The 56,561-nt window shown below is 69.9% G+C and carries 50 protein-coding genes and 1 pseudogene (1 of these 51 running past the window's edge); 29 read left to right on the forward strand and 22 right to left on the reverse strand.

Going from position 1 to position 56,561, the window contains the following annotated elements; all coding sequences use genetic code 11:
• Positions 1 to 131 precede the first annotated feature (131 nt).
• Positions 132 to 545, reverse strand: a complete 414-nt coding sequence (locus ACH34W_RS10715) for a VOC family protein (RefSeq protein WP_395960633.1) — start codon at positions 543 to 545, stop codon at positions 132 to 134.
• A 399-nt stretch (positions 546 to 944) separates the two neighbouring features.
• Positions 945 to 1,523 carry a TetR/AcrR family transcriptional regulator gene (locus ACH34W_RS10720; protein WP_395960634.1) on the reverse strand — a complete coding sequence of 193 codons (579 nt, stop codon included), beginning with the start codon at positions 1,521 to 1,523 and terminating at the stop codon, positions 945 to 947.
• A gap of 64 nt (positions 1,524 to 1,587) precedes the next feature.
• On the opposite strand from ACH34W_RS10720, the gene ACH34W_RS10725 reads away from it, so the two are divergent.
• The 5 genes from ACH34W_RS10725 to ACH34W_RS10745 all read left to right on the forward strand — a co-directional run bounded on the left by ACH34W_RS10725 (position 1,588) and on the right by ACH34W_RS10745 (position 6,186).
• On the forward strand, positions 1,588 to 2,082 hold the full coding sequence (locus ACH34W_RS10725) for an FBP domain-containing protein (protein WP_395960635.1): 495 nt from the start codon (positions 1,588 to 1,590) through the stop codon (positions 2,080 to 2,082).
• A gap of 24 nt (positions 2,083 to 2,106) precedes the next feature.
• Positions 2,107 to 2,946 carry a helix-turn-helix domain-containing protein gene (locus ACH34W_RS10730; RefSeq protein ID WP_395960636.1) on the forward strand — a complete coding sequence of 280 codons (840 nt, stop codon included), beginning with the start codon at positions 2,107 to 2,109 and terminating at the stop codon, positions 2,944 to 2,946.
• A gap of 71 nt (positions 2,947 to 3,017) precedes the next feature.
• Positions 3,018 to 4,367 (forward strand): FAD-binding oxidoreductase, encoded by a 1,350-nt coding sequence (locus ACH34W_RS10735; protein WP_395960637.1) that lies wholly within the window; start codon positions 3,018 to 3,020, stop codon positions 4,365 to 4,367.
• Positions 4,368 to 4,559: 192 nt separating this feature from the next.
• Positions 4,560 to 5,510: an NAD-dependent epimerase/dehydratase family protein gene (locus ACH34W_RS10740; protein ID WP_395960638.1), complete on the forward strand. Its 951-nt coding sequence runs from the start codon at positions 4,560 to 4,562 to the stop codon at positions 5,508 to 5,510.
• Between the two features lie 82 nt (positions 5,511 to 5,592).
• Positions 5,593 to 6,186 carry a dihydrofolate reductase family protein gene (locus ACH34W_RS10745; RefSeq protein WP_395960639.1) on the forward strand — a complete coding sequence of 198 codons (594 nt, stop codon included), beginning with the start codon at positions 5,593 to 5,595 and terminating at the stop codon, positions 6,184 to 6,186.
• A 162-nt stretch (positions 6,187 to 6,348) separates the two neighbouring features.
• Here the strand turns inward: ACH34W_RS10745 and ACH34W_RS10750 are convergent, their stop codons facing one another.
• Positions 6,349 to 7,362, reverse strand: coding sequence for a BtrH N-terminal domain-containing protein (locus ACH34W_RS10750; RefSeq protein WP_395960640.1), 1,014 nt, complete (start codon positions 7,360 to 7,362; stop codon positions 6,349 to 6,351).
• Between the two features lie 411 nt (positions 7,363 to 7,773).
• Between ACH34W_RS10750 and helR the strand changes: the two genes are divergently transcribed.
• Positions 7,774 to 9,921, forward strand: a complete 2,148-nt coding sequence (gene helR / locus ACH34W_RS10755; RefSeq protein WP_395960641.1) for an RNA polymerase recycling motor ATPase HelR — start codon at positions 7,774 to 7,776, stop codon at positions 9,919 to 9,921.
• Positions 9,922 to 9,992: 71 nt separating this feature from the next.
• On the opposite strand, the gene ACH34W_RS10760 is transcribed toward helR, so the two are convergent.
• Together ACH34W_RS10760 and ACH34W_RS10765 are read right to left on the reverse strand one after the other, a co-directional pair.
• On the reverse strand, positions 9,993 to 10,352 hold the full coding sequence (locus tag ACH34W_RS10760; RefSeq protein WP_395960642.1) for a VOC family protein: 360 nt from the start codon (positions 10,350 to 10,352) through the stop codon (positions 9,993 to 9,995).
• Position 10,353: 1 nt separating this feature from the next.
• Entirely contained in the window at positions 10,354 to 10,902 is a 549-nt protein-coding gene (locus ACH34W_RS10765; protein ID WP_395960643.1) for an SRPBCC domain-containing protein, read from the reverse strand.
• Positions 10,903 to 10,960: 58 nt separating this feature from the next.
• Between ACH34W_RS10765 and ACH34W_RS10770 the strand changes: the two genes are divergently transcribed.
• A complete protein-coding gene (locus ACH34W_RS10770) occupies positions 10,961 to 11,431 on the forward strand; it encodes a winged helix-turn-helix transcriptional regulator (protein WP_395960644.1) in 471 nt (156 codons plus the stop codon).
• Positions 11,432 to 11,485: 54 nt separating this feature from the next.
• Here ACH34W_RS10770 and ACH34W_RS10775 read toward each other — a convergent pair whose 3' ends face one another.
• The 3 genes from ACH34W_RS10775 to ACH34W_RS10785 are packed head-to-tail and all read right to left on the reverse strand — an operon-like array spanning position 11,486 to position 16,603.
• Entirely contained in the window at positions 11,486 to 13,201 is a 1,716-nt protein-coding gene (locus ACH34W_RS10775; RefSeq protein WP_395960645.1) for an ABC transporter ATP-binding protein, read from the reverse strand.
• Complete coding sequence (locus ACH34W_RS10780) at positions 13,198 to 15,096, reverse strand: ABC transporter ATP-binding protein (RefSeq protein WP_395960646.1); 1,899 nt, start codon at positions 15,094 to 15,096, stop codon at positions 13,198 to 13,200. The genes ACH34W_RS10775 and ACH34W_RS10780 overlap by 4 nt, the downstream gene beginning before the upstream one ends.
• Before the next feature lie 31 nt (positions 15,097 to 15,127).
• Complete coding sequence (locus ACH34W_RS10785; RefSeq protein ID WP_395960647.1) at positions 15,128 to 16,603, reverse strand: MFS transporter; 1,476 nt, start codon at positions 16,601 to 16,603, stop codon at positions 15,128 to 15,130.
• Positions 16,604 to 16,704: 101 nt separating this feature from the next.
• Between ACH34W_RS10785 and ACH34W_RS10790 the strand changes: the two genes are divergently transcribed.
• The 3 genes from ACH34W_RS10790 to ACH34W_RS10800 all read left to right on the forward strand — a co-directional run bounded on the left by ACH34W_RS10790 (position 16,705) and on the right by ACH34W_RS10800 (position 19,664).
• On the forward strand, positions 16,705 to 17,400 hold the full coding sequence (locus tag ACH34W_RS10790; RefSeq protein ID WP_395960648.1) for a TetR/AcrR family transcriptional regulator: 696 nt from the start codon (positions 16,705 to 16,707) through the stop codon (positions 17,398 to 17,400).
• Positions 17,401 to 17,686: 286 nt separating this feature from the next.
• Entirely contained in the window at positions 17,687 to 18,601 is a 915-nt protein-coding gene (locus ACH34W_RS10795) for an RNA polymerase sigma-70 factor (protein WP_395960649.1), read from the forward strand.
• Positions 18,602 to 18,626: 25 nt separating this feature from the next.
• Entirely contained in the window at positions 18,627 to 19,664 is a 1,038-nt protein-coding gene (locus ACH34W_RS10800) for a tyrosine-type recombinase/integrase (protein WP_395960650.1), read from the forward strand.
• Positions 19,665 to 19,668: 4 nt separating this feature from the next.
• Here ACH34W_RS10800 and ACH34W_RS10805 read toward each other — a convergent pair whose 3' ends face one another.
• The 4 genes from ACH34W_RS10805 to ACH34W_RS10820 form a co-directional block, all read right to left on the reverse strand.
• Positions 19,669 to 20,052, reverse strand: coding sequence for a winged helix-turn-helix transcriptional regulator (locus ACH34W_RS10805; RefSeq protein ID WP_395960651.1), 384 nt, complete (start codon positions 20,050 to 20,052; stop codon positions 19,669 to 19,671).
• 84 nt (positions 20,053 to 20,136) lie between these two features.
• Positions 20,137 to 20,892 (reverse strand): SRPBCC domain-containing protein, encoded by a 756-nt coding sequence (locus ACH34W_RS10810; protein ID WP_395960652.1) that lies wholly within the window; start codon positions 20,890 to 20,892, stop codon positions 20,137 to 20,139.
• A 2-nt stretch (positions 20,893 to 20,894) separates the two neighbouring features.
• Entirely contained in the window at positions 20,895 to 21,521 is a 627-nt protein-coding gene (locus ACH34W_RS10815) for an ArsR/SmtB family transcription factor (RefSeq protein ID WP_395960653.1), read from the reverse strand.
• A gap of 73 nt (positions 21,522 to 21,594) precedes the next feature.
• Complete coding sequence (locus ACH34W_RS10820; RefSeq protein WP_395960654.1) at positions 21,595 to 22,749, reverse strand: winged helix DNA-binding domain-containing protein; 1,155 nt, start codon at positions 22,747 to 22,749, stop codon at positions 21,595 to 21,597.
• A gap of 62 nt (positions 22,750 to 22,811) precedes the next feature.
• Between ACH34W_RS10820 and ACH34W_RS10825 the strand changes: the two are divergent.
• Positions 22,812 to 23,805 (forward strand): annotated as a pseudogene (locus ACH34W_RS10825) (helix-turn-helix transcriptional regulator).
• On the opposite strand, the gene ACH34W_RS10830 reads toward ACH34W_RS10825, so the two are convergent.
• The gene (locus ACH34W_RS10830) at positions 23,795 to 24,379 is read right to left on the reverse strand and encodes a TetR/AcrR family transcriptional regulator (RefSeq protein WP_395960655.1); all 585 of its coding nucleotides are present in this window, start codon (positions 24,377 to 24,379) and stop codon (positions 23,795 to 23,797) included. The pseudogene ACH34W_RS10825 and the gene ACH34W_RS10830 overlap by 11 nt on opposite strands.
• A gap of 86 nt (positions 24,380 to 24,465) precedes the next feature.
• Here ACH34W_RS10830 and ACH34W_RS10835 point away from each other — a divergent pair, with 86 nt between their 5' ends.
• Entirely contained in the window at positions 24,466 to 25,464 is a 999-nt protein-coding gene (locus tag ACH34W_RS10835; protein ID WP_395960656.1) for an ATP-binding cassette domain-containing protein, read from the forward strand.
• 26 nt (positions 25,465 to 25,490) lie between these two features.
• The gene (locus ACH34W_RS10840) at positions 25,491 to 26,294 is read left to right on the forward strand and encodes an ABC transporter permease (protein WP_395961162.1); all 804 of its coding nucleotides are present in this window, start codon (positions 25,491 to 25,493) and stop codon (positions 26,292 to 26,294) included.
• On the opposite strand, the gene ACH34W_RS10845 is transcribed toward ACH34W_RS10840, so the two are convergent.
• Positions 26,239 to 27,033 carry a TetR/AcrR family transcriptional regulator gene (locus ACH34W_RS10845; protein WP_395960657.1) on the reverse strand — a complete coding sequence of 265 codons (795 nt, stop codon included), beginning with the start codon at positions 27,031 to 27,033 and terminating at the stop codon, positions 26,239 to 26,241. The genes ACH34W_RS10840 and ACH34W_RS10845 overlap by 56 nt on opposite strands.
• Before the next feature lie 97 nt (positions 27,034 to 27,130).
• Between ACH34W_RS10845 and ACH34W_RS10850 the strand changes: the two genes are divergently transcribed.
• Both ACH34W_RS10850 and ACH34W_RS10855 read left to right on the forward strand, forming a co-directional pair.
• Positions 27,131 to 28,126, forward strand: a complete 996-nt coding sequence (locus ACH34W_RS10850; protein ID WP_395960658.1) for an ATP-binding cassette domain-containing protein — start codon at positions 27,131 to 27,133, stop codon at positions 28,124 to 28,126.
• A complete protein-coding gene (locus ACH34W_RS10855) occupies positions 28,123 to 28,977 on the forward strand; it encodes an ABC transporter permease (protein WP_395960659.1) in 855 nt (284 codons plus the stop codon). Before ACH34W_RS10850 ends, ACH34W_RS10855 begins: the two co-directional genes overlap by 4 nt.
• Positions 28,978 to 29,039: 62 nt before the next feature.
• On the opposite strand, the gene ACH34W_RS10860 is transcribed toward ACH34W_RS10855, so the two are convergent.
• Together ACH34W_RS10860 and rsgA are read right to left on the reverse strand one after the other, a co-directional pair.
• On the reverse strand, positions 29,040 to 29,564 hold the full coding sequence (locus tag ACH34W_RS10860) for a GNAT family N-acetyltransferase (RefSeq protein WP_395960660.1): 525 nt from the start codon (positions 29,562 to 29,564) through the stop codon (positions 29,040 to 29,042).
• 11 nt (positions 29,565 to 29,575) lie between these two features.
• Positions 29,576 to 30,610 (reverse strand): ribosome small subunit-dependent GTPase A, encoded by a 1,035-nt coding sequence (gene rsgA, locus ACH34W_RS10865; protein ID WP_395960661.1) that lies wholly within the window; start codon positions 30,608 to 30,610, stop codon positions 29,576 to 29,578.
• 419 nt (positions 30,611 to 31,029) lie between these two features.
• Between rsgA and ACH34W_RS10870 the strand changes: the two genes are divergently transcribed.
• The 8 genes from ACH34W_RS10870 (at position 31,030) to ACH34W_RS10905 (ending at position 40,994) form a co-directional block, all read left to right on the forward strand.
• Positions 31,030 to 32,409: a hypothetical protein gene (locus ACH34W_RS10870; RefSeq protein ID WP_395960662.1), complete on the forward strand. Its 1,380-nt coding sequence runs from the start codon at positions 31,030 to 31,032 to the stop codon at positions 32,407 to 32,409.
• Between the two features lie 85 nt (positions 32,410 to 32,494).
• Complete coding sequence (locus ACH34W_RS10875) at positions 32,495 to 33,220, forward strand: response regulator transcription factor (protein WP_395960663.1); 726 nt, start codon at positions 32,495 to 32,497, stop codon at positions 33,218 to 33,220.
• Positions 33,221 to 33,224: 4 nt separating this feature from the next.
• Complete coding sequence (locus tag ACH34W_RS10880) at positions 33,225 to 34,667, forward strand: sensor histidine kinase (protein WP_395960664.1); 1,443 nt, start codon at positions 33,225 to 33,227, stop codon at positions 34,665 to 34,667.
• A gap of 130 nt (positions 34,668 to 34,797) precedes the next feature.
• The gene (locus ACH34W_RS10885; protein ID WP_395960665.1) at positions 34,798 to 36,135 is read left to right on the forward strand and encodes a glycosyltransferase; all 1,338 of its coding nucleotides are present in this window, start codon (positions 34,798 to 34,800) and stop codon (positions 36,133 to 36,135) included.
• Positions 36,132 to 38,192: a glycosyltransferase family 39 protein gene (locus ACH34W_RS10890; protein WP_395960666.1), complete on the forward strand. Its 2,061-nt coding sequence runs from the start codon at positions 36,132 to 36,134 to the stop codon at positions 38,190 to 38,192. The genes ACH34W_RS10885 and ACH34W_RS10890 overlap by 4 nt, the downstream gene beginning before the upstream one ends.
• A gap of 6 nt (positions 38,193 to 38,198) precedes the next feature.
• Entirely contained in the window at positions 38,199 to 40,184 is a 1,986-nt protein-coding gene (locus ACH34W_RS10895; protein WP_395960667.1) for a glycosyltransferase family 39 protein, read from the forward strand.
• Positions 40,185 to 40,221: 37 nt separating this feature from the next.
• The gene (locus ACH34W_RS10900; RefSeq protein WP_395960668.1) at positions 40,222 to 40,521 is read left to right on the forward strand and encodes a 4a-hydroxytetrahydrobiopterin dehydratase; all 300 of its coding nucleotides are present in this window, start codon (positions 40,222 to 40,224) and stop codon (positions 40,519 to 40,521) included.
• The gene (locus ACH34W_RS10905; protein WP_395960669.1) at positions 40,521 to 40,994 is read left to right on the forward strand and encodes a TIGR00725 family protein; all 474 of its coding nucleotides are present in this window, start codon (positions 40,521 to 40,523) and stop codon (positions 40,992 to 40,994) included. Before ACH34W_RS10900 ends, ACH34W_RS10905 begins: the two co-directional genes overlap by 1 nt.
• Positions 40,995 to 41,021: 27 nt before the next feature.
• Here ACH34W_RS10905 and ACH34W_RS10910 read toward each other — a convergent pair whose 3' ends face one another.
• The 5 genes from ACH34W_RS10910 to ACH34W_RS10930 all read right to left on the reverse strand — a co-directional run bounded on the left by ACH34W_RS10910 (position 41,022) and on the right by ACH34W_RS10930 (position 47,046).
• Entirely contained in the window at positions 41,022 to 41,813 is a 792-nt protein-coding gene (locus tag ACH34W_RS10910) for an SDR family NAD(P)-dependent oxidoreductase (protein WP_395960670.1), read from the reverse strand.
• 163 nt (positions 41,814 to 41,976) lie between these two features.
• On the reverse strand, positions 41,977 to 43,893 hold the full coding sequence (locus ACH34W_RS10915) for a response regulator (RefSeq protein ID WP_395960671.1): 1,917 nt from the start codon (positions 43,891 to 43,893) through the stop codon (positions 41,977 to 41,979).
• A complete protein-coding gene (locus ACH34W_RS10920) occupies positions 43,890 to 44,330 on the reverse strand; it encodes a response regulator (RefSeq protein WP_395960672.1) in 441 nt (146 codons plus the stop codon). The genes ACH34W_RS10915 and ACH34W_RS10920 overlap by 4 nt, the downstream gene beginning before the upstream one ends.
• Positions 44,327 to 45,718, reverse strand: a complete 1,392-nt coding sequence (locus ACH34W_RS10925) for an ATP-binding protein (RefSeq protein ID WP_395960673.1) — start codon at positions 45,716 to 45,718, stop codon at positions 44,327 to 44,329. The genes ACH34W_RS10920 and ACH34W_RS10925 overlap by 4 nt, the downstream gene beginning before the upstream one ends.
• A complete protein-coding gene (locus ACH34W_RS10930; RefSeq protein WP_395960674.1) occupies positions 45,715 to 47,046 on the reverse strand; it encodes a hypothetical protein in 1,332 nt (443 codons plus the stop codon). The genes ACH34W_RS10925 and ACH34W_RS10930 overlap by 4 nt, the downstream gene beginning before the upstream one ends.
• A gap of 117 nt (positions 47,047 to 47,163) precedes the next feature.
• On the opposite strand from ACH34W_RS10930, the gene ACH34W_RS10935 reads away from it, so the two are divergent.
• A complete protein-coding gene (locus ACH34W_RS10935; protein ID WP_395960675.1) occupies positions 47,164 to 47,649 on the forward strand; it encodes an Hpt domain-containing protein in 486 nt (161 codons plus the stop codon).
• Here ACH34W_RS10935 and ACH34W_RS10940 read toward each other — a convergent pair.
• Complete coding sequence (locus tag ACH34W_RS10940; RefSeq protein WP_395960676.1) at positions 47,631 to 48,326, reverse strand: response regulator transcription factor; 696 nt, start codon at positions 48,324 to 48,326, stop codon at positions 47,631 to 47,633. The genes ACH34W_RS10935 and ACH34W_RS10940 overlap by 19 nt on opposite strands.
• A gap of 623 nt (positions 48,327 to 48,949) precedes the next feature.
• Here ACH34W_RS10940 and ACH34W_RS10945 point away from each other — a divergent pair.
• The 5 genes in view from ACH34W_RS10945 to sbnA are tightly spaced (at most 37 nt apart) and all read left to right on the forward strand, a layout consistent with a single transcriptional unit that may run on beyond the window.
• Positions 48,950 to 51,583 (forward strand): Pls/PosA family non-ribosomal peptide synthetase, encoded by a 2,634-nt coding sequence (locus ACH34W_RS10945; protein WP_395960677.1) that lies wholly within the window; start codon positions 48,950 to 48,952, stop codon positions 51,581 to 51,583.
• Positions 51,571 to 54,159, forward strand: coding sequence for an amino acid adenylation domain-containing protein (locus ACH34W_RS10950; protein ID WP_395960678.1), 2,589 nt, complete (start codon positions 51,571 to 51,573; stop codon positions 54,157 to 54,159). The genes ACH34W_RS10945 and ACH34W_RS10950 overlap by 13 nt, the downstream gene beginning before the upstream one ends.
• A gap of 12 nt (positions 54,160 to 54,171) precedes the next feature.
• Positions 54,172 to 55,176: a TauD/TfdA family dioxygenase gene (locus ACH34W_RS10955; protein ID WP_395960679.1), complete on the forward strand. Its 1,005-nt coding sequence runs from the start codon at positions 54,172 to 54,174 to the stop codon at positions 55,174 to 55,176.
• A complete protein-coding gene (sbnB, locus tag ACH34W_RS10960) occupies positions 55,173 to 56,255 on the forward strand; it encodes a 2,3-diaminopropionate biosynthesis protein SbnB (RefSeq protein WP_395960680.1) in 1,083 nt (360 codons plus the stop codon). Before ACH34W_RS10955 ends, sbnB begins: the two co-directional genes overlap by 4 nt.
• Before the next feature lie 37 nt (positions 56,256 to 56,292).
• A protein-coding gene (gene sbnA, locus ACH34W_RS10965; RefSeq protein ID WP_395960681.1) for a 2,3-diaminopropionate biosynthesis protein SbnA crosses the window boundary here: on the forward strand, positions 56,293 to 56,561 show its 5' portion. It continues 724 nt past the right edge of the window; only the first 269 of its 993 coding nucleotides appear in the window; its start codon is at positions 56,293 to 56,295; its stop codon lies beyond the right edge, outside the window.

A 56,561-nucleotide genomic window follows, 5' to 3' on the forward strand; every position in this document is an offset into this window, starting at 1 on the left:
CCGGGGGCCCCCCCGAACCTGCTCGTGGGTACCGGTCACACCGGGCAAGCTGAGGGACCATCCGTCCACAGGAGCTCGGTCGGCGTGCTCGGCAATAGCCGCGTCACTCACACTCGCCAGAGGTTCTCTGGCTACTCCGCGTAGGGCTGGTCGGTCCCCTGGTCGCTGTAGCCGAGACTCCAGATGTAGCCGTCGGGGTCGGCGAAGGTGCCGCCGTACCCGCCCCACGGCAGGGCGCCTGCGGGCTTGAGGATCGTGGCGCCGGCCTTCTCGGCCTCCGCCATGATCTCGCGGACCCGCGCCTCTGTACGGACGACGTAGGTGAGGGCCAGCCCGCTGAAGCCGCTGCCCTCGGGGCTCGTGCCCATCTGGTCGGCCAAGCCTTCGCGGCCATAGAAGCCGACGAGCGAGCCTCCGTCCGATTCGAAGAACACCGAGACGCCGTAGTCGTCCTTGACCTTCCAGCCGAGCCCCTCCACGTAGAACTGCTTGGACCTGTCCATGTCCCGGACGCCGAGGAGGATCGAGCTGACGTGCGCTTTCATTCCTGATCTCCTTTGTGCTTGGGGTCTACGGACTGCCTGAACCGGCAGGCGGGACATCCTGACCGAGCCCGGATGTCACATCGACGCTTGTTCGCCGGTCAATTGGTATGACGGGCCGGGACGGAGGAATGTGACGGATGGTTGAGCACGACTGGCTGAGCGAGCGGTTCGCCGAGCACAAGGGCCGCTTCATGCAGTGGCCTTTCGGATGCTCGGCTCACCCAGCGAGGCCGAGGACGCGGTGCAGGAGGCGTGGCAGTGCCGACCAAGGCTCGGAGCCGGGCTAGGTCGAGCCGGGCTACGTCGAGCCGGGCTAGGTCGAGCCGGGCTACGTCGAGCCGGGCTACGTCGAGCCGGGCTACGTCGAGCCGGGCTACGTCGAGCCGGGCTACGTCTGGCTCACCTTTCCGATGGGCTCGGCCAGTTCCGCAGGGCGCTGTCGAGGGCGTCGAGGGCCCGTGACCATGAGGCGTCGATAGCGCGGGGGTGGTTGCTGAACGCGCCGGCGACCTCCAGGCTCACGTAGCCATGGAAAACGCTGCCGAGCAGCCGTACCGCATCGGTCTGGTCGGGCTCCGGCAAGTCGTAGTCGTGCAGGATCGCCCGGGTCAGCTCGGCATGCCGCCTTGCGGCGCTGGCGGCCGCCGTCTCCGGGTCGAGCCGGAACTGCGCTGCCGCGTACATGCCCGGATGTTCCTTCGCGAAGTCCCTGTAAACGCTCGCGAACGCCGCCAGCGCATCCCTGCCCGCGCGGCCTGCCAGCGCGGCGGCGGCTCTGTCGGCGAGTTCGGCGAGGGCGAGCACCGCCACTCGGGACTTCAGGTCCTGCACGTTCTTGATGTGCGAATACAGGCTCGCGTCCTTGACGCCGAACCTGCGTGCCAGTGCCGAGACCGTCACGTTCTCAAAGCCGACCTCGTCGGCCAGGTCCGCCGCGGCCCGGGTCAGGCGTTCGGCGGTCAGCCCCGCGCGTGCCATGTGCCGCCTTCCTAGGCGCTCTAAGGATTTGCCTAATACTCCTAGGAACCATACCGTACGAGATATGAGGCCGGTAACCGAGCGCGACATCCGCGCATCGTTCGTCAATTGCAGCAAGGGCGAGGCGAAGCGTCTGGCCGTGCCAAGGGATCTGGCTGACCGACCCTGGAACGACCTGGACTTCCTCGGATGGCGGGACCCAGCCTCCCCGCAGCGGGCCTACCTGGTCACCGAGTCCGGAGGCGGGCTGGTGGGAGTGGCGTTGCGCCTGACCGCGTCACACGCCGGGCTGGCTCGGCGCAGCATGTGCTCGTTGTGCCTGACCACCCATACAGGGGGCGGCGTCTCGCTGATGACCGCGCGCAGAGCAGGCCGGAACGGGCAGGAGGGCAACTCGGTGGGCGCCTACTTCTGCGCCGATCTGGCCTGCTCGCTCTACCTGCGTGGGAAGAAGAAAGCCGGGCCTGACGCCCGGATCCAGGAGTCGCTCACCCTTCAGGAACAGATCGACCGGACCACTGCCAACCTGGCCGGTTTCCTGGACAAGGTGGGCCGCTGAGCTGGCCGTCAGTAGCCTGCTGCTGTGACGACGGAGTCCTATGTTGAGCGTTCGCCCATCGCCGAGTTGCGCGGTGTGGTGCGTACTGTCTGGATTCAGCGGACGGGAGAGGCGCCGTACGTTCAGCGGCATCTGCCCACGGGAGGGGTGGAGCTCCACTTCCCGATCGGTGGTCTGCCGCAATTGCTCGGGCCGCTGACAGGCCCGAATGTCGAAGTCATCCCGCCGAACACGACGCTTGTCGGGGTGCGTTTCCATCCTGGGATGGCGCCGCCGTTGCCCGTCGTCCTGGATGACCTCTTGGACGCGCGGGTGGGCCTTGATGAATTATGGGGCGGCACGGCCGAGCGGCTGGGGGAGGCGGTGATCTCCGCGCCCGGACCGGGGGCGGCGCTGGATGTGGTCCAAGCGCATCTCCTCCAGATCTTCCGATGGGAGGGTCATCTCGATCCGCTGGTGGGAGAGGCGGTGCGGCGGTTGATGCCGTGGCACCCGATTGAGGTCGGCGCGCTCGCCGGGCACCTGGCGATCTCCTCCAGCCAGTTGCGGCGCCGCTGCCTGCATCTGGTGGGTGTCGGCCCGAAGACACTTCAACGGACGCTGCGATTTCAAGGATTCCTGGCTCTTGCCCAGGCGGGTGCGACGCCCAGCGGACAGATGGGCGCGGACGGACTGTCCGGGCTTGCGGTGGACGTCGGATACGCCGACCACGCTCATCTCAGCCGCGAATGTGTGCGCCTAACCGGGGTCAGCCCCAGTGAACTCCTCAGGGGCGGTGCCAATCGGTGCGGCTGCGGCCATGACCACTCGGCGTCCTACAAACCGTTCCTGGCCACCCGTGCCATGGCGCCCCTGCGGTCGTGAAGGACGCTCGTTCGTCAAGGATGCTCGTTTCGTTCAAGCCGTGAGGCCGGGCCCTTCCTAGCCTCGCATCTGTGATCAATCTGGACGGGCTGCAGGCGGAACTCGATGGCGAGCTACTCGTCCCCGAGTCCCCTGGCTATGAGGACGTCCGGCGCCCCGCCAACCCCGCCTACCGCGATGTGCGTCCCCGGGCGATGATCCAGTGCGCCTCGGTCACGGACGTGGCACTCGGAATCCGGTACGCCCGCGAGGCCGGCATCCCCATCGTCCCGCGCGGCGGAGGCCACTGCTTCGCGGGACGGTCGTCCACCGATGGGGTCGTCCTCGACCTGGCCGGACTCGACGGCATCGCGGTGACCGACGACGGGCGCGCGACGATCGGCGCTGGAGCCCGCCTGGCGCAGGTGTACACCACGCTGCATCTGCACGGACGGACCGTTCCGGCTGGCTGCGGCGCGACCGTGGGCATCGCGGGCCTCACCCTCGGCGGCGGGATCGGCCTGCTCGGACGCAGGTACGGGTTCACCTGCGATCGCCTCGCCGGCGCCCAGGTCGTGCTCGCGGACGGACGCGTCGTCGACTGTGACGCCGACCGGGAGCCGGAGCTGTTCTGGGCCTTGCGCGGCGCGGGCGGCGGCCAGTTCGGCGTGGTCACCTCGCTGGTCTTCGACACCGTTCCCGAGCCGGTGACGACCCGCTTCGAACTGCGCTGGGCCCTGCCCCCGGACCAGGCCGCGCAAACGGTCGCGGCCTGGCAGAGCTGGGCGCCGGGCGCACCCGATGAGATCACCGCCAATCTCACCGTGATAGCCGAACCCGGCGAGCCGCCCGAGGCCGTCCTGTTCGGGGCCTCGCTGCAGGAGGAGGCCGTCAGCCGTGCGCTGCTGGAGGAGTTCCGCGATGCGGCCGGAGTGAATCCCGAGGTCGATGTGCGCGGTGGGCTGCCCTTTCATCGCCTGAAGACCTCCTTCGACGACATCGACCTGCGCGGGGAGCCGGGCGAGGAGCCGGGCGCCTCGGTTCTGCGCAGCCGATCGGAGTTGTTCGCACGACCGATGCGTCCGGCAACGACCGATGCGATGCTCTCCACATTTTTCGGCGGCGAGCCTGGGGGAGGGAGGCAGCTGACATTCACGGCGATGGGCGGCGCCTACAACCGCGCCCCGGAAACCGCGACCGCCTTCGCCCATCGAAATGAGCTTTTCCTGCTCCAGCACACCGCCGAGGCGCCCAGCGCGTGGATCGACCGGTCCTGGGAGATCGCCCACGCCGATGGGTCTGGGCGTGTCTATCCGAACTTCCCCGATCCGCGGCTGGACGACTGGGCGGACGCCTACCACTCGGGCAACCATTCCCGGCTGGCGGCGGCCAAGAAGACCTATGACCCCAACCGGCTTTTCGATTTCCCGCAATGCGTCTGACATCCGACCCGCGAATTCTTGGAGGAAAATGTCTCGCCTGATCCTTTACCTGGCGAAGTCACTGGACGGATTCATCACCGGTCCGGTCGACAACGAGGCAAACCCGACTGCCGTGGGAGATCGGGACAATTTCCCACTCCGCGCCGCAAGGATGCACGGCGCGTACACCGCCGTCGATGTGAAGGGGTGCAAATGATACTTGTTACCGGCGGCCTGGGTTCCATCGGGTCGCATACCGCACGGGCGCTGCTCGACCTGGGCGAATCCGTCGTGCTCACCGCGCACCGGTCCACCCGGCTGCCTGAGTATCTCGCCGGTGAGCCCAGCGGCCGGGTCGTCGTCGAGCCGCTGGACACAACGGACGAGGCGGCCTTCCTCGACATCGGGAGGCGGCACGAGATCACCGGCATCGTGCACCTCGCGGCGGCCCGCTACGACTTGCCCGATCCGGTCGAGTACCTCCGCGCCGACACCCTCGGCCTGCTCAACGCGCTCAAGGCCGCGACGGTGTGGGGCGTGCGGCGGTTCTCCGTCGCCAGCAGCATCGCCGTGTACATGGGGGCGGGCGAGGTCCCGTTGCGCGAGGACGTCCCGCTGCCGGTAGTGGCGGCGCACCAGATCCCGGTGTTCAAGAAGACCGCGGAGCTGTTCGCCTCGCTGGCCGGCGACAGCGCCGGGTTCGACACGGTGAGCCTGCGGATCGGCACCATCTGGGGGCCCCTCGGCGTGCCCGACAACCCGTTCACCCCGCTTCCCCGCCTCATCAGCGCGGCGGTCTGGGGTGAGGACCCCGATCTCACCCCGCCCCGCCCGCCCGCGTACGCCGAGGACCACACGGACCTCTGCTACGTGAAGGACTGCGGCCGGGCCATCGCGCTGCTCATGCTCGCGGATCGGCTGAACCACCGCATCTACAACGTCTCGAGCGGACGGCTGGTGCGGTACGGCGAGGTCGTCGACGCGATCAACGCCGCTGTTCCGGGCGCGGACGTCACCCTCCTGGAGGGCCGCAATCCCGACCGGCCGCCGGACAACTACCTCGACATCACCCGGTTGCGGGAGGACACCGGCTTCCGGCCGGAGTACGACGTCGAACGTGCCGTACCTGACTACGTCGACTGGCTGAAGGGACATGACCGCTAGCCCACCGCGCGAAACATCGGCAGCTGCCGCTCGCAGGTGGTGGTCAGGTCTCTCGAAAGAAACTCAGGAAGGTGGCTCACCGATGAGCAAAGTCCTCAGTGCACTCTCCGTCTCCGTCGACGGCTACATCACCGGCCGTGAGCCGGGCCCCGGCCGCGGGCTCGGCGACGGCGGCGTCCTCTTCGACTGGTACGGCGACGGCGACACCCCGAGCAAGGTTTTCGACGGCTTCCGGTTGTCGGCGGAGAGCGTCCGTGTCTTCGACGAGCTCGCCGCCTCCGTCGGCGTGGTCATCTCCGGCCGCAACACCTACGACGACTCGGGGTGGTCGGCCGGAGGCAAACCGCACCCGTTGGCCCCGCTGGTCGTGCTGAGCCACCGCCCGGCGCCCGCTGCCTGGCCGGAGCAGACCTTTGTCTCCACCGGCATCGAGGAGGCGATCGCGGTCGCGCGGGAACAAGCCGGTGGAAAGGATGTCGCGCTCCAGGGCGGCGGCGTCGTCACCGAGGCGCTGAAGGCAGGCCTCGTCGACGAGCTGATCCTTCACCAGGTGCCGATCCTGCTCGGCGGCGGCCGGCCGTACTTCCAGGCACTGCCTGACCACATCGCCCTCGAGCTCGTCGAGGTTGTGCCTGCGCCGGGCGTCACCCACCTCCACTACCGGGTCGTCCGCTGATCCTGGTCACCGGCAGGGGGATCGACGGCGGCGAGATCAACGGCGCGCTGGCGGTGCGGGTCGAGAACGGCCCCGATCGACGGCCCGGAAGGGCACCGAGACGAGTCGGCCGAGCGGGGGGTGGTTCTCGTGGGTGTCGTGTCGCCGGGGGTCAACGAAGTGTCAGGGCTGGACCGCGCTCGGGGGCTCACTCCCGAGTCGGCTCAGCGCCTGCATGGCCTCGCGCTCTATTCGTGAAAGGTCGCAGAGGACGGTGCCTGCCTGTTCGAGACACTGCGTATCGCCTGATTCACCGGCTTTTGTGATCAGTGCTGCGGCTTCCGTCCATAGGGCGGCTGCCTCGGTGTACAGCTCGTGGCCAGTGCGCAGGTGGCTGCTGTCGAGCAGGTGGGTGCATTCGGTGAGGAAGTCGCGGTAGAGGTTACGGAAAAGGGCGCCGCCGGTGCCGGCCTTCTCCATCAGGAGGGCGGCCTGGGGCAGGTCCCGCTGTGGGGTATCGGTGCGCTGCAGCCATGTGCGTACCAATTTGCTGGCCTTCTCAATACCTCGGTGGCCGAGGTTGGCGATGGGCGGGTTGAGGAAGGCGTCGGCGCAGGCAGTGATGGCGGGAACGATCTGACCCTGCGGGGAGGGCAGGTTCCTCGGTGCGGTGAGGGTGAACGAGCGGTGCTTGGCGGTCATCGGACCGCGCGCGGCCCTGGCCAGGGCGAGGCTGTTCAGGCTGGTGGATACCGCTCCACCTTGCTGGTCGGTGTCCACCAGGTAGGCGTCGTGGTCGTCGTAGCCGTACATGGCGACGACATGACCGCCGAAGTGCACCTTCGACGTGAAGTAGTCCAGGTGGTAGCTGTCGAGCTGCAGTCCGACGGGGCGGCCGGCGTCGATGGGGGCCGTCACGTTCTCCCAAGCTCTGCGGGGCGAGGTGGTCTCCTGGACCACGAGCTCCAACTTGAGCCTGGTGGCTAGGTTTCTGGTGAGGTCGAAGGGCTTGACCCGTCCGCCGAGGAAGGGGAAGCCCATGTTCTTGCTGTCCCAGTAGATGAAGGACAGGCCGGAGCCGAGGCCGAAGAGCATCGGCTCTGACAGATCGAGTCCTTGGTGCCGCAGCAGCACTCCCAGCGCTGTCGTCTCGCAATGCTGCGTACCGCGGGCATCGATGTCTATCACCGTGGTCATGCGATGCTCTCCTTGACGTGGATGATCAGGGCATCATGCACGCCATCATGGTGGACTCTCCCACAGTGGGAGAGTCCAACGCGGTACGGGAGCTGACGGAGATCGGATCTCATCCGCATCTCATCGGGAGGCGCTCCTGGGTCAGCGGCACAGCCGTTCGCGGTGCGCTGTCACTTCGCCAGGAGATTGTCCGTACGCAGCGGACGAAGGGGAAAGGGGTTACCCGCTCCTTTCCACTCTCAACGTATAGCGCACCGGGGGGCTTGCCACAAGACCCGGGTCATGCCGCAGAATCGTCCGGCCGAGGCCAGCCGGCACACGTCACGTGCTGGTCCTGCCGTCGAGCCGGGCTCGTGAGCGCCCAACACTCGTGAGCGCCCAACATACGTATCTCAGATCGGAGCTGAAAACTTGAGCCCTCTGGCCACCAGCGCGTTCGACCTTCCGGATCACCTTGCCCCCAAGGCCGACCCGGCGCTGATCGCCGGCGACGAGCACCACTTCGCGGCGATCGCGGAGAGCCTTGAGCGGTCGATCGCGGACCTGTCCGATCGTCTCGATGCCGCGCGCAAGGCGCCCGGCGGCAAAGGCCAGGCGGCGCTGGACCGGGACATGGAGATCCACCGGCTGACCGCCCGCCTGCGGACCCTGCGGCGTTTCGGCATGGACCTGTGCCTTGGGCACATCGTCACCGCCGACGACCCGGAGCCCGTGTACGTCGGACGGCTTGGCCTCAAGGACAGCGCGGGTCGCCGGTTGCTGCTCGACTGGCGTTCCCCGGCGGCGGAGCCGTTCTTCGGAGCGACCCACGCCAACCCGATGGGCCTGGTGAGCCGCCGCAGGTATCGCTGGACGCGCGGCCGGATCAGTGACTACTGGGACGAGGTGTTCACCTCGGACGGGTTCGAGGGGCACGCCGCTCTCGACGACCAGTCCGCCTTCATCGCCAGCCTGGGCGGCCACCGGTCGACCCGGATGCGCGACGTGCTCGGCACCATCCAGGCCGACCAGGACGCCATCATCCGCGCGGGCTCCCGTGGCGCTCTGGTCGTCGACGGCGGTCCGGGTACGGGCAAGACCGTCGTCGCTCTGCACCGTTCCGCCTACCTCCTGTACTCCGACCCCCGCCTCGGCCACCGCCGGGGCGGCGTGCTGTTCGTCGGTCCTCACCAGCCCTACCTGGCCTACGTCGCCGACGTCCTGCCCAGCCTCGGAGAGGAGGGCGTGCAGACCTGCACTCTGCGGGACCTTGTCACCGAGGGAGCTGCGGCAGCGGTCGAGACCGACCCGGACGTGGCCCGGCTGAAGTCCTCGGCGACCATGGTGGAGGCGATCGAGACGGCCGTCCGGTTCTACGAGAACCCGCCCACCAAGGGGATGGCGGTGACGACCCCCTGGTCCGACATCTGGCTGAGCGCCGACGAGTGGGCCGAGGCGTTCCGAGCGCCGGACCCCGGCACGCCGCACAACGAGGCGCGCGACCAGATCCTGGAGGAACTGCTCGCGATCCTGATCGACAAGTACGACGGCGACGTCTCGGCTGATCTGCTCCGCAGATCGCTGCTGCGGGACAGGGAACTGCTCATGGCCCTCAACAGGGCATGGCCGCTGATCGAACCGGCCGACCTCGTCGGAGATCTGTGGTCGGTACCCGCCTACCTGCGGAAGTGCGCTCCCTGGCTCAGCCCCGACGACGTTCAGAAGCTGCAGCGAGAGAACACCCAGGCTTGGACGGAGTCCGACCTGCCGCTCCTGGACGCAGCGCGGCAGCGTCTCGGCGACCCGGAGGCGTCACGACGTAAGCGTCGGCGTGACGCCTCCGTCGCGGCCGAACGTGAGCGCATGGCGCAGGTCGTCGACAACCTGCTCGAGGCTGATGACGACGGCGAAGGTGCGGTGACGATGCTGCGCGGGCAGGACGCACGGAACACCCTGGTCGACGAGACGGCACTGCCCAGCATCGAACCGGACCTGCTAGCCGGCCCGTTCGCGCACATCGTCGTGGACGAGGCCCAGGAACTGACCGATGCAGAGTGGCAGATGTTGCTGCTCCGGTGCCCGTCCCGGAGTTTCACCATCGTCGGGGACCGCGCCCAGGCCAGGCACGGGTTCACAGAGTCGTGGCAGGAACGGCTCAAGCGGATCGGGCTCGACCAGATCAACCTGGCCTCCTTGAGCATCAACTACCGGACACCGGAAGAGGTCATGGCGGAGGCCGAGCCGGTCATCCGGGCCGCGCTCCCGGACGCCAACGTGCCGACCTCCATCCGCAGCAGCGGCGTCCCTGTCGCCCACGGATCCGTTTCGGATCTGGGCTCGATCCTCGACACCTGGCTTGCCGCAAATGCCGACGGGATCGCCTGCGTCATCGGCGATCCCACTTTTCAGGAGAGGTCCCGCGTCCGGTCGCTGACGCCGGAGCTGGCGAAGGGGCTGGAGTTCGATCTCGTCGTCCTCATCGACCCAGAGGCGTTCGGCAACGGCATCGAAGGAGCGGTCGACCGCTACGTCGCGATGACCCGGGCCACCCAGCGACTCGTCATCCTCACGAGCTCCTGACGTCGGCCAAAGCGGTAGCGAGCGTGCCCGGCCAGCGCACGGCGGGTGCTGGCCGGGCACGGCGCCTGGGCTTAGGCGTTCTTCTTGAACTGGATGATCTGGAGGTAGTTCCCATCAGGGTCTTCGAACGTCCCGAAGCGGCCGGAGGGGCGATCGGCGACGGGGACGAGCCAGTCCACGCCGGCCGCCCGCAACTGTGCCTCGACGGCGTCGAAGTCGTCGACGTGGAAGTTGAGGATCATCCGGCCCGGCTCGTTGTTCTTGGCGTCGACGTCGTCGCGCTCCTCGATGACCAGCAGGAAGCCGCCGAGATCGATCGGCCCTTCGCCTTCGTGTCCCGGTGCGAGCGCCCTGCGGTACCAGTCACGTAGTTCCGCCGGCCGGGTGGTGCCGAGAAGGACGCTGCCGGGTTTCGGTGTGATCATGGTCATCTCAGGCGCTCACCTCGGTGTCGGCCAGGCTGGTGGCCTGGGGTGAGCGCTTGGCGCGATGTACGGTGGCGGCGTGCTGGTGGGCCGGGGCGTTCCCGTCCTCTTTGGGGTTGGGCTGGCCCGTGCCGGTGTTGATCAGGTTGCGCAGGCTGCCGGCGATGTAGCCGCCCCAGGCGTTGGTGCACACGTCGTAGCACTCGTACTGCGGAACCAGGCCCACATGGGTGAAACGGACCTCGGCACCGCCGTCCTTTTCGGAGATCTCGAAGACGACCTCGGTGTTCTTCCATTCGGCCTGGTCGTCGATGAAGTTGAAGTAGTTGTCCAGGATGAGCCAGGCGACCTTCTGGCCGGGCACGAGTTCCGTGACGCGGACCTTGCAGCGGTGGACGTCCTTGAAGCGGTAGTCGAACTCGCCGCCGGCCTGGTCGGTGACGCCCTCGACCCCCTGCGACCACCAACCGCGGACGTTGGTGATGGCCTCGAACGCTTCCTGGGGAGTCCGGTCCACCGGAAAGGTGGTGGTGAAATTCTCGGCTGCTTGCATCATGCAAGTGAAGTTAACCTAGGCGCTTTCATGATGCAAGCCCCATCGGTAGACTGGGTGCATGCTGGGGAAGACCTACGACTCACAGGTGTGCTCGATCGCACGCGCCCTGGAACTGGTCGGCGAACGCTGGAGCCTGCTGATCGTTCGCGAGGCCGTGTTCGGGGGAGCGACCCGCTACAACGACTTCCAGCGCAGCCTGGGGGTCGCGACCAACATCCTCAAGTCCCGCCTCGACGGGTTCGTCGAGGCGGGGCTCATGCGGCGCCACAGGTACTCCGAGCAATCGGAACTGTATGAGTACCTGCTGACCGACAAGGGACGCGCGCTCGCGCCCGCTCTGGTCGCGCTCTCCGAGTGGGGCGACCAGTGGGCCACCGAGGAGGAGCCCCCGATCCTCTACACCCATTCGGTGTGCGGCGCCGGAGTCACCCAGCAGACGGTGTGCGCCCACTGCGGCCGCGTGCACGACCCGGCCGAGATCCAGGCCACAATCGGACCCGGCATGCCCGCCGAACGCATCAACGCTTGACCGACCTCGGCGTCCACGGTGAAAACCTCCATGTCCACGTCCACGGTGAAGACCTCATTCGCTCGCTGCTGGTGTCAGGGAGACATCCCAGAAATCGGCATAGCGGCCGCCACCGCGCAGCAGGTCGTCGTGGCTGCCTTCCTCCACGATCCGGCCGGCGTCCAGAAAGGCGATGCGATCGGCGCGTTGGACGGTCCGCATCCGGTGCGCGACCATGACCACCGTCCGGCCCGCCATCAGACGCTCGATGCCCTCGTGGACGGCCGCCTCGTTCACCGGGTCCAGCGCGGAGGTCACCTCGTCCAGCAGCACGATGGGTGCGTTCTTCAGCAGTGCCCGCGCGATCGAGACGCGCTGGCGCTCACCACCCGACAGCAGCGCGCCGCCTTCGCCGACGTTCGTCGTCCATCCGGCGGGCAGCCGCTCGATCACCTCGTCCAGCCGCGCCGCGGTCACGGCCGCCCGCACCTCGGCCTGGTCGGCGTCGGGACGGCCGAGGCGCACGTTCTCCTCGATCGTGTCGTCGAAGAGATAGACGTCCTGGAAGACGATGGCGATCTGCGCCATCAACACCTCGGTGTTGATCGCGCGCACGTCCACACCTCCGATGCGGACCACGCCCGCGTCCACGTCGTAGAAGCGCGCGAGCAACTGCAACAATGTGCTCTTGCCGGCACCCGACGGCCCGACGACGGCGAGCCGCTGTCCCTGCGGCACGGACAACGACACATTGTCGATCACCGTGCGGTCGCCATGCCGAAAGGTGGCGGAGCCGAACTCCAGGTCATGGCGTTGCGGCTGGACCGGGTCGCTGGGCTCCGGCAACGGCTGGGTGCGCAACACCGTTTCGAGCCTGGTCAGCTCGGAACGTGCGCCGCGGAGCTGGCCACTCATCTCCGCCAGCGACAGCAGCGGGTCCGCGCAGCGGGCGGCCAGCACCAGGATCGCCAGGATCTCCGCCGCACCGATGTTCCCGCCGAGCGCGAGATAGGCGCCCAGCACCAGCAACACGGTGAACGTCGCCTGCACCGTCAGCGTCAAGCCCAAGACGCCGGGCAGTGCCGACAGCGTGGAACGGCGGGACGCCCGCTGCAGTCCGCGCAGTGAGTCGTCGAGCAACCCGAAGCGTTCGACGGTCCGGCCTCCGGCGCGCAGCACCGGCTGGGCCTGGAGATATTCGATGACCCGGCCGGTGGCCTCGTGGTCGCGTTCGGCGCGCTCGGCGTCGGCGGCGGCCATCGAGCGGCCCGTCCAGACCTGGATGGCCGCCACGGCCGGCACGGCGATCAACGCGGCCAGCCCCATCTGCCAGTTGAAGGCGAGCATCACGACGACGATCGTCAGGGGGGTCACGGCGGCGGAGATGAGCGGTGCAAGCAGATGCGCGATCACGCCCAGCGCCTGCAGGACGCCGCGGCTGGCCAGGACCGACACCTGCCCGACGCGGGCTTCGCTGTACCAGCCGATGGGCAGGCGGGCGAGCTGCTCGCCGAGCCGGTGGTAGGTGTCATGCAGCAGCGTGGTCGCGGAGCGGAAGCCGGACAGATCGCTGACGTAGCGCAGGACCGCGTAGACCGCGACCGCGGCCCCGAACGCGATCAGCCAAGGCCGCGCATCTCCGGGATCGTTTCCGAACAGTGCCCGCAGCACCGGCACCAGCAGTGCGTAAGACAAGCCCTCGACCACCGCGGTCATCGTCATCAAGGCCACGGTGCGACGCACCGGCTGGGCGTACTCGTGGCCCAGAACGCGCAGCAACACTCGGATCATCGGGGTTCGTCTCCTTGCAGTACGGCTTCGTCTCCTTGCAGTACGGCTTCGTCTCCTTGCAGCACGCCACCGTGGTCGTCGATCTCGCCGGCGATCACCGATGAGTGGGATCGCCAGAACGCGGCGAACTTCCCGTCCTGGGTCAGCAGCTCGGCGGGCCTGCCGCGTTCGACGATCGACCCGTTCTCCAGCACCACGACGGTGTCGGCGTCGGCGATCGTCTCCAGGCGATGGGCGATGACCAGGATCGTGCGATCGCCCTCCAGCGTCGCCAGGGCGCGGCGCACGGCCTGTTCGGTCTGCGGGTCGGCGAACGCTGTCGCCTCGTCGAGCACCAGCACCGGCGCGTCGGCCAGCAGGGCGCGCGCGATCGAGATCCGCTGCGCCTCGCCGCCCGACAGCCCGGCGTCTTCGCCGAGCACCGTGTCGTATCCGTCCGGCAGCTCGAGGATCCGGTCATGGATGCCGGCCAGCCGGGCGGCGCGCACCACCTCGCCGAGGTCGGCGTGCGGCACCGCCAGCGCGATGTTGTCGGCGACCGAGGCGCGCAGCAGGCGAACGTCCTGGAAGACGAAGGAGACCCTCCGGTAGAGCTCCCGGCTGCCGATGTCGCGCAGATCGACACCGCCCAGGAGAACCGAGCCGTGGGTCGGGTCGAAGAACCGCGGCAACAGCTGGACCAGAGTGGACTTCCCGCTGCCCGACGGCCCGACGATCGCGGTGACCGTCCCCGGCTCCAGCACCAGGTCGACCCCGCGCAGCACCTCGTGGTCGGCTTCGTAACCGAATCGGACCTCCCGCAGCTCCACCCGGTGACCCTGTGGTGCGATCGGATGTGCTGGCTCCGGTAGCGATGGCACGTCGAGCACGTCCCGGATCCGGCCGACCGCGCGCCTGGCGGCCTGCATGTCGTCGAAACCGTGGCCGAGGGCCGCCACGGGAGCGGTCAGGCCCAGCCCGAGCACCAGGAAGGGCAGCAGGTCAGCCGGGGCCATGCCACCGCTGGTGATCAGAGTCGCACCGCCGATCAGCACGGCCAGCAGCACGAACGGCGGCGACAGCGCCACCTGCATCCCCGCGGCGATCCCGGAGAGACCGCGCACCATCTGGGAGAACGAGCCGACGAAATCGTCCACGGCCGTGCGGAACCTGCGGTGGGCGCGCTCGCCTCCGCCGAACGCCTTGACCACCGAGATGCCCTGGACGAACTCGACGACTGAACTCGCGATCCGTCCCATGGCCGCGTCGAACTCCTTCTGCTCACGCAGCCGGGTCGGGGTCATCATCAGCGGGACCAGCGCCACCGCCAGCGCCACCGGGATCAGCGTGATCAGCGTGAGCCGCCAGTCGATGGTGAACAGATAGATCAGCGACACCAGCGGCACCACGAATGCGGAGATGAGCTCGCCTGGGGTGTGGGCGATGAACGGGTGCACGGCACTCACGTCCTCACCCACGACCTTTGCCAGCTCGCCGGTCTGCCGCCGGGAGAACCAGCCGATCGGCACGCGCCCCAGCCGGGCGGCCAGTTGCCGGCGGAACGACAGCTGCACCTGGTCGTCGAGAAGATGCCCGACTCCGGACGATGCGGCCGTGAACAGCAACTGGACGAACATGCCGGCCGCACCCGCGCCGACGACGAGCCAGACATGATCGTGATCGATCGGACCGGGCGACAGCAGGGTCCGGCCCAGTTCGACGACTGCCAGCAGCGGCGCCAGACCCGCGACGGCTCCGATGATCTGCAAGATCACGACGGCGGTGAAACTCCACAGATGCGGGCGCAACAGCCCCAGCATGCTCTGCCCCGCCATGCTCTGTTCCGCTGCGGGGTCGGCTTCTTCCGGCGGGGGAGTGGATCGCTCCCTCGCCTCGGCAAGATCAATAGTGCTCATCGTTCTTCCGTCCGGCGTTGGTCAGCGGTGGTCATCGCTCACTCCTTCTTGAGCTGGTCGCGTCCGCCGAGTGCGGCTGGCGGAGTCCGGTGGTCACGTTCTGTCGTGCTGGTTCCGGCGTTCCGGGGCCCAGGGTTCTGGTCCGGCGCAGGACGGTGATGGCGATCAGGACGGCTGCCGCGAGGAGCGCTGCGCACAGCGTCAGGCCGAACGCGTACCCGTCGCTGAGAGCCCCGGGCGCTGCCGTCTGTCCGGTGTGGCGGTGGGCCGCGGTGCCGAGGGCGGCCAGCCCCAGTGCGGCGCCGAGCTGGCGTGCGCTGTTGAGCAGGCCCGATGCGGTGCCGGCCTCGTGGGGCGCGACGCCGACGGTGGCGATGGAGGTGACCGGCCCGAGGCAGAGCCCGAAGCCGAGGCTGGCCAGGATCGAGGGCCCCAGGACGTCGGTGAGGAAGGTGCCGTCCGCACTGGCACGACCGAACCAGGCGAAGCCGGTCGCCGCGAGCAACCCGCCGACGATCAGCAAGGACCGGGGCGCGAACCGGTAGCCGAGTTTGATGGCGAGCACGGAACCGGCGATCACGCCGAACGCGAACGGCAGGAACTGGATCCCGGTCAGGGCCGGTCCGGTGCCGAGCACGCGCTGCAGGTACAGCGACATGAAATAGAACGCCGAGGCCATGGCCGCGCCGACCAGCAGGACGTAGGTGATCGCGCCGAGCACGGAGCGGTTGGCGAACAGGCCGAGCCGGACCAGCGGGTCACGGGTGGTGGTCTGTTCGACGACGACGAAGGCGGCCAGGAGCGCGATGGCGATCGCCAGGGTCGTCACGGTGACAGCGGAGGCCCACGCGTACTGGTCGGTGCGGACGACGCCGAACACCAGCAGGCTCATGCCGGCCGTGGCCAGGACACCGCCGAGAACGTCCGGGCGCCCGGCACGTTCTCTGGGCCGGTCGGCGGCAACGCCCCGCCAGGTCATGGCCAGTGCGAACAGCGCCATCGGAACGTTCACGAACATCACCCAGCGCCAGCTGGCGTACTCGGTGAGCAGGCCCCCGATCAGGACGCCGAGGGCCCCGCCCGCGGCGTTCATCGCGCTCCAGACCCCGAAGGCGCGGACCCGGGCCTTACCGGTGGGGAACGTCGAGGTCAGCAGCGCGAGCGCAGCCGGCGCGAGAGCGGCAGCGCCGACCCCCTGCGCCGCGCGAGCGGCTACCAGGTGCCCGGGGTCGGTGGCGAAGCCGCCGAGCAGGGAGGCGACACCGAACAGGCCGAGCCCGAACAGCAACATCCGCTTGTGGCCGTACCGGTCGGCCGCCTTGCCGCCCAGCAGGAGCAGCCCCCCGAACGTGAGGGCGTAGGCGTGGATCACCCAGGTCAGGCCCACCTCGCTGAAGCCGAGGGCGGTGCCGATCTGCGGGAGTCCGACGTTCACCACCGACAGGTCCAGCGACACCAGGAACTGCACCACGGCCGCCGTGGCGAGAACGGAGGAGTTTCGGAACATGTTCCTAAAGTAGCATCAGCGAGCCCGGCCGTCGAAGAAAGCGAGCTGCCGGCGAGTGCGCCGATTCACCGAAGCGGACCGAGGGGCAGGATGATGTGACGGTGCCCAGACAACAAGACCGTGCCCGGCCGGCCGGCCGCACCGGCCGGCCACCGGCGACCTCCCGTGCTCAGATCCTCGCGGCCGCTCGCCTGCTCATCGACCGGGACGGCTGGGAGAGCCTGACCATCCGCCGGCTGGCCGCCGAGCTCGGCATCGGGGCGACGACCCTGTACCACCACGTACGGGACAGGGACGACCTGATAGTCCAGCTCGTCAACGCGCACGTCGACCAGGTCGCGCGCCCCGACCTGCCCGACGCCCCCCGGGACCGGATCATCGTCGCGTGGGCCACGGTCCATGACGCTCTCGCGGACTGGCCATGGGGCGCAGAGGTCCTCACGGCTGACGGCTTCCTCGGACGCCTGGGCGATTCCGCGCTGTGGTTCGTCGAGACCATCGTGGCCGGAGCCGTCGACTACGGGTGCACGCCCGTACAAGCCGTCGATCTCTTCCGCAGCATCTGGTACTACACCGTCGGCGAAATCCTCGTCCGCGCCCACACCGACCGCCGGAGGGTCGACGTCGGCCACGCCGACCGCGAGTTCAGCCTCCGCAACCTCGACCCTTCCCGGTATCCGCATCTGGCCGCCATCGGCGACCAATGGCCCGAGCGGGCCGCCCTCAACCTCTACCCCCAAGTGCTCCAGGTCTTCGTCGACGGACTGCTCACCCACGCCACGTCGAAGACGACCTAGCTCCTGCGCACCCGGCGCCGGTGGTCGCTCTGACCGGTGCCCCGGCCAGGTCGTCCGCCACGTCCGCCCCGGATGGTGACGGTGCGGCTCTGAGAGGTCTCACAAGAGGGGGGTTCACGCATGGCAACGATCTCCTGGGAGGAGCCGCGCGTGGACGTCAGCTCCGGGACCAGGGTGATCGCGATGAGGCTAGAGCTGCAAAGTCTGTTGCTGTTGAACTGGCGGCGGTACGCGGCCTGATCGTCACGCATGGGATGCTGGCGGCCTGATCGTTGTGGAGCCAAGGATGGATGAAGCTGAGCCGCTCGCTCGTGGCGACCGCATGGACGCCGCGACTGAGGTGTTCGTCGCCCACCGCAACCTGTTGTTCACCGTTGCCTACGAGATGCTTGGCTCGGCCGCCGACGCCGAAGACGTGGTGCAGGAGACCTGGCTCCGGTGGGTGGGCGTCGATCTGGACACGGTGCGGGATCAGCGCGCGTACCTCATGCGGATGGCCACAAGGCAGGCGCTGGACCGGCTGCGGACGCTCAGCCGGCGTAAGGAGTCCTATGTCGGGCCCTGGTTGCCCGAGCCGTTGTTGACGGCGCCGGATGTGGCCGAGGACGTCGAGTTGGCCGACAGCGTCTCGATGGCGATGTTGCTGGTGCTGGAGACACTCGGGCCGACCGAACGGGCGGTGTTCGTGCTGCGCGAGGTGTTCGAGCTGCCCTACGACGAGATCGCCGAAGCCGTCGACAAGACCCCGGCTGCGGTTCGCCAGATCGCCCACCGGGCACGGGCACACGTCGCCGCGCGCAGGCAAAGCGACATGGTCTCCCCGGCCGAGACCCGGGCGGCGCTCGAGGCCTTCCAGCATGCGGTCGAAACCGGCGACCTGCAGAACTTGTTCGACATCCTGTCGCCGGACGTCGTCCTCTTGTCCGATGGTGGCGGAGTCAAGCAGGCCGTGCCGCGGCCCGTCGTGGGCGCCCGCAAGGTGGCTCGCTTGCTGGCCGTCGGCTTGAGCAGGTTCGGTGCCGAGATGTCGATCAAGCCGGTCCAGATCAACGGCTGCCCGGGGCTCATCATGCGGCTCAACGGGGAGATCGACAACGTCGTGGCGATGCGGGTCGAGGACGGACTGGTCACCGGGCTCTACTTCGTGCGCAATCCCGAGAAACTGTCGCGTGTGGAGCAGGAGACCGCGCTGAGCCGCTGAGGTGGTACGGGCTAGGGTCTTACGCGTGGATCACGTGAGCGAGGTCGTGCCCGTGGCCGTGCCCCTGACACGCCCGGTCGCGGCGGAGGGGCCTCCCTCCCGCAATCCCTACCTCGTGTACGTGGCGTCCCTGGAAAGCCCTCGCTCCCGCCGGACCATGGCCGCCTGCCTCGACCGCATCGCCGCGTTCCTCCTTGAGGCCTCGGGAGGTGACGCAGAACAGGCCACCGGACGCGACTTCCCCTGGGCCGCCCTGCGCACCGAGCACACGGCGGCGATCCGCGCGCTCCTCGGGCAGCAGACGTCGCCCGAACCGGACGGCGCCGAGCGCCCCTGGTCGCCCGCGTACCGCAACCAGCACCTGGCGGCGTTGCGCGGTGTGTTGCGGGCGGCATGGAGCCTGGGGGAGATGTCCACCGACGACTACCAGCGCGCCAAGGCGGTCAAGAACTTCACGGGCTCCAGGTTGCCGAGCGGCCGCAGCATCCACGTGGCCGAGTTCGCCGCCCTGCTGCAGGCCTGCGCGCTCGATCCCGGCCCTGCCGGGCGCCGGGACGCCGCACTGCTCGCCACCCTCTACACCACCGGTGCGCGGCGTTCGGAGATCGCCGGTTTGCGCCGCGAACACTACGACCCCGGTGAACGTGCCCTCCGCATCGTCGGCAAGGGCGACAAGGAACGCATGGAGTACCTCCACGAGTCGGCCGCGGTGCTGCTGGGCACGTGGCTGTCCCTCGACGACCGGCCGGCCGGGCCTCTGTTCAAGCCCGTGCACAAGTCGGGTGCCCTGCAACATCGCCCGCTCACCGACGCGGCGGTGCGCAACGTCGTCGTCAAGCGGCGGCGCGAGGCGGGGCTGCCGTCGATGACGCCGCACGACTTCCGCCGCACGTTCATCGGCGACCTCCTCGACGAAGGCGTCGACCTCGTCACCGTCCAGCAGCTGGTCGGGCACTCCTCACCCGCCACCACCGCCCGCTACGACCGCCGCCCCGAACGCCGGCGGCGCAACGCCGTGGACAAGCTCCGCTTCCCGGCGCCGGCCCAAGAGCCCACGCCCTGAGAAGTCAGCGGGCGTCGTGCGCCGCGCGGGCCTGCTCCACCTTGGGCAGATTGACCGCCGACCATTCGCCGAGCGTCGCGAACAGCGGCGCCAGGCTCAGGCCCAGCTCGCTGATCTCGTACTCCACGCGCGGCGGGACCTCGGGATGGTAGGTGCGCACGACGAGGCCGTCCCGCTCCAGCTGGCGCAGCCGCTGCGTCAGCACCTTGGGCGTGATCGTGCCGATGCGGCGTTCCAGCTCCACGAACCGCTGCTTGCCGTGGGCGTGGAGCGTCCAGAGGATCGGCGTGGTCCAGCGGCTGAAGACGATCTCGACCACCGGGGCGATCGGGCAGGCGTTCGCCGGGTCGGCCGACGCGGTCGCCGCCCAGGACTGGCTCTCCGCCACGGCGTCTCCTCTGAGGTAGTCACTTTAAACTGGATACCTACTATACCTGGGCCCACTATACCTGCGCCCGCCGATGTGGATCCGCTAGCCGACCGGGAGTTCGTTGAGCCAGGCCTGCCACGTCTTCTCGGCCTGCCCGGCGTCGATGCCCGCCGCGAAGAGGTGGTGGCCGCACACCCCCACGCTGCCGCGCTCCACCCCGGAGTAGATGAACCGGTAGAGCCCGTCATCGGTGCGCACACCCAGGAACGAGGGGAGATCGACGTAGTCGACGACACCCTCGACGGGGGCCAGACCTTCGGCGGACAGGCTGACACGGTCGCCCTCGGCCACGGAGTCGCCCAGGCCGAGCTGCCTCTTGAGCGCAGTCCAGAATCCCTCTTCCGGGATGCCGGGCCGGAAGGCGGTGACCGTGCCCGCGTGCCGGCCGCGGAAGTGCACTAGGTACTGGCCCAGCGTGTGCAGGTACATGTCCCAGCCGGTCTTCATGGCCTCGAACTCGTCCTCCCAGTCGTCGCCCAGGACGCCGCTGTGCACGAGCCGCAGCACCGTGCTCCCGCCGCCGCGGCCCTCGATGAGGTACTCGATGGCCATGAACTTCCCGTCCTCACCGGGCTCGGTGCGGTACGCGAGGCGTTTGGCCGGGTCCCAGCCGGTGATGGTGGACATCTCGGTCTGACCGGCCATGGTGAACGTGGCGGAGCCGCCCTCCCGCGGCTCGAACTCGCTGCGGCCCATGAACCACGCGTCCACGCCCGGGCCGGTGGCGATCGCGTCCCACACGTCCTCCGGGCTCGCGGCGAGCGTGATCTCCTTCTGCAACTCGAACTCGTGGCCCATGTTCAGGACTCCTTGGTCTCGCCGGACCGTCCGGTCTCGGTCTGGGGCGTGGCGGGGATGCTCGGATGGAGGGCGACGACGACACGGTGATCGCGTCCGCCCGCGGCGGTGTCGTCGTGGTAGCGCGACACCAGGGAGGTGACCGTCGCGGCCAGTTCCTCGGCGAACGCGGCGCGGTCCGCTGCCGAGGCGAACCGGACGTGCCCGTCGATGGCGAACGTGGCGACCCGTTTGTCGGCCTTGGCCGCGCCTGTGATCAGGGCGCCGACGTCCCGTACCAGCCGGGCGGCGACCGCCAGCAGCCAGCGGGCCGACAGCTGGTCGGGGGCGCGGCCCGGGTCGGGCTGGACCGCCGACAATGCGGTAGGGGAGATCACGAAGGAGACCGCGGTCGCCCGCATCATCCGCTCGGTGACGTTGCCCTTGCGGCGCTCCTCGACGAGCTCGACGAGCCCGTGCTTCTCCAGCGCCTTGAGATGGTAGTTGACCTTCTGGCGGGCGAGCCCGACCCGCGCGGCCAGCATCGTCGCCGACGCCGGCTCCGACAGCTCCGACAGCAGCCGGGCACGCATCGGATCGAGCGACACCTCGGCTGCCGCCGCGTCCTCGATCACCGCAACTTCGTCCATGCCCTCACCCTGCCAGCCGACAAGTAGAGGCGTCAAGACAAAGTTAATTGTCGGCTAGTCCGGCGGAGGTCGGTCAGGCGTGGCTGCCGACGGTGACCGGGCCGATGGTGAGCCGCGGCTGTGCTTCGAGGATCTCCCCGACTCGTTCCACCTGCCTGTCCAGGTCGTCGAGTTGCGCGGCGCCGAGCGTGCCGAGCGGCTCGACGGTGATGTCGATCCGCTTCCCGGAGCGGCGCTGGTGCCATAGGCCCGCGACGGCGCCGTCCACGAGCAGGATCTGGAAGTTGCCGGGCAGCACGCGCTCCGCGGCACGGCCCGGGTAGAGCAGCGCGGGCGGCTGGTTGCCCACCCGGTAGGCGTATCCGTCGAAGTACGGCAGGAGCCGCACGCCGTGGGGCCGTGCTGCCGGCACGTCGAGGTCACCGGCCACCACCCAGGCCAGGTCGCCTTCGACCTCGACCTGCTGGAGTTCGTCATCCAGAGAGCCGAACAGTTCCCTGGCCCACGTGGCCTGCGTGCCCGTCCAGTGTGCGAACCGCTGGGGCGTGGACGGGCCGTACGCACTGAGGTAGCTCCGTACGAGCCAGGCGAGCGCGGTGTCCGCGTCGGCCGGCTCGAAGCCGGGCAGCCACCGCCGCGGATTGGTGTAGGTGACCTTGCGGCCCCTGTTGGGGGCGAAGCACAGGACGCCGCGGATACCGGTCAGGTGCATGGCCTGCCGCCAGCGCGGCCACTTGTCCTGGAACGCCTCCATGACGAGATCGCCGGCCCACGCGCCGGCATGGTCGACGACCGCCTCGGTGAGCTCGTCGATCGTCAGCTCGGCGTCGTCGAGCGCGGCGGCGACGGCCGCGACGACCTGCTCGGTCTGGTCCGGGGTGAGCCTGATGTCCTTCGGCATGACGTTGGCCGAGGCCGGCAGCGCGGACAGCGCGCCGACCCAGAGCGAGAGATCACGGGCCGGCATCACATGAACCGTGCCGCGCAACCCGAACGTCTTGACGAGGCTCCGTTCGGTCCACAGGGCCGCGCGGACGTCCAGCCGGGTGGCGCCGTCGATGCGCATGGCGATGCCCAGTTCGGCCGCCGACATCACCTGAGCGTGGGTGCTCGCCATGGCGGCCGCGATGTCGGCGGGCGTGGCGCTTTTCGACGGGGTGGTCAGCGCGTGCCGGTGCAGCCGCCGGGCGCACACGTCGCTCCAGGAGAAACGCGGCAGGTCGTTCATGCCTTCGACCCTAGAGGTCATCTAGGTCAGATCGTGACCTAACCGCACGGCATGATGGGGCCATGAGCGACACCCCAGCTCGGTTGCTGAGCCTGCTGTCCCTGCTTCAGACGCCACGCGAGTGGCCCGGCAGCGAGCTGGCCGAGCGGCTGCGCGTGAGCCCGCGCACGATCCGCCGCGACGTCGAGCGGCTGCGCGAGCTGGGCTATCCGGTGGAGGCCTCAAGAGGCGCCGTGGGCGGCTACCGGCTGGTGGCCGGGACGGCGATGCCGCCGCTGCTGCTGGACGACGAGGAGGCGGTGGCGATCGCGGTGGGTCTGCGCACGGCGGCCGGGCATCCCGTGGACGGCATCGGTGAGGCGTCCGTGCGGGCGATGGCGAAGCTGGAGCAGGTGCTGCCCTCGCGGTTGCGGCACCGGGTCGGGGTGCTGAGCGCCGCGACGGTGCCCGGTGGTGGTGGACGCGGGCAGGCCAAGCGTGAACCCGCAGGATCTGACCGTGCTCGCTGCGGCCGCCGCCAATCACGAGCGGTTGCGGTTCAGGTACGAGGCGGCCGACGGCGGTGAGACCCGGCGGCTGGTGGAGCCGTACCATCTGGTCCCCGCCTTCCAGCGCTGGTACCTGGTCGCCTACGACGTCGAACGGGACGGATGGCGCATCTTCCGCGTCGATCGCGTTCGGGAGCCACGACCCATCGGGCAGCGGTACGCGCCGCGCGAGCTCCCCGAGGAGGACGCCGCCGCGTTCGTCACCAGCAAGCTCAATTCGCTGGCGCCCACCTACAGTGCGGTCGCCACCCTGCACGCCCCGGCGGAACAGGTCCGGGGACGCGTGGGTGACCAGCCCGGCGACGTCGAACCCATCGACGACCGCACCTGCCGGCTCCGCAGCCATACCGACACGCTCCCGTGGCTGGCCCAGTCTCTGGTAATGCTCGGGTGCGAGTTCGAGGTGCACGAACCCCCGGAGCTCATCGACCACCTCCGCGAACTGAGCGCCCGTGCCGCCCGCGCCTCGGGCGGTGCCCCCGGCCGCGCCAGGACGGCTAGCGGCTGAGCACGCCTTTCTCCAGGGTGCGGATCACGGTGGAGGTGATCCCGTGCCGGGGCATGCGCCCCTGGCCTGCCTCCTCGACCGCCGTGTATACCAGCGCCCAAAGCACATGCTGGATCCAGCGGGGACTCAGCTCCGGATCGAACGCGCCCGCGGCCTGCCCGCGCTCGATGAGGCGCAGCACCGGGTCGTCTGGAGGGTCGCAGTCGGGATCGTCCGCCGTGGGGTGGCCCTCGAAGACCTTCGGGTCGCCCCACAGGAACAGCAGCCGGTCGCCCGCGTCCACCATGGCGGCGACCAGGCGCCGCATCGCCTCCAGCGGTGAGCCGTCGTCGAGCGCGGCGCCCTCGGTTGCCTCCTGGACCACGGTCAGCGAGTCCTCGACGACGGCCTTGATCAGCACGTCGCGGTCGGGGTAGTAGCGGTGCAGCGTGCTGCGGCCGACGTCGGCCGCCTCGGCGATGTCGGCCAGCGTCGCGGCCCGGTCGCGGGCGAGGACGGTCGCGGCGGCGCTCAGGATGGCGCGGCGCGTCCGTCCGCGTGCCCCGGACTCGGGGATCTCGGTCGTGCTCATCATCCGAAAAGTATCACTTGACATCCATTGTAAGACTTGTGGCACTCTCTATGGGACATTGATGTCCCAAAATCAGAAGGACACGTTTCATGGATTCGGGTTTCGGAGTCCTCGCCGAGGGGCTGACCAAACGTTTCAAGGCCACGACGGCACTCGACGGGTTCGACCTGGCCGTTCCTGAGGGCACGGTGTGCGGGCTGCTCGGGCCGAACGGGGCGGGCAAGACCACCGCCGTGCGGATCCTGTGCACGCTCCTGCGCGCCGACGGCGGGCATGCCCGCGTCGCCGGGTACGACGTGGGCCGGGATCCCGCGCAGGTGCGGCACCGCATCGGGCTGGCCGGGCAGGAGCCGGCCGTGGACGAGATCCTCACGGGCCGGGAGAACCTGGCGATGTGGGGGCGGCTCTACCACCTGGGCTCCCGCACCGCCCAGCGGCGGGCCGACGAGCTGCTGGAGCGGTTCGGGCTGGCCGAGGCGGCGGGCAAGCGCGTCAAGCACTACTCCGGTGGCATGCGGCGGCGGCTCGACCTGGCGGCGAGCTTCATCCTGGCCCCGCGCGTGCTCTTCCTGGACGAGCCCACCACCGGTCTCGACCCGCGCAGCCGCAACGAGGTGTGGAACGCCGTCCGCGCGCTCGTCGCCGAGGGCACCACCGTCCTGCTCACCACGCAGTACCTCGACGAGGCCGACCGGCTCGCCGGGCAGATCGTGGTCCTCGACACCGGCCGCGTGATCGCCGACGACTCACCGGAACGTCTCAAGTCCAAGGTCGGCGGTGACCGGATCGACCTCGTGCTGCACGACGCCGCCGGGCTGGGCCCGGCCGCCGGCATCCTCGCCCGGGTCACGGGCGCCGAACCCGAGACCGAGCACGACACGCGGCGCGTGCACGCCCCGGTCCGCGACCGGATCGCCGCGCTCACCGAGACCGTTCGCGCGCTGCACGAGGCGGGGATCGAGGTCGAGGACGTCGCGCTCCGGCGGCCCACGCTCGACGAGGTGTTCCTGAGACTCACCGGTCAGCACACCGAGCAGGCCGCTGACCACGCCACCGGGCAGGCCAGCGACAAGGAGGTGGCCGCGTGACGACCTCCACGCTGACCGTTCCGCCGATGCCGCAGACCTGGCCGGAGAAGGTGCGCTGGACACTCGCGGATGGACGGGTCATCGCAGGTCAGGGGCTCATCCACTGGGTCCGCAATCCCACGGTCGTGATCTCCGTCCTGCTCTATCCGATCGTGGTGGTGCTGCTGTTCGGCTACGTGCTCGGGAGCGCGATGGTCGTGGCGGGCGGCGGCGGCTACCGCGAATACCTGATGCCCGGCATCTTCGCCCAGACGATGGTGTTCGGGGTCGCGACGACCATGGCCACCGTGGCCAACGACGTCGCCAAGGGGGTGAGCGACCGGTTCCGGGCCATGCCGATCTCGCAGGCCGGGGTGGTGGTCGGCCGCAGCTTCGCCGACATGGTCAACTCGGTGATCGAGCTGACGATCCTCGTCGGCTGCGGCCTGGTGGTCGGGTGGAGCTGGCATGAGGGACCGGGGCGCGCGCTGGCCGCGGTCGGGCTTCTGTTGTTGCTGCGATTCGCGCTGATCTGGGTCGGCATTTACGTCGGTCTGCTCATCACGCCCGAGGCCGCCGGGGCTTCGTGGATGTTGCTGATGCCGTTGACGTTCCTGGCCAACACGTTCGTGTCGCCGTCTCAGCTGCCCGCCTGGCTGGGCGCGATCGCGGCGTGGAATCCGCTGTCGGCCACCGTGGGCGCGACGAGGGAGCTGTTCGGCAATCCCGGGACCGGAGGCGATTCGTGGCCGGCGCAGCACCCGGTGCTGCTGGCGGTTGCGTGGCCGCTGGCGATCATTGTGGTCTTCCTGCCGCTGGCCGTTCGCCGCTACCGCCGTCCTGAACGGTGAACGCCACCTCCGGCGGCAGGGGAGTGGTGTCGATCGCGACGGCGATGCAGTCCAGGACGCGTTCCAGCCCGTACCGGAACTGTTCGTCGCGGTCCATGTGGGGCTGGCGCGCCTCGATCACGATCCGCGTGAACATCGGGTAGTCGCCGCTGGCCATGAGCTGCCGCACGTACGGCCCGTTGCGCGCCATCCAGTCGGACTCGCCGACGCCTGACCGGCGAGACTCCTCCACCCACATGAGCTCGCCGCGGACGGCGCGTTCGACATAGCCGTTGAGTATGTCGATGAGCCCGAGCACCTCGTCGATGGGCAGTCCGACGTCCAGCGTGCCCACCGCGAACTCGATGATCCGGAGCTGGTTGGGGCCGAAGACGGGCCGGGCACGTTGCAGCGTGGCGAACCACGGGTGGCGCAGCCACATCGCCCGGGTCTCCTCCGCCAAGAGCGTCAGGTCGGCCCGCCAGTCGCCCGTCGGCCTGGCGGGCAGCTTCTGCTCACCCTCGATCCGGTCCACCATCAGCTCGATCAGGTCGTCGCGGCTCGGCACGTACCGGTAGAGCGACATGGCACCCGCGCCGATCTCGGCCGCGATCCGCCGCATCGTGGCGGCCTCCAGGCCCTCGGCGTCGGCGATCCGGACGGCGGCCTCGGTGATCTGCGCGCGGCTGTAGGCGGGACGCGGCCCCCGGGCAGGGCGCTCGGGGCGCATCCAGATGTTCGGGTACTCCTCGTCGGGCACCGGCCCACCTCCTCACCGGAAGTCTAGTTGCGTACGTCGTACCCAGTAACCTACGCTGAGGCTCTCAATTGCGTACGACGTACCCAGTGGAGGGATCATGGAGGAGCCGGTGGTGGTCGCCGAGGGGCTGCACAAGCACTTCGGCCGCACCCACGCCCTGCGAGGACTGGACCTGGTGGTCCCGGCGGGCACCGTCTGCGGCGTGCTCGGACCGAACGGCGCGGGCAAGACGACGGCCGTACGCATCCTGGCGACGCTGTCTCGGCCCGACGCCGGGCACGCACGGATCGCGGGGTACGACGTCGTCCGGGAGGCCGACCAGGTGCGGGCGCGCATCGGGCTGGCCGGCCAGTACGCCGCCGTGGACGAGAAGCTCACCGGCCGCGGCAACCTGCGCCTGTTCGGTCGGCTCTACCACCTGCCGCGCCGGGAGGCGCACCGCCGGGCCGACGAGCTGCTCGAACGGTTCGGGCTGATGGACGCGGCCGACCGGCAGGTGAGCGGCTACTCGGGCGGTATGCGGCGCCGCCTCGACCTCATCACCAGCCTCATCCTGCGGCCCCCGGTGCTGTTCCTGGACGAGCCGACGACCGGCCTCGACCCGCGCAGCCGCGGCGACATCTGGGACAACATCCGCGAACTCGTCGCGGACGGCACCACCGTGCTGCTGACCACGCAGTACCTGGACGAGGCCGACGTGCTCGCCGACGACATCGCCGTCATCGACCACGGCCGGGTCGTCGCGTCCGGCACGCCCGACGACCTCAAGGCCACCATCGGTGACCGTCTCGACGTCGTGCTCGCGGACTCCTCGATGTTGCGGGAGGCCTCGACGGTCATGCACCGGCTGGCCGGTACGGACCCGACGATGACCGGGGCCGAGGCACTCAGCGTGCCGCTGGCGAGCGGCGGTGTCCGGCTCGCCGACGTCGTACGGGAGCTGGACCGGGCCGGAGTCGCCGCGGCCGACGTCAGCCTGCGCCGCCCCACGCTCGACGAGGTGTTCCTGCGCCTGACGGATCGCGACGCCGACCCTGACACCGACACCGATGCCGACCGCGAATCCGGCCTGGAGAAGGAGGTCGTCCGATGACCACGACGCACACCGCCCAAGCTCCAGCCCCCGTCCTGGCCTCCTCGTTCGCCGCCCGGCTGCGCTGGTCGTTCACCGACGGGCTGACGCTGGTCGGGCGCGAGCTCAGCCGGCTGCGGCAGGAGCCCGGCGAGATCGTCGTCGCCCTGATCTTCCCGGCGGTCATGGTGGTGCTGTTCGGGTATGTGTTCGGGAGCGCGATCCAGGTGCCCGGCGGGGGGAACTACCGCGAGTACCTGATGCCGGGCCTGTTCGCCATGGTGACCTTCAGCTCGATCATGGCCACCACGCTGAAGGTCGCCACCGACGCGTCCCGGGGTGTGATGGACCGGTTCCGCTCGATGCCGATGGCCCGCTCGGCGGTGCCGTTCGGGCAGACCGGCGCCGACACACTGCTCGGTGGCGTGCTCGGCCTGGGGATCATGGCGGTGGCGGGGCTGGTGGTCGGCTGGCAGCCGCACCGCGGCCTGGTGCCGACCGTGCAGGCGTTCCTGCTGCTGATGGTGATGCGGTACGCGGTGAGCTGGGTGGGCTGCTACCTCGGCATGGTGGTGAAGAACGAGCAGACCGCCGACCAGCTCGTGCCGCTGTTCCTGCCGTTCACCATGGTGTCCAACTCGTTCGTGCCGACAGGGGGCATGCCCGCGTGGCTGCGGACGCTGGCCGACTGGAACCCGGTCAGCGCACTCACCGCGGCCTGCCGGGAGCTGTTCGGCAATCCCGGCGTGCCTGCGGGCGACGCCGCCTGGCCAATCGCGCACCCGGTGACGGCCACGCTGTTGTGGTCGGCGTTCCTGCTGGTGGTGTTCGTGCCGCTGACAGTCCGCACCTACCAGCGCAAGGGCCGCTGAAGAGGGTGCTGAACAGGTGGTGGCCGGCGGGGATGCCCCCGCCGGCCACCATTGCAATTGACTCAGACTCCGAACGGCGCCGCGTAACGGATCGTCCCGGCGGGCACCGGGCCGGACCCACCGAGGACGAGGGCCATCAGCGCCTCGTCCGGCACCTCGAACGATGTCCGGATGCCCATCGCCGACGCCCGCCCGAAGCCGAACTTCGGGTAGTAGTCGGGATGCCCGAGCACGACGACGAGCCGTTCACCCTGCTCGCGGGCGGCCTCCAGTGCGGCCCGGACGGCCGCGCCGCCCGCGCCCTGCCGCTGGTACTCCGGAAGGACGGCGACCGGAGCGAGCGCCAGGGCGTCGGCGCCCCGGTCCGTGTCCCCGTTCCCGATCTGACACCGTGTCAGCAGCGCATAGCCGGCCACCTGGCCGTCCGGCGACTCCGCCACCCACGACAGGCCGGGCAGCCACGCCGCGTCCTTGCGGAGGGCGTCCACGAGGTCGGCCTCCTCCGAGGTGGGAAAGGCCGCCTCGACGACGCGGCGTACGGCCGGCACGTCCTGATCGGTCTCGGGCCTGGTCTTCCAGTCGGTCATCGTGTCCCCCTTCACCGGTCCCGGCCGTGGACCTTGTAGTGCTGGCGTTGCCACTTGGTGATGGCCTTCCGGTTGTTCTCGCGCTCGGCACGCAGCCGCGCGTCGTTGCGCGAGGCGGCCCAGGCGTTCTCACGCAGCAGTTTCCGGTAACTGTCGAGGCGGCGTTGCTGCAGGGTGCCGTCCTCGATCGCGGCCACCACCGCGCAGCCCGGCTCGCTCTCGTGGGCGCAGTCGGCGAAACGGCACTCCGCCGCGAGCTCCTCGATCTCGGCGAAGGTCTGCTGCAGTCCCTCCTCGGCGTCGAACAGACCGACTCCGCGAAGCCCGGGGGTGTCGATGAGAACGCCGCCGTACGGCAGCGGGAGCAGTTCGCGGCGGACCGTCGTGTGGCGGCCCTTCCCGTCCTGTTCCCGGATCGCGCCGGTGGCGAGGAGTTCGGCGCCCAGCAGGGCGTTGCCGAGGGTGGACTTGCCCGCGCCGGACGGGCCGATCAGCACCACGGTGCCGGTGAGCACGGCGGCGGCGATGTCGACGCCGTCGCCGGTCGTGGCGCTGACCGTGACGATGTCGACGCCGGGCGCGGCGGTGGCGACCTCTGCCTCGGCGGCGGCCGGGTCGTCGCTCCGGTCGGCCTTGGTGAGGACGATCACCGGACGGGCCCCGCTCTCCCACGCCAGGGCCAGCAGCCGTTCAACGCGGCCGAGGGCCAGGCGCGCGGCGAGGGAGACCGCGATCGCGATGGTGTCGACGTTGGCGGCCAGGACCTGGCCATGTGAATGTTGCGAGGCGGACGAACGCACGATGGCCGTCCGCCGGGGGAGCAGGGCGGCCACGGCGGGGTGTTCCCCGGTCCGCAGTGCCGCCCAGTCTCCGGTGCAGGGACCCTGGACCGGGTCGTCGGGCGAGGCGACGGGTGTGGTGTCGGCCCGCATGGGGCCGTGCTCAGTGATGACGTCGCACTGCCCGCGGTCCACGGCGGCGATGCGGGCAGGGATCAGTCCTGCCTCGCGATAAGAGGAGAATTCCTTCTCCAGGCTCTCATCCAAGCCATAGGCAGTGAGAGCCTGCGGAAACGCAGATGAAGACAACGGATTGAACCCTTGTGTGAAGGGGCCCCGGCGCCGACCGAAAGCCGGCAGAGAGCAGCCGGCTGAGAGTCAAGAAAGACAGGGTCAGCCGAGGGCCCGGGACATGAGGTGGGCCGGAGTGCTGCACGCAGCAGCCATCACCGCGACGGCCATACACCTCACCTCCCTAGAGTTCCGCCGACAAATATACACGTTTCGCCGACGAGTCCATGATCGTCCATACGGGATCATCCTTGCTTCCGCAGGGGAGTTGCCCGCCGCACGCGCCGTCCGTGCTGCTCATGCGGACGGTGACAACCACGACATATCTCGTTCTGGTCCCTTGTGGCGGTTATGGTGAATGTGGGCGGAAACCTCACCGAGACAGGGGCATGGTGGTGGACGACAGGGTCGAAGACGGGGCTCAGGCGACAGACCGGGCACAGCTGGCCAAGCTCGATCAGGCCGCAGCGGACCGTATCGAGGACATCTGGAACGCCCTGACCCCCGCCGCGGCCGGCGCCGCGCGGGCGGCGGCGACGATCAGCGAGCCGGTACGCCAGGCGGCGCGTGAGGCGGCCGCCCGGGCCGCCGTCCAGATCGTGGATCAGGTGTCCCGTACCCCCGCGATGGACATCGTGGAGCAGGCCGCGCGGGACGCCGCGGTCAAGGTGGCGAGCGCGGCGGCCGAGAGAGCGGTGATCGAGGCCCGTGCCGTGGCCGAGTCCAACGCCGTCACCGGCGCGGCTCTGGAGGTCACCACCAGTGCTCTCACGTTCGCCGGTCAGGCCGCCCAGCATCCGATGGCGATCGCCGCGGCCCGGCTCGCCGCGCGCAATCCCTTCGCCCGCGCGGCCACCGCCACCGCCCTCGACATGGCCAACCGCACCGTCTCCGCCCCGATCGTCCAGGCCGCCACCAAGGCCGTGGTCGACACCGCGCTGGACGCGGTGGCCGACGTCGCCGTGGAGGTCGCGCTGGACGTGGGCCGCGACATCGTCGTGGCCGTCGTCCAGCAGGCAGCGCGCGAGGCCGCCCGCGATCTGGGCCGCGGGGTGCGCAGCCGCGCCCAGGAGGCCGTGGCCCTGGCCGAGCTCACCCCGGTGACGTCGGTCGCCGCCGAGATCGCGACCGACGTCGCCCGCCAGGCGGCCCGCAGCGAGGCCGCCCGCTCGGCCTCCGATCTTTTGGCCGCCGCCGCGGGCAGCGCCGTGGCCCGCACGGCCCGGGGCATGGTCACGCAGATGGCCACCCGCGCCACCGTCTACGCCATCGAGACGGTGATGGCCGAGCTGATGCGCGAGGCGCTCAAGCTGGCGATGAAGGACGCGCTGCGCGATCTGATGCGCGATGTCGCCAAGGACGTGGTCGTCGACGTCATGAAGACGACGTGGCTGACGGCGACGCAGCCCGCCCCTGCCCAGCATGAGCCCGGCGGTGCCTCGGTCACCGGCCTGGTCGCCCGGGCAGCCCGCGCCACCGCGACCCTGGTGGCCGACAACCCCGCCACGAGCGGGGCGGTGAGCTCGGCCACCGGCATCGCCGTGCGCGTCACGACCCAGACGGCCCCGCGCGCCGTACCGAAGATCGCGGTCAGCACGCTCAAGAACGCCTCGCGGTACCGGATGGGGTCCCGCCGCAACCGGCTGGAGACCGCCCCTGCGCTGCCCGCGGCGATCATGACCGTCGTCACCGGCGCCGCCGGCGACGCCACCACGGCCGTCGTCCGCACCACGATCGGCACGGACCGCGCCGATCGCACCGATCGCGCCTCGTAAGCGGCCGCTCAGAACTTCGTGAGAGATCGATGAGAAACGGGCCGCCGCGACCCGAGCTGCGATATCCGCTGGATACGGTGGGTGCATGGAGCCTGGAACGCAAGGGGCGGCACCGGCCCGCATCCTGATCGTGGACGACGAACCCGCCGTGCGGGAGTCGTTGGTCAGGAGCCTTGAGTTCGAGGGCTACGCGGTGGCCGAGGCCGCCGACGGGGCGATGGCGCTCGACCGGGTCGCCCGCGACGAGCCCGATCTCGTCGTGCTGGACGTGCTGATGCCCCGGATGGACGGCCTGACCGCGTGCCGCCGCATGCGCGCCCAGGGGGCGACGATGCCGGTGCTCATGCTGACCGCCCGCGACATGGTCGGCGACCGCGTGACCGGCCTGGACGCCGGCGCCGACGACTACCTGGTCAAGCCGTTCGAGCTGGACGAGCTGCTGGCCCGCGTCCGCGCCCTGCTGCGGCGCAGCGCGATGGCGGCGCCGGCCGGCGGCGGGCAGGACGATGAGATCCTCACCTTCGACGACCTGCGGATGAACACCCTCGCCCGGGAGGTCACCCGGGGCGGCAAGCCGCTGGAGCTCACCCGCACCGAGTACATGCTGCTGGAGATGTTCCTGCTCCATCCGCGCCAGGTGCTCACGCGCGAGCAGATCCTGGAGACGGTGTGGGGCTTCGACTTCGAGCCCGCCTCCAACTCCCTCGACGTGTACGTGATGTACCTGCGCCGCAAGACCGAGGTCGACGAGCTGCCGCGCCTCGTGCACACCGTCCGCGGCGTCGGTTACGTGCTGCGCTCCGCGGCGTGATGACGTGACGAAACGCCTCACGCTCCGCGCCCGCCTGGCCCTGCTGACGGCCACGGCCGTGGCGCTGGCGGTCGCGGCGTGCGCGACCACCAGCTGGTTCCTGGTGCGCGGCCAGCTCTACGCCGAACTCGACCGGCGGCTCAAGAGCGCCGCGGGCCCGTCGAGTCCCCAGGGTGACGCGCCACCGCGCTTCTTGCGCTTCACCCAGCAGCTCACCTACGACCTGCAAAACTGCCAGCCGACGGCGACCAACCAGGGGAGCAAGCCTCCTCCGCCCGGGCCGTACAAGATCCTGCAGTTGGTGACCGCCGACGGCCGCCCCTGCGCGGTGCCGTACGCCGGTTCGCTCTCGGTCACCGACGCGGACGTCGAGGTGGCGAAGGGACAGCGGCGTGACTCGCTGCACGACTGCACGGGCGTCGACGAGTCCGGCGAGCAGGTCAGTGTGCGGGTCTACACCGTGCAGTTCCAGGCGGACGACGGCACGCGGGCCGCGGTGTCCTACGCCCTTCCGCTCGACGAGGTCGAAGGACCGCTCAGCACGCTCGCGTGGCTCCTCATCGCCGTCTCGGCGCTGGGCGTCCTGGTCTCGGCGGCCGCCGGACTGGTGATCGCGCGGGCCTCGTTGCGGCCCGTGGACGAACTGACCGATGTGGTCGAGCACATCGCGCGGACCGAGGACCTGGACACCCGGATCCCGGCGGAGGGCGTCGATGAGATCGCGCGGCTGAGCCGTTCGTTCAACACGATGACCGCGGCGCTGGCCGCCTCACGCGAACGGCAGCAGCAGCTGATCGCCGACGCCGGGCACGAGCTGCGCACCCCGCTGACCAGCCTGCGCACCAACATCGACCTGCTGATGCGGTCGGAGGACACCGGCAGGCCGCTGCCGCCCGAGACCCGGCACCGGATGCTGGTGAGCGTCAAGGCGCAGATGCAGGAGCTCTCCAGCCTGGTCGGCGACCTGCTCGAACTGGCACGGCCCGAGCAGGACGAGCCGGTCCAGGAGGAGGTCGGCCTGCACGAGGTCGTCGAACGCGCGGTGGAACGCGCGCGGCTGCGCGGCCCGGGTTTGCGCATCGACGCCGAGACCAAGCCCTGGTACGTGCACGGCGATCCCGGCTCGCTGGAACGGGCCGTGGTCAACCTGCTCGACAACGCGGTGAAGTTCAGCCCGTCCGACGGCACAGTCGAGGTGCGGCTGGCCGACGGCGAGCTGACCGTCCGCGACCACGGCCCCGGCATCGACCCGGAGGACCTGCCGCACGTCTTCGACCGGTTCTGGCGTTCGACGTCGGCGCGCAGCCTGCCCGGCTCCGGGCTCGGGCTGTCGATCGTCTCGCGGGTCGTGCAGGAGAGCGGCGGAGAAGTGCGGCTCGACTCCGCCGACGGCGGCGGGACCCTCGCGCGCGTCCGCCTGCCCGGCGCCGTGGCGCCCGCCGCCTGACCGGACCTACCTGACCGGACCTGCCTGACGGGCCCGCCTGACGGTTTCTCATCGGCACGCCTGACGGTTTCTCATCCGGGCTTAATGATCGGCTCAGGTCCCTCCCACACCAGCTGGCGACGGTTGTCCCATGAGCCAACTGGTCACCGAAACGGCGCCTCCCGCCGCGACGCAGCCCGGCCGCCCGGACAACGGCGGCCGGCAGCGCCTGGTGGAGGTCGTCGTGCCCGTCCACAACGAGGAGCACGTCCTCGAAGCCAGCGTCAGGCGGCTGTACGCCTACCTGACCGAGACGTTCCCCTACCCGTTCCGCGTCACGATCGCCGACAACGCCAGCACCGACTCGACCTGGCACATCGCCGAGGAGCTGATGGCCGAGCTCCCGCGGGTGCGGGCGGTGCGGCTGGAGGCCAAGGGACGCGGCCGCGCGCTGCGCCATGTGTGGAGCGGCAGCGACGCCGACGTGGTCGCGTACATGGACGTGGATCTGTCCACCGACCTGGACGCGTTCCTGCCGCTGGTCGCGCCGCTGATCTCCGGTCACAGCGACCTGGCGATCGGCAGCAGGCTGTCGCGCGGCTCGGCCGTGGTGCGCGGGCCCAAGCGTGAGATCATCTCCCGCTGCTACAACCTGCTGCTGCGGACCACGCTCGCGGCGCGTTTCTCCGACGCGCAGTGCGGTTTCAAGGCCGCGCGCACCGAGATCGTGCAGGCGCTGCTGCCTTCGGTCGAGGACGAGGAGTGGTTCTTCGACACCGAGTTGCTGCTGCTCGCCGAGCGCAACGGGCTGCGCATCCACGAGGTGCCGGTCGACTGGGTCGACGATCCCGACAGCCGTGTCGACGTCCTGCACACCGCGCTGGACGACCTGAAGGGCATGGCCCGGGTCGGCCGGCGGATGCTGACCGGCGCGTTCCGCGCGCCCGTCGGCGGCAGGCAGCGGCCGAAGCTGCCGAGCGGTATGTCCCGGCAGCTGCCGAGCTTCGCCATCATCGGGGTCATCAGCACGCTCGCGCAGCTGCTGCTGTACGTGCTGCTGCGCACGGTCACCGGGCCGTTCGCCGCCAACGCGCTGTCCCTTGTGATCACCGCGATCGGGAACACCGCCGCCAACCGCCGGTTCACCTTCGGGGTCACCGGCACGCAGGGCGCGTTCCGGCAGCAGATCGAGGGCGGTGTGGCGTTCCTCCTGGGCCTGACGCTCAGCACCGGCGGCCTCGCCCTGCTCCACGCCGTCGCGCCCGGCTCCTCGCGGGTCGTCGAACTCGCCGCGCTGATCTGCGCCAACGGCGTCGCCACGCTGGTCCGCTTTCTGCTCATGCGCGCCTGGGTCTTCCACCCCCGCCGGGTGGAGGCACGCCAGGCACACAACGTCCAGCCGAACGCCATGCAACCGAACGCCATGCCATCGAGCGCCATGCAGGCCAACACCACGCAACCGAACATCACCGGGGGACAGAACCGATGACCACCTTCCGAACGATCGCCACGCCGCCGGCGGAGGCGGAGGCGCCGCCGGCCGAGGCGCCGAGGAGGAGCCGGGGCGCCCGGCTGTTCCTGGGACGGCCTGAGGACCCGGCCTGGGTCCGGCCCGCACTGTGGGGCATCCTGCTGGTCGCGGGTGTGCTGTACGCGTGGGGGATGTCGGCGAGCGGCTACGCCAACTCCTATTACTCCGCGGCCGTGAAGAGCGGCACCCAGAGCTGGAGTGCGTTCTTCTACGGCTCGCTGGACACCGGCAACTTCATCACCGTCGACAAGCCGCCGATGGCGTTGTGGGCGCAGGCGCTGTTCGGGCGGGTCTTCGGGTTCTCCACGTTCAGCCTGCTGTTCCCCGAGGTGCTGATGGGGGTCGCGGCGGTCGCCGTGCTCTACACCACCGTGCGGCGCGCGTTCGGCTACAAGGCCGGGCTGGTCGCGGCGGCCGTCCTCACGCTGACGCCCATCACCGTGGCGATCAATCGGGACAACAACCCTGACACGCTGCTGGTGTTGTTCCTCGTCCTTGCGGCCTGGGCGGTCCAGCGTTCCGTCGAGTCGGGCAGGGTGCGGTGGCTGCTGGCGTCGGCGTTCTTCGTCGGCTGCGGCTTCAACACCAAGATGCTCCAGGCCTACCTCGTCGTTCCCGCCCTGGCGCTCGCCTACCTGGTCGCGGCGAAGTCCGGGCTGCCGCGGCGGATCGCGCACCTCGTCGGCGCCGGTGCCGTGCTCGTGGCGTCCAGCTTCTGGTGGATGCTCGTCGTCGACCTGATCCCCGCGTCGAAGCGCCCGTACGTGGGCGGCAGCACCGACAACACGGTGTGGGATCTGGTCATCGGATACAACGGCCTCGGCCGGATCTTCGGCCAGGGCGGCGGCGCCGGTGGCGGTGGTCGCGGCGGTGGCGCGAACTTCGGCGGTGAGTCCGGCGTCGGTCGTCTGTTCAACGACATCCTGGGCGGCCAGATCTCGTGGCTGCTGCCGTTCGCCGCGATCGCGCTGGTTGCGGGCCTGATCCTGGTGTGGAGGCGGCCGCGCGTCGATGGTGCGCGGGCGGGCCTGCTGATCTGGGGCGGGTGGCTGGCCGTGCACTACCTGGTGTTCAGCCTTGCCGAGGGCACCTTCCACCCGTACTACTCGACCGCGATGGCGCCGGCCATCGCCGCGCTGACCGGTGCCGGCGTGGTCCTGCTGAACGAGGCCGGCAAGCGTTCGGCGGCGTGGGCGTGGGTGCTGCCGGCCGGTGTCGTCGTCACGGGTGCGTGGTCCTTCGTGTTGCTCAACCGCACTCCGGACTGGAATCCGTGGCTGCGCTGGGTCGTCGTGGCGTCCACCGTGGTGGCCGTCCTTCTCTTCGTGGCCGGGCGGATGCGCCGCCCGGCAGCCGTGGCCGCGCTGGTGGTCGCGCTCGTCGCGGGGCTGGCGGGGCCGAGTGCGTACGCGGTGTCGGCGGCGTCCGAGCCCGCGAACGGCACCAACCCGCTGGCCGGTCCGAGCAGCGGATCGGGCTTCGGCGGACCGGGCGGCGCCATGCGCGGTGGTCCGGCCGGGATGCCCGGCGGGGTGCCGCCAGGCATGAGGCCGGGCCAGGCGCCGGGCGGCGGTCAGCAGCCGAGCGGCCAGACATCCAATGGCCAGCGGCCGGACGGCGGCGGTTTCGGAGGCGGCATGCGCGGCCAGGTCGACACGAAGCTGGTGTCCTACCTGGAGCAGCACCGCGGGAGCGCGCAGTGGCTGGTCGCGGTCGGCAGCGCGCAGCAGGCGTCGTCGCTGATCCTCCAGACCGGTGAGCCGGTCATCTCGATGGGCGGCTTCTCCGGCCGCGATCCGGCCATGACGGTCGCCAAGCTGCAGGAGTACGTGAAGGAGGGCAGGCTGCGCTACATCCTCATCAACGGTGAGGGCCGCGTCGGGCCCGGTGGCGGCGGCAGCACCGAGGTCACCTCATGGGTGAAGAAGAACGGCACCCTCGTCGATCCGGCAACCTATGGCAGCTCGGCCTCGTCCACCTCGGGTGACGGCGCGCAGCTCTACTACCTGGGCTGATCTCACATGACATCGACCAAGACAACGACGCATGACGCACGCTGGGTCAAGCCGGCGCTGCTGGCCCTGCTCGCGCTGACAGCCGTCCTGTACGTGTGGGACCTGGGCTCTGCGGGCTGGGCGAACTCCTTCTATTCGGCCGCTGTCCAGGCCGGGGCGTCGGACTGGAAGGCGTTCTTCTTCGGCTCCTCCGACGCCGCCAACGCCATCACGGTCGACAAGACACCGGCCGCGCTGTGGCCGATGGCGCTGACGGCGCGCGTGTTCGGGGTCAACTCCTGGAGCATCCTCGTTCCGCAGGCGCTGATGGGCGTGGCCACCGTCGGCACGCTCTACGCGACAGTGCGCCGGGGCTTCGGCGCTGGCGCCGGGCTGCTGGCGGGCGCCGCGCTGGCGCTCACGCCGGTCGCCGCGCTGATGTTCCGCTTCAACAATCCCGACGCCCTGCTCGTCCTGCTGCTCACGGTGGCGGCGTACGCGCTGGTGCGGGCGCAGGAGAACGCCCGCACGGGCTGGCTTGTGCTGGCGGGGTCGTGTGTGGGGTTCGCATTCCTGGCCAAGATGTTGCAGGCGTTCCTGGTCGTGCCGGTCTTCGCGCTCGTCTACCTGGTGGCGGCACCGACACCTGTGCGGCGCCGGATCTGGCAGCTGCTCCTGGCGGGTGCCGCGATGGTGGTGTCGGCCGGCTGGTGGGTGGCGGTCGTCGCGCTCGTGCCGGCCGGGTCGCGCCCGTACATCGGCGGTTCGCAGCACAACAGCGTTCTGGAGCTGGCGCTGGGCTACAACGGGCTCGGGCGGCTGAACGGCAACGAGACCGGCGGGCTGGGCAACCTCAACCAGGACGCGGGCTGGCTGCGCATGTTCGGGGACTCGATCGGGGGCCAGATCTCCTGGCTGCTGCCCGCAGCGCTGATCCTGCTGGCGGCCGGGCTGTGGATCACCCGCCGGGCGCCGCGTTCCGATCCGGCGCGTGCGGCGTTCGCCCTGTGGGGCGGCTGGCTGCTCGTCACCACGTTGATCTTCAGCTTCATGCAGGGGATCTTCCACGAGTACTACACGGTCGCGCTCGCCCCGGCGGTGGCGGCGCTGGTGGGCATGGGCGCGGCTCTGCTGTGGCAGCGGCGGCGTGCTCCGGCGGCTGCCGGAGTCCTCGCGGGCACGCTGGCGGTGACGGCGGTGTGGTCGTACGTGCTGCTCGGCCGGACGCAGGACTGGCATCCGTGGCTGGGACCGGTCGTGTTGCTCGGGGGCCTGGTCGCCGCCGGGCTCCTGCTCGCCACGGTGTGGCTGCCGCGTGTGGTGGTGGCCGGCGCCGCGGTGCTGGCGATGCTCACCGCGTTCGCCGGTCCCGCCGCGTACGCCGTGGACACGGTGACCACGCCGAAGAGCGGGGCGATTGTCACGGCTGGGCCGTCGACGGGCAGCGGCCCGGGCGGCCGCGGTGGACCTCGGGGCGGCTTCCCTGGCGGCCGTCCACCGGGCATGCAGGCCCGTTTCGGGCAAGGGCAGAACGGCGGAGGTCTCGGCGCCGGCGCCGGGCAAGGCCAGGGCCAGCTTCCTGGCACCATGGGCGGCGCCCGCGGAGGCGGCTTCGGAGGCGGGCCGGGCGGCCTGCTGAACGCCGCGAAGCCGAGCGCCGAGCTGACGGCCTTGCTGAAGGCGAACGCGGGCTCCTACACCTGGGTCGCGGCGGCTGTCCGCTCCAACAGCGCGGCCGGGTACCAGCTGGCGACCGGGGAGCCGGTGATGGCTGTCGGCGGGTTCAACGGCACTGATCCGGCGCCCACCCTCGCCCGGTTCCAGCAGTACGTCCGGGAGAAGAAGATCCACTACTTCATCGGCGGCGGCACGGGCGGGGGTCCGGGCGGCGGGATGGGGCGGTCCTCGGGCGGCAGTGACTCCGCGCAGCAGATCAGCACCTGGGTCACTGCGAACTTCACGGCCACGACCGTCGGGGGCGTGACGATCTATGACCTCACGACCCTGGGGTGATGTACTCGGGAGCGAGGCATACCGAAAGGAGAGAGCGATGGCAGGCACTCTCGACGACGACGCCATCACCACCCATCTCAAGGAGCTGCCCGACTGGTCCCGTGCGGGGGACGAGATCCGCCGGGAGCTGAAGGCTCCCTCGTTCCTGGCGGGCATCGATCTGGTGGTCGAGGTCGCGCGGGCCGCCGAGGCGGCCGACCACCATCCCGACATCGACATCCGCTGGCGTACCGTCACGTTCGCGCTGAGCACCCACAGCGCCGGCGGGCTGACCGGGAAGGACTTCGATCTGGCCCGGCGGATCGACCGGATCGCCACCGAGCACGCGGCTCAGTAGTGCCGCTGCAGGTGGCGGTGTGCGGGCCGCGGATGTGCTCCGAGGAGGAATGGCAGGACGCGTGCACGACGGGCCGGCTGCTGGCCGAACGGGACGCCGTCGTCATCTGCGGCGGGCAGGGCGGCGTGATGGCCGCCGTGGCTGACGGCGCGCGGTCGGCGGGCGGCATCGTCGTGGGGGTGCTGCCCGCCGCGGACCGTTCCGCTGCCGGTCCCGCGCTCACGGTCGCGATCCCCACCGGCCTCGGAGAGGCCCGCAACAACGTGATCGTCAACGCCGCGGACGCCGTCATCGTGATCGGCGGGTCGTGGGGGACGTTGTCGGAGCTGGCCCTGGCGATGCGGGCGGGCCGGGTGCCGGTGGTCCAGCTCGGCGGATGGCACGTCCTGGACGAGCAGGGGCGCCCGCTGTCGGGGATCTGCCACGCGGGCACGCCGCAGCAGGCGCTCGAACTGACCGGCCTGTGGTCCTGACCGGGGGCCGCTGGCTTGCTGGCGGGTTCAGTGGCTGGAGAGCCCGCCGTCGACGAAGAGGGCCTGGCCGGTGACGTACGCGGATGCCCGGCTGGCCAGGAACACCGCCGCACCTGCGAAGTCGTCGGCCAGGCCGTTTCGGCCGGCCATGGTGCGGGCGGCCAGCGCGGCCACCTTCTCGGGGTCGCTGGACAGCCGGGCATTCAGCGGCGTCATCACGAACCCGGGCACGAGCGTGTTGCAGGTGACACCGTGCGGTGACCAGGCCTCCGCCTGGGAACGGGTCAGGCCCTCCAGCCCGGCCTTGGACACCCCGTACACACCGCTTTGCACGAACGCGCGGAAGGCCTGCTGGGAGGAGACGTGGATGATCCGGCCGAAGCCGCGTTGCGCCATGCCGGGCCCGAACCGTTCACCTAGCAGGAACGGGGCCTGCAGGTTGACCGCCATCGTGGCGTCCCAGACCTCGTCGCCTGTCTCGCCCATCGGGGGTCGCAGGTTGACGCCCGCCGAGTTGACGAGGATGTCGGGCTCGCCGAACGCCTTGACGGCCTCCTCGGCGGCGGTCCGGACGCCGTCCCGGGAGCTCAGGTCGGCGCTGACCCACGCGGCCCGGCAACCGTGGGCCTCCAGCGCCGCGACCGTGGCGGCGAGCTCGGCCTCACGCCGCGCCACCACCACGACACTCGCCCCCGCCCGCGCCAGCGCCTCGGTGATGGCGCGGCCGATGCCCGAGCTGCCGCCCGTCACGACGGCCACCCGGCCTTCCAGCGAGAACAGCTCTGCGAGATAGCCGGGCGGGTCGGGCTGCGAGGTCATGCCCGCACCCTAGACGAGACGAGTAGGACAAAGGCAGCGGTAGTGGTCGCGCGCCGTGCGAGCTGCAGGCGTGCGAGCTCCAGGCGTGCGAGCTCCAGGCGTGCGAATCGTGGGGCGTGCGAATCGCGGGCCGCGCGCAGCTTGCGGCTGATCGGCTCGTGACTCATCCTCCGGGTCCGAGGATGGCGGCGAGCTGGGCCAGCAGGTCGGCGGAGGTGAACGGCTTGCGGATGAGGGCGGTGCGCGGCGGCAGGACGACGCCGCTCGGCAGGGAGTCGGTGGTGTGCCCGGACATCAGCAGCACGGGGACGGCCGGGCGCGCGCGCCTGATCCGCTCCGCGAGCTCGACGCCCGACATGCCGGGCATCACGACGTCCGCGAGCAGGACGTCGATCCAGGGCTCGCCGGCTCCCGCGATCTGGAGTGCCTCGATCGGCGAGGTGGTGTCGATCACCTGGTAGCCCGACCGGGCCAGCATGGTCTCCACGAGGTCGCGGACTTCGCCGTCGTCTTCCACCACGAGGGCCGTCGCGTCCCGGCGATGCGTCCGCGCGGGACCGGGATCATCCGCCGCGGGCACGGGCTCGCGCGTGGCGGGCAGGTCGATGGTGACGGTCGTGCCCTCGCCGGGCTCGGATTCGATGCCGATCTCACCTCCCGCCTCCTTCACGGCGCCGTAGGCGGTGGGCAGTCCGAGCCCGGTGCCCTGGCCCCGCTCCTTGGTGGTGAAGAACGGCTCGAAGGCGCGTTCGGCCACCTCGGGCGACATGCCGAAGCCGGTGTCGGTGATGCTGAGGCGCACGGAGGGCGGCATGCCCGCTGCCTCCACACCGGCCGTGCGGATCGTCACGCGGCCGCCCTCGGGCATCGCGGCGCGGGCGTTGAGCAGGACGTTGAGCAAGATCTGCTCCAGCTTGCTGCGGTCCATCCTGACCGTGTCAAGACCGGGTTGGAGCTCGGCGATCAGCTCGACGTCCTCACCGATCGTGCGGTGCAGCAGCTGCCCGGTGTCCTCGACCACCGCATTGAGATCGAGGACCTCCGGCCGCGAGGGCTCCAGCCGGCTGAAGATGAGGAGCTGGCGGGTGAGCGAGGCGCCGCGCTCGGCCGCCCGCTGGATGCGTTCGAGATCGTCCCGGACGGAGCTGTCGTCCGGCGCGGACTCCAGGGCCAGTTCGGCGTGCCCGAGGATGACCATGAGCAGGTTGTTGAAGTCGTGGGCGACGCCGCCGCCGAGCTTGCCGAGGGAGTCGAGCCGCTCCACCTGGCGCAGCCGGTGCTCCAGCCGTTCCCGTTCCCGCTGCGCGGCCACCTGCGCGGTGATGTCGCGCAGGATGCCCTCGACCGCCGTCGGCCGCCCGTGCTCGTCCCGGACGGCGACGGCCCGCTGCTCGGTCCAGACGGTCGTCCCGTCGGGGCGGTGCCAGCGGACGACCAGCGGCTCGGGCGCCGGGGAATGCCAGGACTTCTCCAGAGCGGGCCGGTCGGCCGGATCCACGAAGGACAGCACGTGGCCGGGGTCGCCGCAGAGCTCGTCGGGATGGTGGCCGAGGATGAGCGCCGCCGCCGGGCTGACATACTCGACCTCCTCCCTGGGTGTCAACCGGTAACGGAAGATGATGTCCGGCGCGTTCTCGGCGAACAGCCGGAAGCGTTGCTCGCTCTTGCGCAGGGCGTTCTCCGCCTCTCGCCGGCGGCGCCGCACCTGCGCGTCCTGGAGCTCTCTGCGGACCGCGGGGGCGATCCCGGTCAGATGGTCCTTGCGGATGAAGTCGTGCGCGCCGTCCCTCATGAGCGCTGCGGCGTGCTCGTCGCCGATCTGCCCGGAGACCAAGATGAACGGGATGTCGAGGCCGGTCTTGTGGAGCAGCCGCAGCGCGTCCTCCGCGGTGAAGGCGGGCATGCGGTAGTCGGAGATGATGATGTCGGGTGGGTGGCCACGCAGTGCGCGCGCTGCGGCCTCGGCCGTCTCCACCCGCTCGTACATCACCTCCAGGCCGTCGCGCCGGAGGTGGGTGACGATGAGGACCGCATCGTCGTCGTCGTCCTCGCAGAGCAGGAGGCGGACCGGGGCCGTCATGGCCGGCGCTCCGACAACGGGCACGTCTCGTTGATGTCGAGCCAGTACGCGCTGAGCGTCCGCACGGTCCGGAGGAACTCGTCGTAGGCGACCGGTTTGCACACGAAGCTGTTGGCGCCCAGCTGGTAGCTCGCGACGACGTCGCGCTCCTCCGTGGACGTCGTGAGCATGATCACCGGGACGTACCGGGTGCGTTCGTCCGACCGGATCCGCTGGAGCAGCTCGAGCCCGCTGAACTTGGGCAGGTGGATGTCCATGAGGATGATCGCGGGCCGCAGCGGGCTGGTGCCGTCCGCGGGCAGCAGCAGGTCGATCAGCCCCTCGCCGTCGGTCAGCACGACGATCTCGTTGCAGACGCCGTTCTTGGCGAACGCCCGCAGGGTCAGCGTGACGTCGTCGGGGTTGTCCTCGACCAGCAGGATCGGCGCGTCTCTCATGACCCGTCCGTTCCCGGGCGGGCGTCCACCGTGAAGTAGAACGCCGCGCCCTGACCCGGCGTGCCCTCGGCCCAGATCCGGCCGTGGTGGCGGGCCACGACGCGGGCCACGATCGCGAGCCCGACGCCGTTGCCGCTGAAGTCGCTAGCGGGGTGGAGGCGCTGGAACGGGACGAACAGCTTGTGCGCGTAGGCTTCGTCGAAGCCCACGCCGTTGTCGCGCACGTAGAAGACACCGGACGAGCCGTCATCGTTGACGGCTCCGTCGTCGGCGCTGTCGTCCGCGCCGCGGTCGCGGACCGCCCCCACGTCGATCCGCGCGGTCACGCGCTTGGAGGTGAACTTCCAGGCGTTGGAGAGCAGGTTGCGCAGCACGAGCTCGAGCAGCGCGGAGTCGCCCATGCAGGCCAGTCCCCGCTGGACCGTCAGCTCGACCTTCCGGTCGGGATCGGCGTGGGTGAGCTCGTCGGCGATCCGTTCGGCCAGCGCGGTCAGGTCCACCGGCCGGCGGTGCAGTTCGGCCCGCGACGCGCGGGACAGGTTGAGCAGATCGTCGATCAGCCCGCCCATGCGGTCGGCGGCGGCCCCGATCCGGCGCAGATAGTCCCGGCCCGTCCCGTCGAGGCGGGCGCCGTAGTCCTCCAGCAGCGCCTTGCTGAACCCGTTGAGCGTGCGCAGCGGCGCCCTGAGATCGTGCGACACCGAGTAGGCGAAGGCGTCCAGCTCGCGCGTCGAGGCCTCGAGCTCCGCGGTCCGTTCCCTGACCCGGTGCTCAAGCTCGGCGTTGAGCCGCCGCACCTGCTCTTCCGCGCGCTTGCGGTCGGTGATGTCGGTGGAGATGCCGCAGACCGCGTACGGGCGGCCGTCGACGTCGGTGATCGGGTACTTCACGGTGATATAGGTGTGGGTCCCGTCGAGCTGGGGCGCGACCTCCTCCATCACGGTCGGCGTGTCCTGGGCCAGCGCCTTGAGGTCGTTGGCGCGGAAGGCGTCGGCGACCGGTTTGGCGAACAGGTCGTGGTCGGTCAGGCCCACCAGGTCCTCCCGCCGGACGCCGAACAGCTGCTCGTACTGGCGGTTGACCAGGAGGTAGCGGCCGTGGACGTCACGCAGGTAGATGACGGCCGAGGTGTTGTCGATCACCTTGAGCAGCCGGTCGGCGTCGGCGCGCGCCTCCCGCTCGACCCCTTGGGCGTGGGCCAGGGCGTGCTCGTCGCGAGCCGCAGTGCGCGCAATCAGCAGCCCGGCGCCGCCGAGCACCGCCACGGCCGACAGCCCGAGCCCGAGCGCCGCGGCGTCGCCGATGACCAACCCGGCGGCCAGCACGGCGATGGCGACGGCCACGACCAGCGTGACCATCGCGACGACCCGGCGGCTCGCGCCCATCATGATCGCGATCCCACGAGCGTGACGTCCGCGGCGAGCCCCGGCCGGGTGTCCTCCAGGTCCGGCGCGTTCAGCAGGGAACGGTCGGGCCTGCGGACCGCCGGGGGACCGAGCCGGCGCAGCGCGTGGCGCTGGCGCGCTCTGGCCAGGCGGACGAGCATCGGCTCGTCCATGCCCGTCGTGCCCGTCCGGTTCGACACCAGGGGCCGGTCACCGACGCCGGTCGCGTCCCGGGTGTGCTGCGGTTTGAAGAGGTACTTCTCGGCGAGCATGAGGTGGACGGCACCGACCTTGGCGTTGGCGTTGAGCAGGCCGTACCACGCGCCGAGCATCGGGTGGCGGCGGAGGGCGGCGCGGGTCTGCTCGCGCGTCATCGCCTCCAGCGCTGCGTCGTCCAGCCCGAGCACCTCCAGCAAGGCCGCCGTCAGCGACGGGCGGCCCATCAGGGCGGTGAGGGTCCTGCGCTCCTCGTCGAGCATCGATGGGAAGTTGCGCCTGATGTGCGTGCCGTAGTCCGGGAACGCGATCCCGAGGAGGAAGTCACGGCGGAGGAACTCGGGGTCCTGGGCGCCGCTGGGCGGGACGTCGCCGCGCTCCCAGTGCACGGCGAACTGCCGGAAGACGTCCATGAAGTGGTCGGGACGCAGCCCGCCCCGCTCGGGAGGCCGCTTGGCGAAGTCGTGGTTCAGGTGGGCGATGTCCAGCAGCAGGGCCGTGGCCATCCTGGTCCGCTGCTCTGCCTCGGCCGACAGGATGTGCACGTCGCCATCGGCGATGGGGGCGAGCGCCTGGTTGGCGGCGAGTTCGAGCGCCTCCGACTTCTTCAGCAGCTCGAAGAAAGAGACCTCGCCGGGATCGCCGGTGTAGGTCCTGACGCGCAGGTCGGCGAAGCATCCGGGGAGGACGGAGACGACCGGGCCGCCGCCGATCCTGACCTCGATGGTCGGAACGTTCCAGCGGACGAGTGAGGCGTAGCAGTCCCGCGCCGGATGCCCGGTGCGCGTCGTCCTCGTCAGCCGGGCGAAGTAGTCGGGGAACGGGATGCCGCAGGGCCCCGCACGCAGGGCCGCGAACGACTCGCGCGGCCTGGCCTTGCGCGACAGGTCCTCCTCCTGGAAGTGCCGCGCCACGCACGATCCCGACAGGCCAAGCAGCACCGTGAGCCGCCGTGCGTCCGCGGGGTCGAGTGCCTCCGGCGGCGGAAGATCCGCCAGGACCGACTGTGAGAACTCCGCTGCCAGTGTCCCGGGCGGCTCCGCTCGCGCCAGGATCGACCGGTTGAGCCGCGGCAGCTCGGTCAGGACCCACTGGTTCAGTGGTTCGAGCAACACCGTGGATCCCCCCTCGTGGCCTCGGCTTCTTGACGGAAGCATGATTCTGGCGAGACGTTCGGTGAACGTCGGCACCTGAGCCTGGTGGTGGTACTCACGCGCCGAGCCTCCGGAGAGGTGCTCGATGGACCCCAGGCCGCCGATGAGACCGCGGGCAGCCCGGCGGGCCGGGATCGCGGCGAGGCGGGACCGGTGAACCCGCCTGGGCGGCGGCGCGAGCCCCCGATCGACCGCGGCGTGCTGGACAGGCTCCGCCGGGACGTCGGCGAGAACGTCCTCGAGGCGTTCATCCAGACGTACCTGGACCTGCTGCCCCGGCGGCTCGCCGAGATCGAGCTGGCCTTTGAACGCAGCGACGCCGCGGACGCGTGCCGCGTCATGCTCGATCTCCGGTCGGGCAGCGCCATGATGGGGGCCGCCCACCTGGCCGCGCTGATGGGCGAGATGGAGGCGCTCGTCCGGCGGGGCCGGATCGCCGACGCGGCCGGCCTCCTCGGCCAGATGCGGCGTGAGGCGGCGGACGTCGCCATCGTGGTGCGCGAGGACGAAGGGCCGCGAGAGGACGGTCGCGAGCACATGGACGATCATCCCCCCAACCTGTAGCCCACGCCGTGCACCGTGCGTATCCAACGGCCCGACCGGGCGTCGTCGCCCAGCTTGCGCCGCAGGTTGGCGATGTGGACGTCGATGACGTGGTCGTTTCCCGGCCACTCGGTCCGCCAGACCAGCCGGGTCAGCGTCTCCCTCTCCCACACCCGCCGCGGATTCGAGGCCAGGATCGCCAGCAGCTCGAATTCGATCTTGGTCAGGTCCACGAGTCGGCCGGACAGCCGCACCTCCCGGCTCTCCTCGTCGATCGCGAGCTCGCCGAACTGGAGGGTCTTGGGCATGCGGCCCTCCGGCGTCGCCGCCGTGCGGGGCCGGCGGAACATCGCTGCCACGCGCGCCCGGAACTCCAGGACCGAGAAAGGCTTGGTGACGTAGTCGTCGGCGCCCACCTCCAGGCCCACCAGCCGGTCGGTCTCCTCCAGCCGGGCGGTCAGCACGACGATGTAGGCGGTGGTCATGGTGCGAAGCCGCCGGCACACCTCGATCCCGTCCAGGTCCGGCAGCGTGAGGTCAAGCGTGATCAGATCGGGCTCCACCTCGTCGACGCGGTCGAGGCCCCGCTGCCCGGTCGCGGCCTCCCATACCTCGAAGCCGGACTTCTGCAGCAGCTTGCACAGCAGCAGCCGGACGTCCGCCGCGTCCTCGATCACCAGCGCCCGATGCGGTTCCATAATCCGCCCCCAACCGGGCCATGGACTGCTACTCAGCGTCACCTACCACACCACGGTGTAGCGAAAACAGTCCCTGACCAGTGCAATCGTCCCCCGGCGGCCTGCCCCCAACCACCTGCGGCAGGGAAGTTTGAGGCACCAATGAGGGGCAATTGAGGATCGCTGAACATTCGTTTCCGGGCGTCGGACACCGGCGATGGGGCATATCGCGATCTTCATCCGCTCCGCGTGCCACAGGCGGCCCCGGCTGAGCCCCTCCAGCGCGGACGGCGAGCTCCCAGGCTGGCTCGAGCTTTTCCAGGCGCCCGCGTCCTGAGATCTCGATGTTACGTGGCCGTGATTTTACGTGGCCGTGCGGTGTCGATGTCGATGTGGAGCACGGACCGCGCCATGTCAAGTACGTTCTTACCAAAAGTGACCAGACACGTCTGAAATCATGGCTTGCCTCGGCTGGATAGCCGATGAGGAGTTCATTGGATAATGACGCCCTCCCTGATGATGATCAAGGCTGGACGTGGCCATCTCGCGAAGATGAGCCAATGCTGACAAGTCGTTGAGGACCGCTGAACATCCGGTTCCGAGTGTGGATGCATAGGCATTGCATTCCCTGTCAAGGAGCTAAGGTGTTGGGGAAATCCGGTGAGATCTCGACAGCCGATCTGGGGGGACCCTCAACCACCCAGGGCGGGCACGCAGGCCCGGCGACCGGCACCGAGAGGATCCTCGCCGAGGTGCTGGCCGACGTCGTGCGCGTCGAGCAGGTGCCGGTCAATGGCCACTTCTTCGATGACCTGGGTGCTGACTCATTGGTGATGGCCCATTTCTGCGCACGGGTCAGGAAGCGGGCGGACCTGCCGTCGGTGTCGATGAAGGACATCTACCGGTACCCGACGATCAGAAGCCTGGTGACGGCGCTCGCGGACGCCGGGCCTGCCCCTGCCAAGTCGTCGGCCCCGGCGCCGGTTGAGGCGGCCACACCGGCCAGCACGTTGCAGTACGTCCTCTGCGGAACGCTGCAGTTCCTGATTTTCCTCGGGTATTCCTACGTCGCCGCACTTGTCATCGCCCGAGGCTACGAGTGGACCTCCGCCGGCTCAGGTTTGATCGACATCTACGTGCGGTCGGTCATCTTCGGTGGCGCGACCTTCGTCGGCATGTGCGCCCTTCCGATCCTGGTGAAATGGATTCTCATTGGCCGGTGGAAGCCCCAGCAGATCCGCATCTGGAGCCTGGCCTACGTGCGCTTCTGGACCATCAAGACGCTGGTCCGGTCGAACCCGCTGGTCCTGCTCGCCGGTTCGCCGCTCTATGTGCTCTATCTGAGGGCGCTGGGCGCGAAAGTCGGGCGAGGTGTCGCGATCTTCTCCAAGCACGTGCCTGTGTGCACCGACCTGCTGACCATCGGCGCCGGCACGGTCATCCGCAAGGACTCCTACTTCAACGGCTACCGAGCCCACGCCGGGGTCATCCAGACCGGCGCGGTCACCATCGGGAGGGACGTGGTGGTCAGCGAGGCGACGGTGATCGACATCGAGGCCTCGATGGGTGACGGGGCGCAACTCGGCCATGCCTCCTCGCTGCACGCCGGACAGATCGTGCCCGGCGGCGAGCACTGGCACGGAACCCCGGGGCAGCGGACCGACGTGGACTTCCTGGGGTGCGATCCCACCGGCTGCGGCACGCTGCGGAGAGCCGTCTACGCCGTCTCACAGCTACTGAGCCTGATCCTTGTGTACGTGCCGCTGGGAATCGGCGGCCTGGCCATGCTGTTGGCTGCGGTCCCGAAGCTCAACACGTTCATGGGCGAGGGGGCCCACGCTCTCACGGGCTGGACGTTCTACCTCGACGCCCTTGCCACGTCCTTCGTGCTGTTCTTCGGCTCGGTGCTCGTCAGTCTCGTCGTCGTCTGCACCGTCCCGCGCGTGCTCAACCTCGCGATCAAGCCGGACAGGGTCTATCCCCTGTACGGCTTCCACTACGGGGTCCACCGGACGATCGTGCGGCTGACCAATGTCAAGTTCTTGAGCAATCTGTTCGGCGACAGCTCCTACATCGTCCACTATCTGCGCGGAATCGGGTACGACCTTGGAGAGGTCGTGCAGACCGGGGCGAACTTCGGCGGCCTCATCGCGCACGAGAGCCCGTTCCTGAGCTCGGTCGGCAGCGGAACGATGGTCGCCGACGCGCTGTCGATGATGAACGCCGACTTCTCGAGCACGTCCTTCCGGGTGTCCCGGGCGTCGATCGGGGCACACAACTTCCTCGGCAACGGCGTCGCCTATCCCGCGAGGGGCAAGACCGGCGACAACTGCCTGCTCGCGACGAGGGTCATGGTCCCCATCGACGGGAAGATCCGGGAGAACGTCGGGCTTCTGGGCTCACCGGCTTTCGAGATTCCGCGGTCGGTCGAGCGCGACAGCAGCTTCGACCATCTGAAGACCGGTGAGGAGTTCCGCCGCCGCCTCGCCGCCAAGAACAGGCACAACATCGCCAGCATCGGGCTGTGCCTGTTGACGCGGTGGATGTTCGTCTTCGTGACCGTCCTGCTCGCGGGCATCGCCGCGGACCTCTACAGCGCGCTCGGAGCGGTGGTGATCGCGCTGGGGATCGTCTGCACTCTCCTGTCCGGCGTCGCCTACTGGGTACTGGTCGAACGCGTCGTCACAGGATTCAAGCCCTTGCCCGTACTGCTCTGCTCGATCTACGAGCCCGCCATGTGGCGGCACGAACGGTACTGGAAGGTGGCTTCGATCTCCTACCTCGCGCGCTTCGCCGGCACTCCGTTCATCAACGTGATCCTGCGGCGGCTGGGTGCCGGGATCGGCCGCAGGGTCTTCAACGACGGCTGCGGCTTGCCGGAGCGGACGCTGGTCACCGTCGGGGACGATTGCACGCTGAACGAGATGAGCACGATCCAGTGCCACTCACAGGAGGACGGCACCTTCAAGACCGACCGCTCGACCCTCGGCTCCCAGGTCACCCTCGGGGTCAGCTCCCATGTCCACTACGGCGTGACGATCGGCGACGGCGCTGTGCTCGCCCCCGGCTGCTTCCTGATGAAGGGCGAGGAAGTCCCGCCGCTCGAACGGTGGGGGGGAAACCCAGCCAGGGAGATGCGAGATGGCCACTACCAGCCCGCGGCAGCGCTGAACGGGCAGCGGAACCATCTCGACCAGCGCGCCCAACCGGCTGGACGACCAGCGGAGAACAGCCCCTCGGCAACGGTGAGTGGAGGGAAGATCCAATGGAGAAGCTAGCGCAGGCCGACCGCGAGTTCTGGCGCGGCGTGCTCGTCGCCGGCGGCCTCACTGCGATCCCGCGATGGACCCTTGATCCTGTGCCGGGCGTCGCCGAGCACGTGGCGCCGATCCCCGACGACCTCGTGGCGGCGTTGCGCAGGCCGGCGGACGAGCCGGCGGTGCCGCTCAGCTCGGTGCCGCTCAGCTCGGCGCTGCTGGCCGCGCACGCCAAGGTGCTCGCCGCGCTGTCCGGCGAGCACGAGGTCTTGACCGGCTACGTCGCAGTGAAGGGCGGCCGGCCGTTGCCCTGCCGGGTGACGACCGAACCCGGTTCGTGGCGGACGTTGCTGCTGGACACCTGTCGCGTGGAGTCGGAACTGCTGTCGCACAAGGACTTTCCGGTCGCCGAACTCAGGCGCGAGCTGGGCCTTACCGGACCGTCGTTCGAGACCGTGTTCGATCCGGCCGGCGACGGCGGCGACCTCGCCGAGGACACCGTGCTGTCGGTGGGCGTCTCGACGGACGACCCACACGGCCCGCACGGCGGCCGGCTCGTCCTGCGGCTGCGGTACCGGACCGACGTGCTCGACGCGGACGGCGCCGCCAGGATCGCCGGCTATCACCTCACCGCGCTGGCGCTGATCGCCGCCGACCCGGATGCCGAGCATGGGCGGCAGAGCCTGCTGTCCGCCGAGGAACTCCACTTCCAGCTCGAAGGGCTCGCCGGACCGCGCCGGGAGCTGCCGGACCGCCGTTTCCACGAGCTGTTCGAGCAGCGGGTGCGGGCGCACCCGGACGCCGTCGCGGCCGTGCACGGCGATCGGCGGTGGACCTACCGGGAGCTCAACGCCCGTGCCAACCGGCTGGGACGAGCCCTGCTGGCGCGGGGGTTGCGCCGCGAAGGTGTCGTCGCGGTGGTGACCGAGCGCAACCTGGACTGGATGGCCGCCGTCCTCGCGATCTTCAAGGCCGGTGGCGTGTACCTGCCCATCGAGCCGCATTTCCCGGCCGAGCGCATCGCGACCACGCTCTCTCGTGCCGGTTGCGGCCTCGTGCTCACCGAAGCCGGCAGCGCCACCACGCTCAAGGCCGCCCTCGGCTCGCTGTCCGGAGTTCAGGCGCTCTTCGTCGACGCGGCCTACGAGAACCATGCCGATGACGATCTCGGTGTCGACGTCGCGCCGGACCAGCTCGCCTACATCTACTTCACATCCGGTTCCACCGGTGAGCCCAAGGGCGCGATGTGCGAGCACGCGGGCATGCTCAACCACCTCTACGCCAAGATCGACGACCTCGAGATCGGCGAGGGCCAGGTGGTCGCCCAGACCGCGCCCCAGTGCTTCGACATCTCGCTGTGGCAGCTGGTCTCGGCACTCCTGGTCGGAGGGCGGACCCTGCTGGTCGGGCAAGAGGTGATCCTGGACGTCCAGCGGTTCGTCGACACGATCGCCCGTGGCCGGGTCTCCGTGCTCCAGGTCGTGCCGTCGTACCTCGAAGCCGTGCTGTCGTACTTGGAGAGGCACGACCGTTCGCAGCGGCACACCCGCGAGCTGCCGGATCTTCGGTGCGTGTCGGTCACCGGCGAGGCGCTGAAAAAGGAGCTCGTCCAGCGCTGGTTCGTGGCCGAGCCCGAGACCAGGCTGGTCAACGCCTACGGGCTGACCGAGACCTCGGACGACACCAACCACGAGGTCATGGACCGGGTGCCGGACGGGGAACGGGTCCCGCTCGGTCGCTGCGTCAACAACGTGTGCGCCTACGTCGTCGACGAGCACCTGTCACCGGTGCCGCTGGGCGCCCCCGGCGAGATCGTCTTCTCGGGGATCTGCGTCGGCCGCGGGTACGTCAACGACCCCGAGCGCACCCGGGCGGCCTTCATGACCGACCCGCACCGCGAAGGCCGGCGGCTCTACCGCAGCGGCGATCATGGCCGCTGGCGTCCCGATGGCAAGCTGGAGTTCCTCGGCCGCAGGGACACCCAGGTCAAGATTCGTGGCTTCCGGATCGAGATCGGCGAGATCGAGAACACCCTGCTTCGGGTGCCCGGTGTCCGCGACGGCGCCGTGGTGGTCGCCGAGCGCGCCGGCCAGAGCAGGCATCTGGTGGCCTTCTACTCCGGCCGGCGGCCGCTCGAGGCCGGCTTCCTGCGGGACCGGCTGGGCGAGTCGCTGCCCGAGTACATGGTCCCGTCGGCCTTCCACTGGCGGGAAGGTCTGCCGCTGACCGGCAACAGCAAGATCGATAGGAAGACGCTGACGGCTCTGGCCGGAGAGCTCGACGTCGCCGGGGAGGATCCCCTCGCGCCGAGCACGCCGGCCGAGCGGCGGCTGGCGGCCGCCTGGGCGAAGGTGCTCGGCATCCCGCAGGACCAGATCGGACGGCGGGACCACTTCTTTGACCGGGGCGGCACGTCGCTGTCGGCGGTGAAGCTGGCGATCACCCTGGACCGTGCGGTGTCCCTCAAGGACATCACCCGTCATCCGATCCTCGCCGATCTGGCCCATCTGGTCGACGGCAGGGACGGGGCCGGTGACATCGAGCGGCGCTCCCCGCGCGCCGCCGAGCCGGCGGCTTCTTCGATAAGTGGTAACTGAAAGGAAATCACGATGTTCTCCTCATCCACGGCGTCACTGCTCGACCTGGACCTGCGACCCGGCAGGCCTCCGATGCTGCGGGTCGAGGCCAGGGGCGACGCGCCGAGCTGGGCGGCCGGGCATCGGGACACGTTGCGCGCCGTCGTCGCCGAGCACGGTTCGGTCCTGGTCCGCGGACTCGGGCTGAGTGACGCCGACGAGACCGGCGCCGTCTTCCGGCGGCTGGCCACCGGCCTGATGACCGAGAAAGAGGCCTTCGCGTCCCGGCGGATCTACTCCGACGGGGTGTACTCCTCGCCGAAGTGGCCGCCGAACCAGCAGATGTGCATGCATCACGAGCTGAGCTACAGGCTTGAGTTCCCCGGCCTGATGATGTTCGCGTGCCTCAGGGCGCCCACCGTCGGCGGGGCGACCGCGGTGGCCGACTCGCCGACCGTGCTGGACGCGCTGCCGGCTGACCTGGTCGAGCGGTTCGAGCGGGAGGGCTGGCTGCTCACCCGCACCTACAACGATGAGATCGGGGCGTCCGTCGCTGAGTCGTTCGGCACCGAGGACCGTGGCGCCATCGAGAGCTACTGCCGCGCCAACGGGATCGAGTTCGAGTGGCAACCGGGCGGCGGACTGCGTACCAGGCAGCGCCGCAGCGCTGTGGTGCGCCACCCGGTCACCGGCCGGCGCTGCTGGTTCAACCAGATCGCGTTCCTCAGCGAGTGGACGATGGACCCCGAGGTGCACGAGTTCCTCGTGGACGCCTACGGCGCCGACGCGCTGCCGTTCAGCACCCGCTTCGGAAACGGCGACCCGGTCGGCGAGAACGTCGTGGAACTGCTCAACGAGGCCTACGAGGCCAACACCGCACGCGAGCCGTGGCAGGCCGGCGATCTGATGCTTGTCGACAACGTCCGCACCGCGCACAGCAGGGAGCCCTTCGAGGGACCGCGGGAAGTGCTCGTCGCCATGGCCGACGCCGTGCGTTTGGCCGACTGCTCACCGACCACCGAGGTGATCTCCGGATGACCACCGTCCATTCCACCGCACCGGAATCCGCGATCCCCGAGCCGATCACCGAGCCGATCACCGTGCCGCCGTTCGCGGTGATCTCCGGCGCCCAGGTCCAGCGGGCGCTGCAGGACCGCGAGAAGCAGATCGTGGAGTTGGTCGAGGCCGCCTACCGGCTGCACGGCGCCGGTGATTCGGTGAACCCGCCGTCCTACTTCCTGCGCTTCCCCGACCGCCCGTCCTCCCGGATCATCGCGCTGCCCGCCTCGATCGGCGGGCAGGTGCGGGTGGACGGCCTGAAGTGGATCTCCAGCTTCCCGGAGAACGTGGCGGCCGGGATCCCGCGGGCGTCGGCCGTGCTGATCCTCAACGACCACGACACCGGCTACCCGTTCGCCTGCCTGGAAAGCTCGATCATCAGCGCCACCAGGACGGCCGCGTCGGCAGCGTCGGCGGCCGACCATCTCAGCCGCGGCCGACGGCGCCCGACGCGCGTCGGGTTCTTCGGGGTGGGCCTGATCGCCCGCTACATCCACACCTTCCTGGACGCCACCGGCTGGTCGTTCGACGAGATCGGCGTGCACGATCTGTCCGCCGACAACGCGGCCGGCTTCCGCGGTTACCTGGAGCAGTCGGGCACCGCCGGCCGGATCACCGTGCACGACGGCGCCGAGCAGCTGATCCGCTCCAGCGATCTGGTGGTCTTCGCCACCGTCGCCGGCCAGCCGCATGTCAGCGACCTGTCGTGGTTCGAACACGATCCGCTGGTGCTGCACGTGTCGCTGCGCGACCTCGCGCCGGAGATCCTGCTCGCCTCAGCCAACATCGTCGATGACATCGAACACTGCCTGAGGGCCGGAACGTCCCCGCATCTGGCCGAACAGCTCACGGGCAACCGTGACTTCCTGCACGGCACGCTGGACGACGTGATGGCCGGGCGGGTGACGGTGCCGGCGGACCGGCCGCTGGTGTTCTCGCCCTTCGGCCTCGGAGTGCTCGACCTCGCGGTCGGCAAGTACGTCTACGACGAGGTGGTCCGCTCCGGCGAACTGCATGTCGTCGACGGCTTCTTCCACGAACTGCGCCGGTACGGATGAGCGGCTAGTGCACGGCCGCAGACCCAGGGGGGCCAACGTGTCAGTCATATGCTTTCCGCAGGACTTCAACGAGGAAGACCTCTACATCGACCTTCGGCCGATCTTCGGGCAGTCGCTCTTCCTGAAGTGCGAGGGCTTCAATTTCGCCGGTTCGATCAAGCTGAAGGCCGCGACCGAGATGGTGGAGGCCGCAGAGCGGGACGGAGTCCTGACGCCGCGGTCGATCCTGGTCGAGTCCTCGTCCGGAAACCTGGGCGTGGCGCTGAGCATGATCGCGGCGAGCAAGGGCTACCGGTTCCTGTGCGT

It is taken from the genome of Actinomadura sp. 6N118, from assembly GCF_044326415.1.
Classification (GTDB): domain Bacteria; phylum Actinomycetota; class Actinomycetes; order Streptosporangiales; family Streptosporangiaceae; genus Spirillospora.

What these genes read in the sequence shown, in the direction of transcription:
- ACH34W_RS10715 (WP_395960633.1), bottom strand. Translation starts at nt 545, where the DNA reads ATGAAAGCGCACGTCAGCTCGATCCTCCTCGGCGTCCGGGACATGGAC.
- ACH34W_RS10720 (WP_395960634.1), bottom strand. Translation starts at nt 1,523, where the DNA reads ATGGCACGCGCGGGGCTGACCGCCGAACGCCTGACCCGGGCCGCGGCG.
- ACH34W_RS10725 (WP_395960635.1), top strand. Translation starts at nt 1,588, where the DNA reads ATGAGGCCGGTAACCGAGCGCGACATCCGCGCATCGTTCGTCAATTGC.
- ACH34W_RS10740 (WP_395960638.1), top strand. Translation starts at nt 4,560, where the DNA reads ATGATACTTGTTACCGGCGGCCTGGGTTCCATCGGGTCGCATACCGCA.
- ACH34W_RS10745 (WP_395960639.1), top strand. Translation starts at nt 5,593, where the DNA reads ATGAGCAAAGTCCTCAGTGCACTCTCCGTCTCCGTCGACGGCTACATC.
- ACH34W_RS10750 (WP_395960640.1), bottom strand. Translation starts at nt 7,362, where the DNA reads ATGACCACGGTGATAGACATCGATGCCCGCGGTACGCAGCATTGCGAG.
- ACH34W_RS10760 (WP_395960642.1), bottom strand. Translation starts at nt 10,352, where the DNA reads ATGACCATGATCACACCGAAACCCGGCAGCGTCCTTCTCGGCACCACC.
- ACH34W_RS10765 (WP_395960643.1), bottom strand. Translation starts at nt 10,902, where the DNA reads ATGATGCAAGCAGCCGAGAATTTCACCACCACCTTTCCGGTGGACCGG.
- ACH34W_RS10770 (WP_395960644.1), top strand. Translation starts at nt 10,961, where the DNA reads ATGCTGGGGAAGACCTACGACTCACAGGTGTGCTCGATCGCACGCGCC.
- ACH34W_RS10775 (WP_395960645.1), bottom strand. Translation starts at nt 13,201, where the DNA reads ATGATCCGAGTGTTGCTGCGCGTTCTGGGCCACGAGTACGCCCAGCCG.
- ACH34W_RS10780 (WP_395960646.1), bottom strand. Translation starts at nt 15,096, where the DNA reads ATGAGCACTATTGATCTTGCCGAGGCGAGGGAGCGATCCACTCCCCCG.
- ACH34W_RS10785 (WP_395960647.1), bottom strand. Translation starts at nt 16,603, where the DNA reads ATGTTCCGAAACTCCTCCGTTCTCGCCACGGCGGCCGTGGTGCAGTTC.
- ACH34W_RS10795 (WP_395960649.1), top strand. Translation starts at nt 17,687, where the DNA reads ATGGATGAAGCTGAGCCGCTCGCTCGTGGCGACCGCATGGACGCCGCG.
- ACH34W_RS10810 (WP_395960652.1), bottom strand. Translation starts at nt 20,892, where the DNA reads ATGGGCCACGAGTTCGAGTTGCAGAAGGAGATCACGCTCGCCGCGAGC.
- ACH34W_RS10815 (WP_395960653.1), bottom strand. Translation starts at nt 21,521, where the DNA reads ATGGACGAAGTTGCGGTGATCGAGGACGCGGCGGCAGCCGAGGTGTCG.
- ACH34W_RS10820 (WP_395960654.1), bottom strand. Translation starts at nt 22,749, where the DNA reads ATGAACGACCTGCCGCGTTTCTCCTGGAGCGACGTGTGCGCCCGGCGG.
- ACH34W_RS10830 (WP_395960655.1), bottom strand. Translation starts at nt 24,379, where the DNA reads ATGATGAGCACGACCGAGATCCCCGAGTCCGGGGCACGCGGACGGACG.
- ACH34W_RS10835 (WP_395960656.1), top strand. Translation starts at nt 24,466, where the DNA reads ATGGATTCGGGTTTCGGAGTCCTCGCCGAGGGGCTGACCAAACGTTTC.
- ACH34W_RS10840 (WP_395961162.1), top strand. Translation starts at nt 25,491, where the DNA reads ATGCCGCAGACCTGGCCGGAGAAGGTGCGCTGGACACTCGCGGATGGA.
- ACH34W_RS10850 (WP_395960658.1), top strand. Translation starts at nt 27,131, where the DNA reads ATGGAGGAGCCGGTGGTGGTCGCCGAGGGGCTGCACAAGCACTTCGGC.
- ACH34W_RS10855 (WP_395960659.1), top strand. Translation starts at nt 28,123, where the DNA reads ATGACCACGACGCACACCGCCCAAGCTCCAGCCCCCGTCCTGGCCTCC.
- ACH34W_RS10860 (WP_395960660.1), bottom strand. Translation starts at nt 29,564, where the DNA reads ATGACCGACTGGAAGACCAGGCCCGAGACCGATCAGGACGTGCCGGCC.
- ACH34W_RS10875 (WP_395960663.1), top strand. Translation starts at nt 32,495, where the DNA reads ATGGAGCCTGGAACGCAAGGGGCGGCACCGGCCCGCATCCTGATCGTG.
- ACH34W_RS10885 (WP_395960665.1), top strand. Translation starts at nt 34,798, where the DNA reads ATGAGCCAACTGGTCACCGAAACGGCGCCTCCCGCCGCGACGCAGCCC.
- ACH34W_RS10890 (WP_395960666.1), top strand. Translation starts at nt 36,132, where the DNA reads ATGACCACCTTCCGAACGATCGCCACGCCGCCGGCGGAGGCGGAGGCG.
- ACH34W_RS10895 (WP_395960667.1), top strand. Translation starts at nt 38,199, where the DNA reads ATGACATCGACCAAGACAACGACGCATGACGCACGCTGGGTCAAGCCG.
- ACH34W_RS10900 (WP_395960668.1), top strand. Translation starts at nt 40,222, where the DNA reads ATGGCAGGCACTCTCGACGACGACGCCATCACCACCCATCTCAAGGAG.
- ACH34W_RS10910 (WP_395960670.1), bottom strand. Translation starts at nt 41,813, where the DNA reads ATGACCTCGCAGCCCGACCCGCCCGGCTATCTCGCAGAGCTGTTCTCG.
- ACH34W_RS10915 (WP_395960671.1), bottom strand. Translation starts at nt 43,893, where the DNA reads ATGACGGCCCCGGTCCGCCTCCTGCTCTGCGAGGACGACGACGACGAT.
- ACH34W_RS10920 (WP_395960672.1), bottom strand. Translation starts at nt 44,330, where the DNA reads ATGAGAGACGCGCCGATCCTGCTGGTCGAGGACAACCCCGACGACGTC.
- ACH34W_RS10925 (WP_395960673.1), bottom strand. Translation starts at nt 45,718, where the DNA reads ATGATGGGCGCGAGCCGCCGGGTCGTCGCGATGGTCACGCTGGTCGTG.
- ACH34W_RS10940 (WP_395960676.1), bottom strand. Translation starts at nt 48,326, where the DNA reads ATGGAACCGCATCGGGCGCTGGTGATCGAGGACGCGGCGGACGTCCGG.
- ACH34W_RS10950 (WP_395960678.1), top strand. Translation starts at nt 51,571, where the DNA reads ATGGAGAAGCTAGCGCAGGCCGACCGCGAGTTCTGGCGCGGCGTGCTC.
- ACH34W_RS10955 (WP_395960679.1), top strand. Translation starts at nt 54,172, where the DNA reads ATGTTCTCCTCATCCACGGCGTCACTGCTCGACCTGGACCTGCGACCC.
- sbnB (WP_395960680.1), top strand. Translation starts at nt 55,173, where the DNA reads ATGACCACCGTCCATTCCACCGCACCGGAATCCGCGATCCCCGAGCCG.